The following is a 57671-nucleotide window of genomic DNA, read 5'->3' as shown; positions in this document are numbered from 1 at the left end:
ATGGCAGCTGCACTTGCATATGGAACAACAACTATTATAAATGCAGCAAAAGAGCCTGAAATTGTTCAACTTTGTGAAGTTTTAGCAAATAGTGGTGTTAAAATAGAAGGAATAGGTACTTCGAAAATTATAATTGAAGGAACAGGACAAAAATTAATCGATATAAAACCTTTTGATGTAATTCCTGATAGAATAGAAGCTGGGACTTATATGTGTGCAGCTGCAATTACAAATAAAAAATTAAAAATAAATAAAGTTATTCCTTTACATCTTGAAGCAGTTATTTCAAAACTTGAAGAGATGAATTTTGAAGTATTACAAGATGAAAATAGTGTGACAATTTTACCAACAACTGAGATAAAACCTGTAAATATAATCACAACAGAATATCCAGGATTTCCAACAGATATGCAAGCACAATTTATGGCACTTGCAACCCAAGCAAATGGAACTAGTACTATTGATGAAAGATTATTTGAAAATAGATTTATGCATGTTAGTGAACTTTTAAGACTTGGAGCAGATATTCATCTAAATGGAAATATTGCAACAATTAATGGAAAAACTGGAAATTTACATGGAACTGATGTTATGGCAACAGATTTGAGAGCTTCATCAGCATTAGTTTTAGCTGCACTTGTAGCAGATGGTGAAACAAATATTCATAGAATTTATCATCTTGACAGAGGATATGAAAATCTTGAAGGAAAATTATCACTTATTGGTGCAAATGTAAAAAGATGTAAAGAGGAGTAATTTTGATTCAAACACTAAAAAAAATATTTTTTTCAAAAGAAAACTTTGAAAGTGATGAATTTGATATGTTTATAGAGATTTTAGAATCTTATATGAAATCAAATCATCCAAAGATAAAAATAGATTATAGTGTTTCTAAAGATTTTAAAAATGAGACAAATTTAAAAGTTAAAAAAAGTTTGATGATAGAAAATGTTGTCAAACAATTTTTAAATTTTGAATATACAAAAACAACACAAAAATCAATTCCAAAAGATAAATTTTGGCAAGGATACAATTTAAATTCAGTAACAAGTTTTAAATATCCAACTGATTGGTTAAAAAGAAAAGAATTTGTTTATAGAAGAGATGATAGATGTTGTAATAGATGTGGAAAAGTTTTAAATGAATTGACAGATGTTCATACAGCTTTTGTAAAAGAGATAAAAGATGGTGGAACTTTTCACTTTGAAAATATTATAATTTTATGTTTTGATTGTTATAAAATTGTAAATTTTAATCAAAATGATTCAAAGGGAAATTTACATATTTCTTTAAATGATAAATTATTGAGTTTAGTAAAAAACTAAGATTTTTTTATTCTTAAATCCAATTTATGGCACATTTTCACTCCATATAAATATATTATCCACGAAACATAAATCCAAAAAAATGTAAAAAGTAAAGTTGCAAGAGAACCATAAATAGTTGTGTAAGTTTTATTATAAATTACATAATAAATAAATAAGTTTTTAGAGATACTTAAAACTGCTAAAGTAAAAAATGATGATATTAAAGCCGCGTAATTGTCTATTCTTTTATTTGCACTTAATTTAAATAAACTAAAAAATATAAACCAAGTAAATATAAAAGATATAGAGTTTCTCAAGAAATCATTTTCTAAAAATGACAAAACAAAAGTTAAGATGACAAAAAATAGAGGAAATATTATAAAAAATAAAGAATAAATAAAAAAAGACAGTATAACAGGACGTCTTACTGTTTCATGAATTTTATTTACAATATAATCATAATCTTTAAAAAACATCACAAAAACAAATATCATATAAATAATTCCTAAAAATCCTAATTTATTTGAGTTAGAAATATAGTTTTCTAAGGCTTCAATTATATCTTTTGAGTGAGTTGGATTTATAAAATTAAATAGATAAATCGTAAAAGTATTCATATAATCATGAAATTCTGGGAAATTTGAAATAATTGCTATTGCTAGAGCAATTATTGGTAAAATAGAGAAGATAGTAAAAAAACTTAAACTCGCTGCGTAGTAAGTTGTATCATCATTAAAAAACGAATCAACAGCAAGAATAAATTTTTTTAAAAGACTTATATTACCATCTTCTTTTTGCATAACTAAATTATAATCCCATTTTAAAAGGATTTAAGATGTTATTTGGGTCAAAAGCTTTTTTGATACTTCTAAATAGATTCATCTCAGCTTCAGTAAATGCGATATTCATAAATGGTGCTTTTGAAAGTCCAATACCGTGTTCTCCACTTAAAGTTCCACCTAAATCTACAACATATTGAAAAATTTCTTCGATAGCTTTGTGTCCATCTTCCATCTCTTTTTCATTTGTTTTATCTTTAACCATAACATTTACGTGGATATTTCCATCACCTGCATGACCAAAACATGGAACGTTGAAGCCATATTTTTCACCAATTTTATAGATTCCTTCTAATGCAATTGGTAATTTACTTCTTGGAACAGAAATATCTTCATTTAATTTTTTTGTTCCATAAATCATAGTTGCTGGACTTGCATTTCTTCTTGCAAACCAAAGTTTTTTGCTCTCTTCTTCATCACTTGCTACTATAAAATCAATAGAACCATTTTGTGCAAAAGAGTTTTTTAAAGTTTCTAATTGAGAGTTTATTTCATCTTCACTACTTGCATCAACATCCCCAACTAAAATTCCACCTGCATTTTCAGGAAGGCTAATATGAGGAAATTTTTGTTTTAATGCTTTAATTACAAGTGCATCTAAAAATTCCATTGCAACAGGATTAGCACCAGCAGCAAGTGATTTAAAAACAGCTGTCATAGCACTATCAACGCTAGGAAAAACTCCCATATATGTCTTTTTGAATTTTGGTTTTGGAATTAGTTTTAAAGTAATTTCAGTGATAACTGCTAAAGTTCCTTCACTTGCTATTAAAATTCCAGCTGTGTTATAACCTGCTACATCTTTAATAGTTTTTTTACCAGCAACTATAATATCTCCATTTGGAAGAACAGCTCTTAATGCCATTACATAATCTTTTGTAATACCATATTTTGCAGCTCTCATTCCACCTGCATTTTCACTTACATTTCCTCCAAGAGATGAATACTCTTCACTTGCTGGATCTGGCGGATAAAATAGTCCTACTTCTTCAACTGCTTTTTGAAATTGCATATTTATAAGTCCTGGTTGAACAACTCCAACCATATTTTCCATATCGATTTCAAGTAGTTTATTCATATGTCTTTCAAGTGAAAGAATAATTCCACCATTTGCAGGAAGTGCACCACCAGTAAAACCTGAACCAGCTCCTCTTGGAACGATAACTATTTTATGTTCATTACAATATTTTAAAATATCACTAACATCTTGTTCGTGTCTTGGAAAAACTACAGCATCAGGTTCAAATCTACTTCTTGTTGCATCATAACAAAAAGCAATTAAGTGAGCTTTATCACTTTTTATATTTTCTTCACCAACAATAGAAGTTAAATAATCTAAATGTTTTTTATCAATCATTATTTTAATCCTAAAATTTGCTTATAATAATCATCATAACCTAAATCTTCTTTATCAGAGAAAAATGGAATAGATGAAAAATCAATAAGAGGTCCTTTTATCTCTTCAACTCTTGTATAAAATGGCATTTGTTTTTCTTTTATATTTACAGGGAAACTATAAACATCCAATATAGCGAATGTTTTTGTATCAAGAATATATACTTTACTATCTAATACAAAGAAGATTGTTCCTAAGTTTTGTTCAATTGCAAATTTTTGAATATCTTCTTTTGTTGGGAAAGGTTGATTATTTACTTTTAGTTTTGTAGCAAAAATATCTGAATGAATAAAGTTATTTTGTCTAAAATCACTTCTTACAGCTTGGAAACTATCATAATCAGGTGCAATTAATAAAGATTGATTATACATATAATTTAAAACAATTACATCATTATTTGTTACAACTCTTTTTGTAGTTGGAATAGCATCTTGTTTTAAATCATCAAAAGGAAAATATTCAACAACTGACGAAGTAGGAGTTGAACTGATAACTTTTGCATTTGCAACAATTAATCTTTTATCATTATCATAAATATGTACAACAATACCAGATTGTCCAACAGTTAAATTACCAACATCAATTGTACTTTGGTTATCTTTTAGATTTACAACTTTTGCACCAATAGGTTTGATTGAAAACTCTTTTTTAGAATAGTTTAAACTATTTGCATAAGTTTTAGGTGTATTTGATAAAGCTTGATTTGTATTTTTATAAAAATAGTATGAATAGCTAAGTTTATTTTGAGATGTTGTAACTTGAATATCTAAAATATCCCAACCAGATTTTTTCATATCATTTAAAGTCAATTTTCCTTCACAAATTCCACCATCAAGTTTTGAAGTTTCAATTTGAGAAGGTAAATCTAAACCATTTTTATAACAAATAGTTTCATCAGCTAATAAATTACTTGAAAGTAGAGATATTGCACCTAAAAATAGAGCTTTGTTAAACGTTTTTTTCATCATTTTTCCTATTAGTTTGATTGTAATTCTTGAAGTTTAGTTCTAACTTCATCAACATGTAAAATTTCGATTTTTTCACCTTTTACACTTTTTGTTTTTCTGACACTTACTTTATCCCAAAAAGCTGCAATTTTTCCTTCAGGATTTATAATAAAAGTGCTTCTTACTACACCCATAAACTCTTTACCCATAAATTTTTTCAGTTGCCAAACACCAAAATCTTGACATATTTTTTTCGTTTCATCAGATAATAAAGTTATTGTTAAGTCATATTTATCAATAAATTTTCTGTGTTTTTCTGTATCATCAGGACTTACTCCTATAACAACAGCATCTAAATCATCAAAAAATGAGTGTTTATCTGTAAAATCGCAAGCTTCAGTTGTACAACCAGGAGTTAAATCTTTTGGATAAAAGTATAAAACTATCCATTTTCCTGCTAAATCTCTTGAACAAATCTCTACATCATCTTGATTTGGAGCACAAAAACTTGGTGCATTATCTCCAATTTTTAACATAACTTTTTTCCTTTATTTTATTGCTATAAATGTTGCAAAATTTACCCATTTAAAAATAGTTTCACAATGGCTAAATCCAGCATCTTTTATCATTTTTTTATTTTCATCTTCAGTATAAGGTATTAGTACATTTTCTAAAGCTTCTCGTTTTTGTGATATTTCAAATTCACTATAACCTTGAGTTTTTTTAAACTCATAATATTCATCAATGCACTGTTTATTGAGGTTAGAATTTGTTGAAATAACTTTTTCACTAAAGATAAAAATACCTTTTTCATCTAATGAATCATATATTTTTTTTACTAATTTTTCTCTTTGTAATGGTCTGATAAATTGTAAAGTATAGTTTGAAAGAATAAGTTTTGCATCATTGTATGTTACATCATGTAAATCAGCATTTATTAACTCGATTTCAACCCCAAAAGCTTTAGCTTTGTTTGAAGCTCGTTTTAGCATTGCATCAGAGTTATCAATACCTATTAATTTTAAATTATGTTTACAATGTTTGCTTAATTCAATTAAAGTTGAAGCAGTAGAACATCCTAAATCATAAACTTTGTCATTTTCACTTAGAAAATTGCAAGCAAAATTTATTGATAATCTTTGCATCTCTTTATAAAAAGGAACTGATCTATTTAGCATATCATCAAATACGCTAGCTACTTCTTCATCAAATTCAAACTGTTTTGTAATTGATTTATTAAATACTTTATCTATCATACTTATATTTTATCTAAAAGAGTTAAAATTTTTATTTAATCAAAGAAAAATAGTTTTTTGAGACTTCAATATCATCAAGAATCTGTTTTTTTAGTTCTTCAAAACTATCAAATTTTTGATTGTCTCTAACTCTTTTTATAAATTTTATTTGAATATTATGATTATTTACTTCTATATTTTTATCTAAAATATGAGTTTCAACTGCATAATTTCCATCAGTTGTAGCTCTATGCCCTAAAAAACTAACTGAAGAGTATTCAATTTCATCAACAATAGTTTTTGATATATAAATTCCTTCTTTTGGAAGTAAAAATTCATCAATTGTTAGATTTATTGTTGGAACAAAGTTTGTAGTTCCTAATCCTTGACCTTTTTGTAAAAAACCATAGATTTTATACTCTTTTCCTAAAAGTTTATTTGCAAGTTCTATATTTCCATCTTTTATAAATTCTCTAATAGTTCTTGAATGTACAGCGATATTATCAACTTTTATTTCAGGAATAATAATAACTTCTCCATCAAAAAGCTCTTCTAAATCTTGCGTTGAACAACTTCTATTTTTTCCAAAACAAAAGTCATAACCAACAACTATTTTTTCTAATTTTGGAAACTCTTCTTTGAGTAATTTTATAAATTCCATTCCTTCAAGTTTTTTTATATTATCAAGAACGTAGTAATAAATTGGATATTTGCTATATTCTTGTCTATAACTTTTTGGAGTTAAGTTTGCAAAACCTGATTCTATTGAAACAATGGCACCATTTTCACCTAAATTTTTAAAAAGTTCTTGATGTGCTATATGCATACCATCAAATCCACCAATTGCAATAGCTGTAATTGTATTTTTATTTACTAAAATAGAAGAACTCTTCAACATTTCCATCTTTTCCTTGTAGTTTACTAATATTTGAATATTTTAAAGTCCAATTTAAAATATTTGTTTTATTTAAAAAGTTATCTCTTGCTTTTTGTATTGCATTATTATCTTTTACAATACCTTTTTTATCTCTTTTCACATTTGTTCCAACTTCAAATTGTGGTTTAAAAAGGATAATTATATCTTTTGAGGCAAGAGTATTTATAGCATCAATTATGTTTAGTATAGAGATAAATGATACATCACAAGTAACTATATCAAAAATTTCGTCACTTTCAAAATTTCTAATATCAGTATTTTCAAAAAAGTTTATTTTATCGTTATATTTTATTCGTTCGTGGAGTTGATTTGTTCCAACATCAACGCAAGTTACTTTTTTTATCTCATTTTCTAATAAAATTTGTGTGAATCCACCAGTGCTACTTCCTATATCTAAAGCATTTTTATCTTTTAAATCAAAGTTTTTTAACTCTTGTAAGAAAAATTTTAATTTATAAGCAGCTCTTGAAACATAAAAGTCATCTTCTAAGAGTTCAATTTTGTGAAAATCCAAAACATTAAAAGATGGTTTTGTTATAATCTCACCATCACATTTAACTTTATTTGATTTTATTAGTTCAGTCGCTTTATTTCGACTTTGTATATTAAAATTAGTAGTTAAGTACATATCTAGTCTCATAGGCGGAATTATATTTGAAATTTGTTCAAAAAGAGTTTAGTTACACTATTGAAGAGAAAAAATCAAAATTTATATCATATTTATTTCCTTATTCAAATTTTGATGAGGTTATGAAAAGATTAAGAGAAGAACATCCAAAAGCAGTTCATTTTGTATATGCTTATAGGTATTTAAATGAATTTGAGCAAATAGTGGAAAATAGTAGCGATGATGGAGAACCAAAAGGTACTAGTGGGAAACCAACTTTAGCTGTTTTAAGTGGTGCAGATATTGTAAATAGTGCAGTTGCTATTGTACGATATTTTGGTGGAACAAAATTAGGAACAGGTGGATTAGTTAGAGCATATTCAAATAGTGCCAATGAAGTCATAAAAATTAGTGAGTTAAAAGAGTATAAAAAATTAATAATAAAACTATTAGAAATTGATTATAATGAGCTTTCTCAATTAGAATACATCTTGAATCAAGAAAATATAAAAATAATTTCAAAAGATTTTGATATGAATGTAAAATTAAAGATTGAACTCACAAATGAAGAACTTAATGATATAATCCCTTTACTTTCGAGAAATATTAAGATAATATAAATAATTCAAGATAATATCTGGAGTTATTTATGAAAAAAATATTTATAGTTTTATTACTTATTTTTTATGTTCTTAATTTATATTCAAATGATGAAATAAATATCAATTTTAAAGATATAAAAGTTGATGATTTAATAAAAATAACCTCAAAAATAACTAAAAGAAATATTCTAGTAACACAAATCATAAATGAAAAAGTTGATTATATTCCAACACAAAAAATTACAAAAGAGAATTTATTTGATATTTTAGAAACAACACTAAAAGAAAAAGGGTATTTTTTAGTTGAAGAAAATGGTGTATTAAAAGTAAAAAAAATAGAAATAATCAAAGAAGAAGAACAGTTTACAGAAGTTATAGGTTTAAAAAATGTTGATGGTGCAAATATTATAAAAATTTTAGATGATGTTGTAAATAAAAAATATATTAATAAACCAACAAAACCTTTTGTTTCTTTGGATTTAGAATCTAACTCATTAGTAGTTATTGCATCAAAAAATGAATTAAAACAGATAAAAGATTTGATACAAGAACTTGATAAAGAAAAAGCTCAAGTTTATGTTCAAGCTAAAATTATAGAAGTAAATAATGAACTTGTTAATAAAATAGGAATTTCTTATGGAATTATAAATACAAGTGTAAGAAGTGATGGAATAAATGCAATTTCTTCAAATTTAAATGGTGGTTCAAGTGCAATAAAAGAAGCAGTTGATACTTTGGGAATAAAAGTAAGTGACTTAAATATTAAATCAGGACTTGCTTTGGGAGCCAGTTTAAACTTACTTCAACAAAATGGTGCTTTAGATATAGTTTCTGAACCATCAATTTTGGCAATAGATAATAAAGAGAGTTCTATATATGTAGGAGAAAAAATTTCAGTTGAAATTTCTAGTACTTTAACTGATGGTGGATTACAAAGAACAAATTATGAAAGAGAAGATATAGGACTAACTCTTAAAGTAAAACCAAGAATTTCAAGTGATTCAAAATTGACTTTGGAAATAAATACTTTATTAGAAGGTGTAAAATCAACTTCTGTTTCAGCTGGACAAAATCCTGATACTTTAAAAAAAGAGATAAAAACAGCAGCTATTTTAAATAATGGGGAAAGTGTAATAATAGGAGGTTTAATAGAAAATAAGAATGAAACTATAGAACAAAAGGTTCCAGTTTTAGGAGATATTCCTCTTTTTGGAGAACTATTTAAAAATGATTCAAAAATGAATAAAAAGAATAACTTAGTCATAATAGTAACCCCATATATGATTCCTAAATCAAAAGACATTACATATATAAGAGAACAATTAAGTGAACTAAAAAAACTTGAAGACAAATATTTACAAGACTCTTTAAGTGCTATAAAAAATAATAAAAGTGATTTTATTGCTGAAAATAATAAAAATAGTAACGAAAATAATCATGAAAAAGTGGTAAAAGAGATTTTAGGGTACTAGTTTATAATTATTATTTATTTTTATTTTAATATATAACTATATAGAATAAATATATCTAACGAAACTTATATTTATTATTAATTAAATATCAAGATATATAGTGGCTGATTAATAGAAAGATAAGATAAGATAAGATACTCCATTGATTAAAAAATGAAATAAATTTTTTTGTTTTATTCATATTTTAATTTACTAAAAAAAAATGAAGAATTATGTTGGCTAATTAATAGAAAGATAAGATAAGATAAGATAATAACTTGTTGAAATAATAAAAAATAATTTTATTACTTATGTGAATATTTTATATTATTTAAGGAAATATAATGAATAAAATTTATAACTTATTAATTAAAAGTATAAAGCATATTGAAGTAGAATGCAACAAATATAAAAAGAAAGAAGAAGATATTTCCTCCCAAAGACTCTTAAAAGATATTTTATTTGATTTACATGAAATAAGAAGAGCTATCGAAAATTCCAAAAAGCAAAAAAACAAGTAATAAAAAGGACGCACAATGTTAAAAAATCTTAACACAAGAAAAAAATTGTTTTTATTTCCTACACTATTTATCTTAATAGTAATAGGTTCTGGGTTTGTATACAAATACTATAGTGATATGGCAGCAGCAAGAAATAATGCTGCAATTTCAACAGAAGAGTTTATACAACAAAATTTAAAAGGAAGAATTTCTGTTTATCAATATTTAAGAAGTTCAACGCAAGAAAATAGTAAAAAAGTTTTGAGCGATTTTCAAAAATTAATTGAAGATGTTTCTCAAGCTAAATCAACTTTTTCTTTGAAAGAAAATAGGGATTTATGTGATGATATATTGGCTCTTGTAAAGAACTACATAACAGCTTTTGATTCTTTATCAAAAGAAAAAGTAAAAAGTATCACAACTGGTTTTGAATCAGAAGAGTTAATAAAAATATCTTCAAAAATGGCAGAAATTGGTTTAGAAATAGAGAATAAAATACAAGATATAAATAACAATGCAATAATTTTAAGAGAAGAAGCTTATAAAACTTTGGATAGAGATTTAGGAATTTTAGGAGTTATAGCAATAATAATATTTATACTAATATCGGTACTTATTTCAAGTAATATAGTGAATTCTTTAGAAAAATTTAAAGAGGGATTATTATCATTTTTCTCATATTTAAATAGAGAACGAAGTGATGCAAGATTAATAGAAATGGCTTCAAAAGATGAATTTGGAGAAATGGCAAAACTTGTAAATGAAAATATTGTAAAAACGCAAAAAGGTATTGAAGAAGATAGAAAGCTAATAGATGAAACAATAGCTGTTTTAGGAGAGTTTGAACAAGGTGATTTATGCCAAAGATTGAATATAGACGTATCAAATCCAGCCTTAACTCAACTAAAAAATGTATTGAATAAAATGGCAGACAATCTAGAAAATAATATAGAAAATGTATTAAATATCTTGGAACAATACTCTAATTATAATTACTTAAATAAGATATCAACTAAAAATCTAAAAGAACATTTATTGAAATTAGCAAGTGGAGTAAATAGTTTAGGTGATTCAATAACAGAAATGCTAGTAGAAAATAAAACAAATGGATTAACTTTGGATAAAAGCTCAAATATGCTTTTGGTAAATGTTGATAAACTAAACTTAAGTTCAAATGAAGCAGCCGCATCTTTAGAAGAGACAGCAGCTGCACTTGAAGAGATAACTTCAAATATAAGAAATAATACAGAAAGTATTGCTCAAATGTCTAAGTTATCTGCAAATGTTACAACTTCTGCAAATCAAGGTGAGAATCTAGCAAATCAAACAACAACTGCAATGGATGAAATAAATAATCAAGTTAATTTGATAAATGAAGCAATAAGTGTAATTGATCAAATAGCATTTCAAACAAATATTCTTTCACTCAATGCTGCTGTTGAAGCTGCAACTGCAGGTGAAGCAGGAAAAGGATTTGCTGTTGTTGCTCAAGAGGTGCGAAACCTAGCAAGTAGAAGTGCGGAAGCAGCAAGAGAGATAAAAACAATAGTAGAAAATGCAACAATAAAAGCAGATGAAGGGAAAGAAATAGCCAATAATATGATTGAAGGGTATAAAGAGTTAAATCAAAATATCTCACAAACAATAAATTTAATTTCAGATATACAAAATGCTTCAAAAGAACAGTTGCTTGGAATAGAACAAATAAATGATGCAGTAAATCAATTGGATCAACAAACACAACAAAATGCAATGGTAGCAAGCCAAACGCATGATATTGCAATAGTAACAGATGAAATATCAAAACTAATAGTAAGTGATGCAGATGAGAAAGAGTTTACTGGTAAAGATAAGGTAAAAGCGAAAGAAATTGAAAAAAGAGCAACAAAAAAAACAAAACAAATAGAAAAAGTTGAAAAAACTACATCAAAAAAAGAGATAAAAGAAGTTTCAACAAAATCTAAAAATGATGATTGGGAAAGCTTTTAAGCTTTTTCTCGAATTATCTTTTTAATAAATCTTCGATACAATCCTAGAAAAAAATCAAGGATAAGTTATAAAAAGATTTAGAAAAGTACATATAGAAATTACAAATATTTGTAATTTAAAATGTACATTTTGTCCTCCTAAAATATTGCCAAATAAAACTATGACTTTAGATAAGTTTGATAAATTAAATTTGGAACTAAAAGAGTTTACAACTGAACTTGCATATCACATAGTTGGAGATCCTTTAGTTTTATCAAATTTAGATGAATATTTAAATATTAGTTCAAAACATAATTTAAAAGTAAATATCACAACAACAGCAAATAATATAAATGAAAAACATTATGAAACTTTGTTAAATCCAACAATTAAGCAGATAAATTTTTCGATTAATTCATACAATGCAAATTCTCATAAAAAATCTTTAGATGAATATTTAGAACCAATTATAGAGTTTGTAAAATTTGCACAAAAGCAAAAGCATGAATATTTTATAAACTTTAGAATTTGGAATTTAGATGAAGAAAATAGTGCAAAAGAGTTTAATTTAAAAGTTTTTAACAAAATAAACGAAGCTTTTGATACAAATATCGATATTGAAGATATTTATAAAAATAGACCTAAAAATATAAGAATAGATAGGAAAATATTTTTCAATTTTGATGAATATTTTAATTGGCCAAATTTAGAAAATAAAGAAGTTTCAAAAAGTGGATTTTGTTATGGTTTGGATTCACATTTTGGAGTTCTATCAAATGGAGATGTTGTACCTTGTTGTTTAGATAAAGATGCAATCATAAATTTAGGGAATATTGAAGATAATAGTTTGAAAAATATTTTGACTTCAAAAAGAGTAAAAGATATACAAAATGGTTTTAAGAAAGATATTTTAGTAGAAGAATTATGCCAAAAATGCGAATATAGAACTAGATTTGATAAAGGATAAATAATGAATGAAATAGAAATTATCTTAAAAAGTATAAAAGATTTTTTTACAAGTCCAATGTTAAAAATTGCAATTGTACCTTTAATTGTAACAATGATTATTTTATATGCACTTTTTTTTATGGCGGCTGATTTTGGTTTTAGTGCATTAAAAGAGGTTGCAGTTGCTTCACAAAATGGACAAGAAGTTGTTATTGATGAAAATGCACCTTTTTATTTTGTTTGGTTAACTTATGTGATAGTATTTTTGTTCAAATATTCATTTGTATCTTGGATAGCTGGTTTTTTATTTTATACAGTTGGAACGATTTTGATTTTACAAATTTCAGTTATTTTAACTTTAATTGTAATTGGTTTTTTAACACCATTGATTTTACAAAATTTACATAAAAAATATTATTCTCATTTGCAACTTGAAAGTTACGGAACATTGAGTTTATCGTTATGGGTTTTATTTAAAAATTTATTTATGATGATTTTTTTATTTCTTCTTTTAATTCCTGTTTATTTTGTACCAGTTTTAAATGTAATAGCTTTTGCTTTGCCTTTATATTATTTCTTTCATAAACTTTTAAATTTTGATGTAAGTTCTACAATTTTAAGTAAAAATCAATATAAAATCATCTATGAAAAAGAGGCAAATAATTTTAGACTAAGAACACTATTTTTATATTTTATTTCTATGATACCTTTTGCAACGCTATTTAGTGCAGTATTTTTTGTGATATATTTGGGACATTCATATTTTATAGAACTTGAAAAAATGAATAATAATTCATTAAAATATATGTAAATTTGTTTACAAATGCTATATATTGTATAAAATATATACAGCTTGTATGAAATTAATCCATTTTTTTTTTGTATAATATCGATACTGTAAAGGTTTGATAGAGAAAGTTTAACATATTTTAAACTTTTTTATAGTATATTTTTCGGCTTTACTAGGGAATATAGACGAGATTAAAATAAAGGAAAATGATGGGGAGCAATTTAGACTTACTAACTTCTTTTAAAGATAACTGTGGGTTTGGTTTAGTTGCTGATTTAAAAAGTAGACCAAGTCATAAAAATTTAGAAGATGCAATAACTTCACTTGAAAGAATGATGCACAGAGGTGCAGTAGCAGCTGATGGTAAAACAGGAGATGGTTCTGGATTATTATTGTCAATGCCTGATTCTTTTATGAGAAAAATAGCAACACAAAAAGGTGTTGACTTACCAGAAATTTATGCAGTTGCAATGATATTTACGCAAGATTTTGAAGAAGATATAAACACATTTAAAGACTTCTGTGAAATAAATGATTTAAAACCAGTTTTAACAAGAGAAGTACCAGTTGATACAGATGCTTTAGGACAACAAGCATTGGAAAGTTTACCTAAGATTGTTCAAGTATTTGTAGTTCCAAATACTTTAATGTCATCAAAAAGATTTGATGCAATGTTATATTTAACAAGAAAAGAGTGTGAACATAAATTAATTAATAAAAAAGATTTCTATATCCCTACATTTTCATCTAAGGTAATAGCCTATAAAGGGCTAATTATGCCTACACATATTAAACATTTTTATATAGATTTAAGAGATGAAGATTTTAAAATTTCTTTTGCTTTATTTCATCAAAGATTTTCAACAAATACTTTACCTTTATGGAGATTAGCTCAACCATTTAGAGCAATAGCACACAATGGTGAGATAAATTCAGTTGAAGCAAATAGATTCAATGTTGAAGTAAAATCAGAACAATTAAAATCAGAAATTTTTTCAGAAAGTGAAATGAAAAGATTACTTCCAATTTTACAAAATGTAGGTTCAGATTCTACATCTTTGGATAATATGTTTGAATTTTTATTAGCAAATGGAGTAGACTTTTTCAAAGCAGCACGTTCTTTAATTCCTGCTCCTTGGCAAAATGCACCATATATGGATCCAAACTTAAGAGCTTTTTATGAATATACATCAACAACAATGGAAGCTTGGGATGGACCAGCAGCAGTTTCTTTAACTGATGGAAGACATATTGGCTGTTTAATTGACAGAAATGGTTTAAGACCATCTAAATATATAATCACAAAAGATGATAAATTATACATTACTTCTGAGTATGGAACATTAGAAATAGAAGATGATAATGTATTAGAAAGAGGAAGATTACAATCAGGACAAATGATTGCACTTGACCTTAAACATGGAAAAATTTTAAAAGAAAATGATATTAACGATTATCTAAAATCATCTCAACATTATTCAAAATGGTTAAATGATGATATGGACTATATTCAAGAATATCTTGAAGATACATTTTTAAATTTAAAAGATTATAAATTAGAAAATATAGAGAAAAAACAAAAATATTTTAATATTACTTATGAAGTGTTAGATCAAGTAATAGAACCTATGGCAAAAGATGGAAAAGAACCAGTTGGTTCAATGGGTGATGATACACCATTAGCATGTTTTTCTCAAGTAAATAGAAATTTTACAGACTTTTTTAGACAAAAATTTGCTCAAGTAACAAATCCACCAATTGACCCTTATAGAGAAAAAGTGGTTATGTCACTTGAAACTGGATTTGGAAAAGTTCATAATGTTTTAGCAGAAAAACCAGAATTTGCAAGAAGATTAAAAGTTTCTAGTCCTATTTTAATGAAAGAAAAATATGATGTTTTATACTCTTTTGGAGATGAAAAATCACCAAGATATGATGAATATTATAAAAATAAAGTTTTCCATACAACATTTAAATCTGATCTGAAAAAATCTTTAGAAAAGTTAGCTTCTAACATAATAAAAGAAGTTAGAGAAAATGATATTTCAGTTGTAATTTTAGATGATAGAACAATAAATGAAAATGAAAAAGTAATTCCTTCAGCAATGGCAGTTGGTTATATAAATCAAAGATTGCTAAAAGAAGAAATTAGACATCAAGTATCTATCGTTGCAGTAACAGCAGAAGTTTATGATCCCCATATGGCAGCAGTTTTAATAGCTTTTGGTTGTACAGCAATTTATCCATATATGATGTATGCTTCAACAGTTTCATTTTTCCAAAAACAAAAACCAACAAAATATGAAATGCAAAAATATCTTAAAAATACTCAAAAATCAGTAAATGCAGGTTTACTAAAAATCATGTCAAAAATGGGTATTTGTACAGTAGCATCTTATAGAAATTCTGGGCTTTTTGATATTATTGGATTAAGTGATGAAATTATAAATGATTGTTTTACAGGTGCTCATAGTGAATTATCTGGATTAACTTATAGTGATATAGAAAATAGAATAGATAAATCTCATTTTAATGCATTTAAAGAAGAAAATTCAATATTCCCTCTTGATTTAGGAGGATTTTATAAATACTCAAATGGTGGTGAATATCACGATTATGGACCAGCAACAACAAAAGCTATGCATAATAAAATAGCTACAAAAAAAGAAGATATTACTGATTTTGATGGATTAAGAGAATTAGTAAAAAATAGAGATAAAAAATTTATTAGAGATTTTTTAGAATTTAACTCAGATAGAAAACCAATAGATATTAGTGAAGTTGAATCAAAAGAAGATATTTTCAAAAGATTTGCAACTGCTGCTATGAGTTTAGGTTCTATTTCTCCTGAAGCTCACGAAGCTATGGCAACTGCTATGAATACAATTGGTGGTATGAGTAACTCTGGTGAAGGTGGAGAAGATGCTGCAAGATTTGGAACAATTAAAAATTCTAAAATTAAACAAGTTGCATCTGGAAGATTTGGTGTAACACCTGCATATTTAAGAAGTGCAGAAGAGTTACAAATTAAAGTTGCTCAAGGTGCAAAACCAGGTGAAGGTGGACAGTTACCAGGACATAAAGTAACAGGACTTATTGCTACACTTAGACATACAGTTCCTGGTGTTACATTGATTTCTCCACCACCGCACCATGATATTTATTCTATTGAAGATTTAGCACAATTGATTTTTGACTTAAAACAGATAAATCCATTAGCAAAAATTACAGTTAAACTTGTTTCTTCTATTGGAGTTGGAACAATAGCTGCTGGTGTTGCTAAAGCTTATGCAGATAAAATCATTATCTCTGGTGGAGATGGAGGAACAGGAGCTGCTCCTTTAACTTCTATCAAACATGCAGGAAATCCTTGGGAAATTGGTTTATCTGAAGCTCATAATGCTTTAAAATTAAATCATCTAAGAGAATTTGTTCATGTTCAAACAGATGGTGGATTAAAAACTGGACTTGATGTTGTAAAAGCTGCGATGTTAGGAGCTGAATCTTATGCATTTGGAACAGCTTCTTTAACTTTGCTTGGATGTAAAATTTTAAGAATTTGTCATACAAATAAGTGTTCAGTTGGTGTTGCAACTCAAGATGAAAACTTGAGAGATTTCTTCACTGGAACAGTTGAAAGATTAATTTCTTACTTTACATTTATTGCTGAAGATGTAAGAGAAATTCTTGCAAGCTTAGGGTATAAATCAATTGAAGAAGTAGTTGGAAGAAGTGATTTATTAAAAGTAATTGATGATGAATTTGCACAAAAATTTGACTTCCAAAATATTTTAAGAAAAGTTGATGGAATTGATACTTGTCAAAAAGAGACAAATGCTCCTTTTGATAGTAATAAATTTGAAAAAGAGTTATTAAAAAAAGTTCATAGAACTATTGAAAATCCAAGTTCACCTGTAAAAGTTAGTTCAGAAATTTCTAACTTAAACAGATCTTTTGGAGCTTTAATATCTGGTGAAATTGCAAGATATTATGGAGATAAAGGGCTTCCTGAAAACTCTATTACTCTTAACTTAAAAGGAGTTGCTGGACAATCATTTGGAGCATTTTTATCAAAAGGTATGAATTTATACCTTGATGGTGTAGCAAATGATTATGTTGGAAAAGGTATGAATGGTGGAAAAATCATTATAAATCCTGCTCAACAAGGTTCAAATTTTGCAGGTGCAGGAAATACTTGTTTATATGGTGCAACTGGTGGGAAACTTTATGTAAAAGCAGCAGTTGGTGAAAGATTTGCTGTTAGAAATTCAGGAGCTATAGCAGTTGTTGAAGGAACAGGAGATAATCCTTGTGAATATATGACTGGTGGAATAGCTGTAATTTTAGGAAATACTGGTATTAACTTTGGTGCAGGTATGACTGGTGGTTTAGCATTTGTTTATGACCCAGAAAAACATTTTATAGATAATATGAATCAAGAGCTAATAGAATCAGTGAGAATTGATACAGATGATACTGAAAGAGAAAGATTATATTTAAAAAGATTATTGTTAGATTATTTACATGAAACACAAAGTGAAATAGCTGAACGTATCTTACAAAACTTTAGAGCAGAAATTAGAAACTTCTGGATGGTAAAACCAAAAAATATGACAGTATTACCACTTGATCCAGATAAGGGAGATTAATAAAAATGTTAAATTTTACAAAATTTGAAAGAGTAAATCCTGAAAAAAGAGATGTACTTCAAAGATTAAAAGATTATAAAGAAGTTTATCAAGTATTTACAAAACATAGAGCAATAGAGCAAGCAGATAGATGTATGCAATGTGGAGATCCATATTGTCATACAGGTTGTCCTTTAGGAAACTATATTCCAGCTTGGTTAAAACAAACAGCAACAAAAAATCCAGAGCTTGCTTTTGCTTTATCAAATCAAACATCTCCTTTCCCTGAGATTTTAGGAAGAATTTGTCCTCAAGATGTATTATGTGAGGGAGCATGTTCTTTAAATACTGGACATGGTGCTATTTCTATTGGAGCAATTGAAACTTATATTAGTGAAAATGCTTTTGAAAAAGGTATTAAACCTGAGTTTAAAGCAGAAAAAAATGGTAAAAAAGTTGCGATTATTGGTTCTGGACCTTCTGGAATTTCAGCAGCAACTTTTCTTCTTAGACGTGGTTTTGAAGTTGAAATGTTCGAAAGAGCAAATAGAGCTGGAGGACTACTTATGTATGGAATTCCAGGATTTAAACTAAATAAAGAAACAGTAACAAGAAGAATAAATTGGTTAATAGAAGCTGGAATGAAACTTCATTTAAACTGTGAAATTGGAAAAGATAAAAAAGTTTCAGATTTAGAAGAAGAGTTTGATGCAATTTATTTAGGAATTGGAGCAACTTCTAGTAATAAAGTTAATATTGAAGGTGAAAATGCTTCAAATGTTCATTTTGCGATAGATTTTTTAACAGGTATTCAAAAAAGAAATCTTGGTGATAAAAATGTTGAATGTATAAATGTTGAAGACAAAAGAGTTGTTGTAATTGGTGGTGGAGATACTGCTATGGATTGTGTTAGAACTTCTGTTAGAGAAGGTGCTCAAACTGTAAAATGTCTTTACAGAAGAGATGAAGTAAATATGCCAGGAAGTAAAAAAGAAGTTGTAAATGCAAAAGAAGAGGGTGTTGAGTTTGTATTTAATGTAAGCCCAAAATCTATAAAAGTAAAAGATAATAGTGCTTTTGCAGTTGAATTACTTGAAACTTCTATGAGCGAACCAGATGGTAGTGGAAGACAAAAAGTAGTTGTAAATCAAGGAAGTGAGTATTTAGAAGAAGCTGATGTTGTAATCTTAGCATTAGGTTTTTCTCCAGAAACTCCAACTTTCTTAAAAGAACTAAATGTTGAAACAAACTCTTGGGGTGCAGTTGTTGTAAATAGTGAATTTAAAACTTCAAATAAAAAAGTTTATGCTGGTGGAGATTGTCAAAGAGGCGCTCATTTAGCAGTAACTGCTGCGGCTGATGGAAGAGAAGCTGCAAAAGCTATAATAAAAGATTTATTATAAAAATGGAAATTACAGCCAAATATAAAGAAGATTTTATAAAGGCTGTAATTTTAGCAAATAAAGAAATTTCTACATATCTAGATAAAAAAATAACTTTAGATGACTATGAATACACAAATATCAATGGTTTTGGTGGAGATAATTCTTTAAAAATTGATTTGTTACTTGAACAAATTTTTATAAAATACCTTTTGGAATTTGGAAATATATATTCAGAAGAATGTGGTTTTATAGATAATAGCAAAAAAACTACGATAATAATTGATCCTCTTGATGGAAGTAATAATTTTTACTCAAACTTACCATATTATGGAACATCTGTTGCTTTAAAAATTGATGAAAAAATTGTTGCTGGATTTGTAACAAATTTAGTTACAAAAACTGTTATATATAAAGCTTTTGAAAATGAAGTTAAATACTATTCTTTGATAAATATGAAAGAATTTGTACCATTGAAAACAAATAAAAGCAAAATAGCAATTTTTGAAAGAGCTTATAAATATCCAAAAATTTGTGAAAAATTGTATCAAAATAATATTAAGTTTAGAATTTTAGGTGCAGTTGCTTTATCTTTGAGTAATACAAGAGATTACGAATTTGTATTATTTGCAGGAAATATCAGAGAATTTGATGTGGAAGCAGCTTTATATATTTGCTCAGATTTGTATATTTATAGAACAAAAGAGTACTTATTTATATCAAAATATAAAGAAAAATATGATTTATTTAAAGAGATAATTAATCATTTTTAGGTTATAACTCCAACAATATATATTAAAAATAGGAAGAAATTGTATGTCTTTAATGATTACTGATGAATGTATTGCATGTGATGCATGTAGAGAAGAGTGCCCAAATTATGCTATTGAAGAGGGTGATCCAATTTATATGATTGATCCTGATCGCTGTACGGAGTGTGTGGGACATTATGAAGAACCACAATGTGTTGAAGTTTGTCCTGTTGACTGTATTATTATTGATCCAGATAATGAAGAGACTATGGAAGAATTAAAATTCAAATATGAACAATTAATAGAAGAAGAAAATTAATGTCTAAAGTAACAACAATCATTGACATTGGCTCAAATTCAATGAGAATGGTTGTATTACAAAAGAGTAGTAGATTTGCATTTAGTTTAATAAATGAAACTAAAAGTAGGGTTAAAATTTCTGAAGGTTGTTATGAAAATGATGGCAATCTTCAAGAAATTCCTATGCAAAGAGCCTATGAATCTTTAAAATCTTTTTTAAATATATCTAATGCTTTAAAATCAAGAAAAATTATTTGTGTTGCAACATCAGCTTTAAGAGATGCTCCAAATTCAAAAACTTTTATAAATAAAGTTAGGAATGATTTGGGATTAAATATAAAAGTAATCGATGGTGAAAAAGAAGCGTACTTTGGTGGAGTTGCTGCTTCTAATTTATTACATGATGATACTTTTGTAACAGTTGATATTGGTGGTGGTTCAACAGAATTTTGTTTTGTAAAAAATGGAAAGATAGAAAAATCAATATCATTAAACATTGGAACGGTTAGAATAAAAGAGTTATATTTTAATAAAAACAATATTGATGGTGCAAAAAAATATATTTTAGATAACTTAAAAAAGATTTTTGAATTAGAGATTGAAATTCCTAAAAAAGTTGTTGGTATTGGTGGAAGTATTAGAGCTTTATCAAAACTTATTATGGTTAAAAATGAATATCCTTTAGATATTTTACATGGGTTTACATATAAAGTAGAAGATGAGATTTTTTTATTAAATAGAATTTCTAAAGCAAAAAATTGTGAAGACTTAAAATCATTTGGAATAAAAAAAGATAGATTTGATACAATAAAAGAGGGTTCATTTATTTTTAAAACTATTTTAGAGGAGTTAAAAACTCAAACGGTTGTAACTTCTGGAGTAGGTGTTAGAGAAGGTGTTTATCTAACAGACTTACTTAGAAACTCTAATCATAAATTTCCACACAATTTTAATGTAAGCGTAAAAAGCCTTCTTGATAGGTTTCAAATCGATGAAAAACAAAGTGCATATTTTGGAAATAATGCTAAAAAAATATTTGATAGTTTAAAACCTTTTCATAAATTAGATAATAAATATAAAGAACTTTTGGTAGTTGCTTCTAAACTAAACTCTATTGGGTCAGTTTTAAATTTTTATAAATCAAATGATAATGCTTTTGATTTTATTTTAAATGGTTTAAATTATGATTTTTTACATACTTCAAGAGTAATTGTTGCTTATACAATCAAATTCTCAAAAAAATCTTTACCTTCACAAGAAGATATTTTAAAACACAAAGATCTTCTACCTTCACTTGAAGTAGTACAATGGATGTCTTTTATGATCTCTTTGAATATTGCAATAAATCAAGATTTTTCAAGACCTAAAGTAGAATATGTTTTAGAAAACAAAACTTTAAAAATAAATTTACCAAATAAATCATTTTTAATTGAATCAAATATTGATAAAATAGAAACACCACAAGATTTAATTTTAGAGATTTTATGATGAAACGAATAGCTATAATTAAGCTATCGGCAATGGGTGATATAATCCATGCTATGGTAGCTTTACAATATATAAAAAAACAATATCCAAATTTGCAAATTGATTGGTTTGTTGAAAGTGCTTTTGCTGGAGTTTTAGAAAATAATCCTGATATAAATGAAATTATTAAATTAGATTTAAAAAGTATAAAAAAAGATAAAAAAGAGATAATAAATCAAATAAAACTTATAAAAAAATATAAAAAGAACTCTTATGATTTAGTAATTGACGCACAAGGGCTTATAAAATCTGCAATAGTATCATTTTTTTTAGGAAAAAATAGAGTAGGATTTAGTAAAAATTCAACTCGAGAAAAATTAGCTTCATTTTTTTATACAAAAAAAGTTGATATTGCTTATGATAAAAATGCAATAGAAAGAAATGTAAAAGTTTTAAGTCAAGCTTTGAATTTTGAGATTACAAAAGATGATATTTTAAATAAAAAACCATTTTTATTTTATAAAAACGAAAATGAAGTTATATATAAGTATTTAAGTAAAGATAAAAAAAATGTACTATTTGTAATAGGCGCAAGCTGGCCAAGTAAAATGTACTCTAAAGAAAAGTTTGCTAAAATAATTAATAATTTAGATGAAAATTGTTTGATTACTTGGGGAAATGAAGCTGAAAAAGATATAGCTGATTTTATAGCAAATATTTCAAAAGCAAAAGTTTTACCAAAGTTAGATTTAAATAGTTTAAAAGCAATAATGAGTAAAGTTGATTTAATAATAGGAAATGATACTGGACCCACGCATATGGCTTGGGCTTTAAATATTCCTTCAATTACTCTTTTTGGAAATACTCCAGGATACAGAAATACTTATATAACAAATATGAATAAAATAATTGAATCAAAAAGTATTGTTAATCCTTTTAAACTTGATAGAAACGATTTTTCAATAAAAGAAATAAATGAAAATGAAATTATAAATATGGCAAAAGGGCTTTTAAATGTATAGAAAAATTAAAGATTATTTTAGACTTTTTTTATATAAAACTTTTATATTTTTATTTCTTATAACTCCTAGATTTTTAATAAAAAAATTTTTAGAGCTTTTGGCATTTTTAGCATATAAATTTAACAAAAAACATAAAAGTATTGCAAAAGCAAATCTTGATTTAGTTTATAAAAATACAATTAGTGAAGAAAGAAAAGAAGAGATAATTTATAACTCTTATAAGTCATTGGTTTTTAATATGCATGAATTTATTGAAAACCAAAAACTTACAAAAGATGAAATATTAGGAAAAGCAAATATAATAAATGGGGAAATTATAGAAAAAGCTCTAAAAGAGAATAGAAAAATTATTTATATTTCTGCTCATTATGGAGGTTGGGAATTAACTGTTCCTTATATTGCTTTAAAATTTGGAAAAGTTGCTATAGTAAATAGAAAAATGGATAATCCTCATATTCAAAAACTTTACGAAGAAGCTAGAACTAAAAATAATGTTACGATGCTTGAAAAACAAAGTGCTGCAAAAGGAATGATAAAAGCTTTTAAAGAAAATAAAACAGTTTGTGTTGTAATAGACCAATACCTAAGAAGTGGAGTAGATATAAATTTTCTTGATCAAAAGACAAGAGCTACAGATTCTACTTCAAGATTAGCTTTGAAATTTGATGCAATCATTATTCCTATTTTTACTCTTTGTAATGACTTTCGAAGTTGGACTATTGAAGTTAAAGAACCAATTGATGTTAAAACAATTGAATTTAAGAGTGATAATGAAATTGAGGAATTAACTCAAATACAAAATGATGTTTTAACTAAGCAAATATTTGAAAAACCAGATTTTTGGTTGTGGCAACATAAAAGATTTAAAAAATATCATAATGAGATTTATAAAAAGGAAAAGAATTGAATTTAGAAGAGTTTATAAAAAAAGAAGCACTTCTAAATAAAAGTGATATTTTTAGTTTTGATTTTGAAGGTAAAAAATATTGGCTAAAAAAAGCAAGAGCTACAAAAACAAACAAAATTCAAAAATTCTTTTATAATATATTTTCTTTTGAGTTATTAATTCCCTCTTTAGAAAAAACTCCAAAAGATGCTTTAGTATTTGAAACTACAAAAATAGAAAAGTTTAAAAAGCTAGGAATAAATGTTCCAAATATTGTTTATAAGAGTGAAGATTTTTTTGTATTAGAAGACTGTGGACGAAGTGTGAATAGATATTTTAAAAATAGAAATTTAAAAGAGGATGAATTTCTTATTTTTGTAGATAAATTACTAGTAGAATTGGCAAAAATTCATAATTCTGAAGACTTTCATGGTGGAGCACAAATACGAAATTTTATATATAAAGATGAAAAAGTTTTTGCTATAGATTTTGAAGAGAGTTTTGAGGTAAATACCACTTTAGAAACTTTACAATTTAGAGATTTTTTACTTTTTCTTCTTTCTTTTACAAAATTAAAAAAATTAAGTTTTGAAGTAAATTATAATTATATAATTGATAAATATATTGAACTTACAAATAATAAAAATGTAATATACAAATTAAAGAATATTGGGAAAAGATTAAAATTTTTTATATATCTTTCTCAGAAGTCTTTTCTAAAAAAGTTTTTAGGTAGTGATGTTATAAACTTTTTTAAACTTCTTAAAATCTTAAATTCTTTGGAAAAATAAAATGAATAATAAACCAAAATATCATATATTTAAAAATACTAAATATGCAGTAGAAGGCTTGTTTCATGCCTTAAAAACTGAAAGTTCATTTAGATTGGAACTTTTATGTGCAATATTTATTGTTGCTGGAATTTTTTATATTGATACAAGTGTAACAAATAAGTTAATACTAATAGTTACAGGAATTTTAGTCTTAATTATTGAATTAGTAAATTCAGCAATTGAAAATGTAGTTGATCTTGTTACAAAAGAGATTCATCCACTTGCAAAAAATGCAAAAGATATAGGTTCTACAGCTGTTATGTTTTCTATCCTCTTACATTGTAGTTGTTGGATAGTAATTATTTTATTTTAAAAGAGGAATTTATATGAATTTAATATCTTTATCTCAGACATTAAATCTATTGAAAAAATTATTTCTTATTCATGTTATATTTTTGTGTTTTATGTCAATTTTTAGATTGGTTTTTTTCTTATATTATTCAGAATTAGATAGTTTTAATTCTTTTTTATTTGATATCATCAAAGCATTCTTTTTAGGATTTAGGGTTGATTTAACTGTTATTGGATTTATTCAAGTTATTCCAACTTTAGCTTTAATTTTTCTTTATTATCTAAAAAAAGAGAGTTTTTTTAAGTTTTTTAATAGTTTTCTAATTTATTATATTTTTATTTGTTATTTGATTGTAACAATTTTACTTTGTGCTGATTTTGGATTTTATTCTTATTTTAAAGACCATATAAATGTTTTATTTTTTGGCTTATTTGAAGATGATACAGTTGCATTATTAGAGACTTTTTGGGAAAATTATAATGTATTTTCTATTTTAGGAATATTTTTTATATATTTAACAATATTATTTTTTTTAATTAAAAATATTTTTTCAAAAAATAGCAAAGAAATTTCATCTTTTTTTGGTTTAAAGAATCCTTGGTTGATTTTTTTGATACTTCTTGTATTTAATTTTTTAATCATAAGAGGAACTTTAGGAATGTATCCTTTAGGAAAAATGATTCCTAATGTTTCAACAAATGAATATATAAATAAAATAAGTCAAAATGGAGTTAGAGCATTTATAACTGCTTATGGAATCAGAAAGGATTATAAAGCTAAAAAAGTTGATTATATAAAAGAAACTGGTTTTGAAAATAAAATAGAAGAAGCTTTTGAAATTCATAAAAAGAATCAAAATATTGATAAAACAAATCTTTTAAATAATATTACATATAGTACTAAAAAAGTTGATAATGAAGATTACAATGTTGTCGTTGTTATGGTAGAAAGCTTTGGAATGCCGATATTAAAATATCAAAATGAAGAGTTTAATATTTTAGGGGAACTTAAAAAACATTTTGATGAAGATATCTTATTTACAAATATTATAAGTGAAGGTGATGGTACAATTTCTAGTTTAGAATCATTATTATTAAATATTCCATATAGACCAAATAGTTTTCCATTTTCTCAGTCAGAGTATGCACAAACTAATTTCACTTTTTCACCTGCTTTTTTATATAAAGATAGTGGATATGAAACAACATTTATTTATGGTGGAGATTTAACATGGAGAGATTTAGGAAATTTTGTTAAATTTCAAGGATATAAAAATGTTGAAGGAAAACAAGATATATTTAATTCTTTAGAAATTACAAAATCAAAAGATGAATATTTCCATCCTTGGGGAATTTTTGATGAATATTTATATAAACATATTTTAGAAAAACTTGAAAATAGTAAACAAAAAGAGTTTATAGTAGCTCTTAGCACAAATAATCATCCCCCTTATAATGTACCAAATGATTATATTTCAAAAAATTTGATCTATAGTGAAAATTTAAAAAATCATATTAGTGGTGATTTTAATTTGGCTCAACAACGTTTTAAATCTTATGCATATGCTTTGGATAGTTTGGGAAAATTTTTAGATGAGTTTAAACAAAGTAGATTTAAAGATAATACGATTATTGTGATTACAGCAGACAATAATACAGTTGAAGGGATTATGAAATATGATGATAATCCAACTTTTACTTCAAAAAATATTCCAATATATTTTTATTTACCAAAAAAATTAAAAGATAAAATGAAAACAGTAGATACAACTGTTGCTGGTAGCCAAAAAGATATTTTTCCTACTTTATATAATTTAACTTTAGACAGTAAAAACTATATATCAATAGGTAGTAATTTATTTGATATAATGCTACCACATTATGGATTTAATGGTTCAATGATTGTAAATAATAATTCAAATGCGAAAAAGTTGGATAAACTAAACCAAAAAACAGATGATGAAATGTTAAATTATTATAAAGCAACTTTAGCTGTAACACAATATTTAATAGACAATTCAAGTAAAAAGGATAAATAGTGAAAGGGATAATATTAGCAGGAGGAAGTGGAACAAGATTATATCCAGTAACAAGAAGTATAAGTAAACAATTACTTCCAATATATGATAAACCAATGATTTATTATCCTCTTTCTGTTCTAATGTTAGCTGGAATTAAAGAAATTCTTATTATCTCAACACCTGAAGATTTACCAAGATTTGAAGAACTCTTAGGAAATGGGAGTGATTGGGGAATACAATTAGAATATAAGATTCAACCAAGTCCTGATGGTTTAGCACAAGCCTTTATTTTAGGAGAAGAGTTTATTGGAAATGATAGTGTTTGTTTAATACTTGGCGATAATATTTTTTTTGGACATGGTTTTTCAGATACTTTAAAAGAAGCTTCTAAATTAAAAAATGGGGCATTAATTTTTGGTTATGGAGTAAAAGATCCTCAAAGATTTGGTGTAGTTGAATTTGATAAAAATAAAAATGCTATAAGTATAGAAGAAAAACCAGATAATCCAAAATCAAACTTTGCAGTAACAGGACTGTATTTTTATGATAATGATGTAGTAAGAATAGCTAAGAATGTAAAGCCAAGCCAACGAGGTGAACTAGAAATAACTTCGGTAAATCAAGAATATCTTAAAAAAGGAAAACTTAAAGTTGAACTTCTTGGTCGAGGTTTTGCATGGTTAGATACTGGTACTCATGATAGTTTAATTGATGCTGGACAATTTGTACAAACAATAGAACATAGACAAGGATATAAAATTGCTTGTTTAGAAGAAATAGCTTATAGAAATGGTTGGATAACAAAAGAGAAAATTTTAGAAATTGCAAAACCATTATCTAAAAATGGTTATGGAGAATATTTATATAGTCTTGTAGGAGAGATAAATAGTGTTCAATAATTCAAAAACAATATTAGTAACAGGGTGCGCAGGATTTATTGGTTCAAATTTTGTTCCATATTTTTTAGAAAAATATCATAACTATAATCTCGTAAATTTAGACCTTTTAACTTATGCAGGAGATTTAGAAAATCTAAAAGAGTGTGAAAAAAAGACTAATTATAAATTTATAAAAGGTGATATCTGTAATAGAGAATTAGTTGAATTTATATTTAGTGAATATGATATAAAAGGTGTAATTCATTTTGCAGCAGAATCTCATGTGGATAACTCTATTAAAAATCCGGGAGTATTTGTACAAACAAATGTAAATGGAACATACACTTTGGTTGATGTAGCAAAAAAATATTGGATGGAAAAACCATTTACTTATAAAGAAGAATATAAAGATTGTAGATTTCACCATATCTCAACAGATGAAGTATATGGAACGCTTAGTCTTGACCCAAATGATTTGTTTACCGAGAAAACTTCTTATGCTCCAAATTCTCCATATAGCGCTAGTAAAGCATCATCAGATATGATAGTTCGAGCATATGTAGAAACATTTGGACTAAATGCAGTTATCACAAACTGTTCAAATAATTATGGACCAAAACAACATGATGAAAAACTAATTCCTACAATTATCAGAAATGCTTTAAAAGGAAATCAAATACCAATATATGGAGATGGTAAAAATATAAGAGATTGGTTGTATGTACTTGATCACTGTAAAGGGATAGATTTGGTTTACCATAAGGGACTAAAAGGTGAAACATATAATATTGGTGGAAGAAATGAAAGAACAAATCTACAAATAGTTAATACAATATGTGAAATACTTGATAAAAGAGTTCCAAAAAGTACTTCATATAAAGAGTTAATCACATTTGTAGAAGATAGAGCAGGACATGATAAAAGATATGCAATAGATGCAACAAAGCTTGAAAATGAACTTGGATGGAAAGCGGATGAGAACTTTGATACAGGAATAGTGAAAACTATTAATTGGTACTTAAATAAATATGGAAAATAAAATGATAAATGTAACAAAAACATACTTACCAAACAAAGAAAAATATAAAAAGTATATTGATGAAATATATGAAAATTGTTGGCTTACAAATAATGGACCACTAGTACAAAAGCTTGAAAAAAGACTAGCAGAATATTTAGGTGTGAAAAATATAGTTTTAGTTTCAAATGGAACAGTAGCTCTTGATATTGCGTATAAAGCATTAAATTTAAAAGGTGAGGTTATTACTACTCCATTTTCGTTTGTAGCAACTACAAGTTCTCTTATGACAGGTGGTTTAACTCCAGTATTTGCAGACATAGATGAAAAATCTCTAAATGTAAATCCTGAAAATATTGAAAAACTTATAAATAAAAATACATCAGCTATATTACCTGTTCATGTTTTTGGTAATGCATGTGAAGTAGAAGAAATAGAAAAAATAGCAAATAAAAATAATCTAAAGGTAATTTATGATGCTGCACATGCTTTTGACGTAAATTATAAAAATAAATCAGTTTTAAACTATGGAGATATTTCAACTATTAGTTTTCATGCAACTAAACTTTTTCATACTATTGAAGGTGGTGCTATCATTATAAATGATGATAATCTTTTAGAGAAAGTAAGATGTTTGATAAATTTTGGAATTAAAACTCCTACAGAAATACCATACCTTGGAACGAATGCTAAAATGAATGAATTTGAAGCAGCTATGGGACTTTGTGTTCTTGATGATATAAAAGATATTAAAGAAAAAAGAAAAATTTTAATAGAAAATTATAGAAAAGAGTTAAAAAATCTAGTTCAATTTCAAAAACAAAATGAAAATGCAACAAAAAATTTTAGCTATTTTCCAGTAGTTTTTAAAAGTGAAGAAGAACTTTTAAAAGTTCAAAAAGCTTTAAATGATAAACAAATTTTTCCAAGAAGATATTTTTATCCATCTCTTGATACTCTTGATTACATTGAAATAAAACATAAATCAGAAATATCTCAGAATATAAGTAAGAAAATACTTTGTTTACCTATATATGCTGAATTAACTCAAGATGAACAAAATATTATATTAGATACAATCAAAAATAGTTTATAAAAAGAAGAAATATGAATCTTATTAATAAAATTTGTTATGTTTCAAAAGAGAATCAAAATAAAATTACTCTTTTGATGAATCATCTTTTGGTAGTATATGCTTTTTTAATCCCTATTAGTAATAAGGCAAAAACATCAGTATTCTTTTGTATACTGCTACTGTTTTTATATAGAAGAAATTTTATAGATTATTTTAAAATTGCATTTAAAAATGAGCTTTTAAAGTATTTTATATTATTGTATTTAGTTTTTCTGTTTGGAATGTTTTATACAAGTGATATGGATAGTGCATATGCTTTTATGAATAAAGCAAAGTTTTTAATATATCCTTTAATATTTTTATCTTTTTTAGATATGAGATTTTCTTTTAGAATTTTAAATGCTTTTATATTTGGAGTTTTATTTTCTGAGATAGTTTCTTATTTGATTCATTTTCAAATTATTCCACCTGAACTTTTCATTGGAGAATATAAAGTTTATCAAACTGTTTATACAGATCCAGCTCCATTTTTAAATCATATAAAGCACAATATCGCTTTGGCAATAGTAATATCTGTTTTAATATATAGATTATTAGTTAATGATATAAAAAATATTTATCTAAAAATATTGTCTTTTATTTTTATAACAACTGCTTTTATAAACATGAGTTTAATTGGTGGAAGAACTGGTTATATTGTACTATTTCTTTTAATATTTTTAGTAGTTTTTTTGGTTTATAGGCAAAAAATAAAAAAAGTATTTTTTATTTCTTTGTCAATTATATTAATTATGTTTATGTATATGTATAATTTTTCTGAACAATTTGATAATAGAGTAGAAGCTGCAAAAAATGACATAAAAAGTATGATCAATGAAAAGAATTATGATAGTTCTATTGGACTTAGAATTATTGCTTCTTATTATACAATTGAAGTAATAAAAGATAATTATTTAGTTGGTGTCGGAACTGGTGATGTTATGCAAGAAATTGAAAAATTATCAAAAGATAAAGACCCTTATATTATACAAAGAGTCAAAAGTCCACACAATGTTTATCTACAAGTCTTAGCTCAAGTTGGAATAATAGGTTTTTTTATAATGATGTTAATGTTTTATAAAATATTAACTTATAAAACTTTGGATAAAAAAAGAGATGATATAATTAAGATACTAACTATTGCTACTTTAATATTTATGATACCTGGAAATTTTTTTGAATTTTTTGAATTAACAATGTTTGTTACAATTATAAGTGCTATGATAAATAATTATAAATTTGATGTATTTGTTAAAGAAGTAGATTATAAATCTATATTAAAATATATTTTAGTTATTATAATTTTCTTAATAATAGGAATTACAAAATGAAATCATTAAAAATAGTATACATTACTCGTTCTATAATACCTTCAAAAACAGCAAATAGTGTAAATGTAATTAGAATGTGTTCTGCTTTTGCTTCTTTAGGTCATCAAGTGACACTTCTTGCACCTATTACAAAAAAGCTTGAAGAAAAAGGTGTTGAAGACATTTTTAAATTTTATGGTGTTGAAAATAATTTTGAAATAAAGAAATTATTTTCACCAAATATAAGATTTTTGAAAAGAAAAATATATTCGTATAGATGTCTTAATCAAGTAAAAAAAATAGATCCAGATCTAGTATATGGAAGAGGTGTTATTTCAGCTTTTTATTTAACTCAAAAAGCTGGATATAAGACGTTATTTGAAAGACATAGTAATTATGGAGAAGATAAAAAATCAGAAGAAAAAATATTTAAAAAGTTTATTTCAGAAAATAAAAATAAAGCTAAATTAGTTGCTATTGCTCAAAAATTAAAAGAATTATATTGTAGAGAATATAATATTGAGGAGAATGCAGTGCATGTTGCACCTAGTGCTACTCTTGTAAATGAAGATTTTGATACTATACCAGTTAATTGTGAACAATTTAAAGATAGCTTTAATATTGGATATATAGGTAAAATGACTAAAAATAGGGGATTGGAAATAATTATAAAATTGGCTGAAAACTTTCCTAAAATTATTTTTCATATTATTGGAGGAGATGAAAAAGAGGTAAAATATTGGAAGAATGAATCTAAAAATTTAGAAAATATAATTTTTCATGGTTTTATAAATCCTCAAGATACTTATAAATATAGAAATTTAAGCGATATTTTATTAGCCCCATATATGAATGCAGATAAAAACTTTGAATATATGTCTCCAATAAAGATTTTTGAATATATGGCTTCTAAAACACCAATGATTTGTTCTGATTCAAAAATTATAAGAGAAAGTTTAAATGAAAAATATACAATGTTAGTTGATAATGAAGATATAAATGCTTGGATAAAGGCAGTTGAAAAACTTTATAGTGATAAAGAATTTAGAGAGAATATGGCTAAAAATGCTTATGAATATTGTGTACAAAATTTTACTTATGAAGCTAGATGTAAAAAAATATTGGATTTTATAGAAAAATGATTGAATTAAGAGAGGAATTGTTATTAGGTGATGGAGGAGAGAGACTTGTTTTTATACATCCAAATGATAGTAAAAAAGTTGTAAAAGTTCTTCAACCCCAGATAAAAAAACATAATTTTCAAAATGAATTAGAATTTAAATATTATAATTTTTTAACAAAAAAGAACGTTGATTTTTCGCATATAACGAAATGTTTTGGTTATGTGGATACAAATTTTGGTAAAGGTTTGGTATTTGAAAGAGTTATTAATTTTGATGGAGAAGATTCAAAATTTTTAAGAAATTGTTTACAAGAAAATATTTTTACTAAAGATCAAGAAAAAAGATTGTTAGATGATTTAAAAAAGTATTTAGAAGATAATGAAATTTTATTCATTGATTGTAGCTCTCATAATGTTTTTTGTAAAAAAGTAAGTGCTGATAAATATACTTTGATAATTTATGATGGATTAGGTGCTAGAAGAGATAATATAAAGCTTACTTTATATATGAAAAGTAGATTTTATACAAGATATAAGATAAAAAAGCAGTGGAAACTTTTCATGAAAAATTGTGAAAAAGCAAAGCATTTAGGATTAAGAAAATAGTAAAAGATATTAATTTTTTAAATACCTTTTTCTAAATCTTCTAATTAAATAGTTTGGGTTTAGTTTTTTTGCAAGTTTAGACTTTGAGTTTTTATATTTATTTAGATAGTTCTCTTCATTTTCAATAAAGAATATTTCTATTTTATTTAAATATTTTGTTTTATATGATTCATAATCATCTATATATTTATTTATAAAGTCGTTTTTTTCAAATATAAGTTCATAATAAGACAATAATCTATTAAAAATTAAGCTTTTTAAAAATCTTCTAATTCCTTTGTCTTTTTCTGAATCATAAAACTTTGTGTAAGTTTCTAATATTTTTTTTGTACTTATTATATATTTCTCTGTTTTTTCACCAGTCATAACAGAATTTGGTCTTATTCTATATACATAAGCAAAATTATCTACAAAAGATACTTTTTTTGCATCATAAAATAGAGGTAATAAAGCTTCCGCATCGTCTGAAATAACTCCTGAAGTGTATGCAAAATTTATCTCTTTTAAGTAACTTCTTTTTAATATTTTATCCCAAGGAGTATTAGTAATATTACCTTTTTGTGCTGTTGAAAGATATTCTTTTCCAGTATAAATTTTGTTATTTTCTCTTTTTATAGAAAACTTATTTAAAGAATTATTTTTTAAAATTAAATGGTTAAAGTTTAAAATATCTAAAGATTCTTTTTTTGCAACACTATATAATTCATTTAAGCAGTTTTCATTTGCTAGATAATCATCATTATCTACAAAATATATATATTCACCTTTTGCTATTTGTAAACCATTATTTCTTGCCATTGCTGAACCAGCATTTTTTTGATCAATGATTAGCATATTTGGAAATTTTGTTTTATAAAGATTTAAAATTTCCAAAGAGTTATCACTACTACCATCATTTACACAAATTAATTCTATATTTTCAATGATAGTTTGTTTTAAAATACTTTGTAAACATTCATCAAGATATTCTTCTGCATTGTAAACAGGAACAATTATACTTATAAAAACTTCTTTATTTGACATATTTTAATTCTCTCTTTTTTATTTATATTAATAAATTTAAATATTCAATTTTTTCTCTTTGTGGAGCAAAAATATTTAAAGCTTTTTGATGATTCTCTTTTGCTTTATCTTTTTCTTCCTCAAAGTTATTTACAACGTTTAATAAAATTTCTTGCAAATTTTTAATATTATTTTCTTTTGTTAAGAGAATATGAAATCCTAAATCTTTAAATTCACTTGAAGATGTGTCATCATAAATAATTGGAATAAGTCCAAATCCTAAGCTTTCAATTATTGCATTACTCATTCCTTCTCCTAGACTTGGAAAAATGAAAATATCGCTTTTTTGTAAATACTCTTTTACATTTGAAGTGTAACCTACAAATTCGACATTATCTTTTAAAGAAGAGTTTTTTAAATAGTTCTTCATAGCTTCAAGATAGTCTTTATCTTGAATATCTCCTAAAAACTTTATTGTAAAACTTATATTATTCTCTTTTAGAATTTCACAAGCTTTTATAGCTTCAAATTGTCCTTTACCTTTATGTACTCGTCCAACATGAACCAAATCTACATGGTTATTTAAAGGTTTAAAATCTATATTTTCTTCTAGTTTTAAAGATGAATAAATTCTTTTAACACTTGCTTTTTCGGGAATTGGTAAAATTTCAATTATATTTTTTTTCATATATTCACAATTTCCTACAAAGTAATTTACATTGCTATAAAATAGTTTATGAAAAATATCTTTTTTTGAAGTTGTTTTTTTTGAACCTTGTCTGATTATAAAATTAATATCTAATCCTAAAGTTGCAAAATATAAAGATTTCATCTCAGAAGCACCTAAAAAAATTATATTTTTTATATTACTGTTTTTTAAAATTTCTCGTACATCGAAAATAAGTTTAAAACTAAAATTAGATGAAAATTTTACTATGTGCAGATTTATATCATAGTTTTCAAAATGTTCTTTTCTATTTGCTATATAACTATTATCTCTAGCGATAAATTCTACTTCAACATCTTGGCTTAAAAGTCTTGCAAGTTTTACTGATGCAAGTTCCATTCCTCCATTTACTCTTGATAGACAAATAATAGCTGTTTTTTGTTTCATAATCACCTCTAAAATAGGGATTGTATCTTAATTAAATTAAATTTTCTATATAATATAAGTTATATTAATAGAATAAAGGTTGTCTTTGAAAATTACAGCAAATATTATTACACTAAATGAAGAAAAAAATATAGAAGAAGTTATAAAATCTGTTAAAAGTGTATGTGATGAAGTTTTAGTTGTGGATTCTTTAAGTAGTGATAGAACTTGTGAAATTGCAGAAAGTTTGGGTGCAAAAGTTATAAAACAGGCATATTTAGGAGATGGACCACAAAAGGCATTTGGTGCTCCATATGCAAAAAATGATTGGGTTTTGAGTATTGATGCAGATGAAAGACTTGATTTAAATGCAATAGAAGAGATAAAAAGATTGAATCTAGAAAATAGTTCTTATGATGCTTATTCTTTTGCTAGAAAGACATTTGTCGGAAAGAATTATATTAAACTTTGGTATCCAGATAGAGTAACAAGACTTTACAATCGTAAAAAATGTGGATTTTCAACTGCAAAAGGGCATGCAAAGGTTGAAACAAAAAATGTGTGTGATTTAGAAGCTGATATGTTGCATTATTCATATGATGATTATATTCATATGATAAGAACGACTGAAAAATTCATAAAAAGAGGTGCAATTTTAGCACACGAAGAAGGTAAAAAAGCAACAGTTTTTGATCCAATTATTCATGGTTTGGGAGCTTTATTTAAAGCTTTAATATTAAAAGGCGGAGCATTTCATGGAATTAATGGATGGAATGTGGCAGTGATTTCAGCATATAGTTCATATATGAAGTATGCTATTATGTTGGATATGCAAAGAAATGCAAAATAAAAATATTTTAGAAGTTTGTTTATCCCCTGATTTAGGTGGATTAGAACTTTATATGTGTAATTGCTCAAAAGAATTAGCAAGAGATTTTAATGTAACTTGTGTAATTTCAAATAATTCAAAATTAGAATCCTTTTTAGAAGATTTAAAAGTTATAAAAATAAAAAGAAAAAGTAGTTTTTCTTTAATTTCTTCAATAAAAATAGCAAAAATTATTGATAAAAATAAAATTGATACAATACATATTCATTGGACAAAAGATATTCCAATAATAATTTTTGCAAAATTATTATCAAAAAGAAAACCAAAAATTATTCAAACTAGACATATGACAATGACAAGATTTAAAAATGATTTTTATCATAAGTTTTTGTATAAAAATGTAGATACAATTATTTGTGTGACAAAAGCTTTACAAAATCAAATAGAAAAATTTATTCCTCAAAATATTAGACCAAAAGTAAAAACTTTATATTTAGGGGCAAAAAATCCTAAAGTTTTTACAAAAGAAGAGTTAAATATTTATAAAGAAGAGAAATTAAATTCAAAAAACTCTTTTATTATAGGTTTTGTTGGAAGAATTAATGAATTTAAAGGTCAATATCTTTTGATTGAAGCTATGAAAAAATTAAAGATTAAAAAATTAGACGTAAAGGCTTATTTTGTAGGACATCCTATGAATGAAGAGTATTTGAACTCTTTAAAAGAAAAAGTAAAAAATTATAATCTTGAAAATGAAATACATTTTTTAGGTTTTTCAAAAGAATCAGATAAGTTTATGCAAGCCTGTGATGTGATTGTAGCTGCTTCCAAGAATGAAACATTTGGTTTAGTTGTTATTGAAGCTATGAAAAATCAAACAGCTATTATTGCTTCAAACAGCGGAGGATTTTTAGAAATTATTGATGATAGAATTAATGGATTATTGTTTGAAAACGAAAATATAGAAGATTTAGCATTAAAAATTGAAGAACTTTATAATAATAAAGATTTAAAAGATAATTTAATTTTAGAAGCAAAGAAAAAAGTTGATTTAGAATTTGATAGTGAAATACAATTTAAAAAATTAAAAGAATTTATGAAAGGAAATTAAAGATAATGCTCTTTAATAGTTACGAATTTATATTTATATTTTTGCCAGTAATGTTTGTGGTTTACTTTTATTTGAATAGTAAACGATTAATATTAGGAGCAAAGATATGGTTAGTAGTAGGGAGTTTATTTTTTTATAGTTACTGGAATGTAATATATCTTCCTCTAATTTTACTTTCAATATTTGTAAATTATGGTGTAGGATTAAGTTTAGTAAATCATGAGAAGATAAGAATTTCTTCAAAAACAATACTGAGTTTTGGAATAGTGTTTAATCTAGGATTATTAGGATACTTTAAATATACAGATTTTTTTCTAGATAACTTTAATGGAATATTTGGAACAAATATACCATTGCCACATATAATATTGCCTCTAGGGATTAGCTTCTTTACCTTTACACAAATAGCATTCTTAGTAGATGCATATAAACAAGAAGCAAAAGAGTATAGCTTAATAAATTATATGCTGTTTGTAACATATTTTCCACATTTACTAGCAGGACCAATTTTGCATCATAAAGAGATGATGCCACAATTTGCAAGTAAATATAACTGGGTAAAGAATTATAGAAATATAGCATTAGGATTGTTTATTTTTTCAATAGGATTGTTTAAAAAAGTAGTAATAGCAGATACCTTTGCAATATGGGCAAATGCAGGATTTGATACAGCAACAACTTTAAATTTAATAGAAGCATGGGCAACATCTTTGTCTTATACTTTCCAATTGTACTTTGATTTTTCAGGATATACAGATATGGCAATAGGTATAAGTTTGATGTTTAATATAAAATTACCTATTAACTTTAATTCGCCATATAAAGCATTGTCAATTCAAGACTTTTGGAGAAGATGGCATATGACACTCTCAAGATTTTTAAGAGATTATTTGTATATACCACTAGGAGGGAATAGAAAAGGTAATATTAGAACTTATGTAAATCTAATAACAACATTTCTATTAGGTGGATTATGGCATGGAGCAGGATGGACATTTATAATCTGGGGATTGCTGCATGGAATAGCATTAGCAATACATAGGTTTTGGCAAAGCTTAGGATTTAGAATGAATAAAATCTTGGCATGGTTTATAACATTTAACTTTATAAATATAACATGGATATTTTTTAGAGCAAAAGATTTTGAAAGTGCTTTGAAAGTATTAGGTAGTATGTTCTCTTTTGATAATCTTGTTTTACCAAGCATATTTTTTAAGAAGTTAGCATTTTTAGAAAATTATGGAATTAAGTTTGATGAAGTAACTCGCTCAATAAGTGGAGGAAGTGATCTTTTAAATCTTACTTTAGTCAGTATGATTATTGTTTTTTTCTTTAAAAATTCTATGCAATTAAAAGATAAATTTAAATCAAATATTTTTATATTAGTTTTTACGGTTTTTTTATTTGTTTATTCTATGTTTTCTTTGAACAAATTTAGTGAATTTTTATATTTTAATTTTTAAGGGTAATAATGAATAATAAATTATTTATAAAATTATTTTTTTGTCTTTCATTAATTAGTTCAATTGTATTATTTTATTTGTCTTTCTTAGGGTATTCAAATGATAGATTAGCAAAATATAGTGAAGAGCGAGTAGAACAGTCTAAAAATGAAAAAAGTGAAATTGTATTTGTTGGAGATAGTTCTTTAAAGTATGGTTTAGATGAAAAATATTTTTCAACATTATTAAATAAAAGTGTTTCAAACTTAGCTTTAACTGCTGGTGCTCACAATATTTCTGCAACATTTAATATGATTAGAAATATTATTAAAAGTAATGACAAAATTAAATACATTGTAATAATGCAGAATCCATCAATTTGGCAATATCCTTTTTCTGATGGTGGATATTGTTCAACATTAGATGATTTATCAAATGAAGAAGTAATAGCATATAAATTTTTAGATAATATTAGTTGTTTTAAGTATAAATATATGAATCTCAAATCAATAAAAAAAGCTTTTAAAAAAGAGAAAAAAAGTAGAGATGAAGAAGAAACCTATAAAAATGGTTTACTTAATATTAATGAAGAATTAAATAACAATAAATATATTGATTATGAATTAATAAATTCTTCAAAAAATAAAGAATTTAAAATGCTAGATGATTATTTACAAGATAAAAATGTAAAAGTTTTTTATATTCAAGGTACATTACATTATGATTTATATCAAAAATATTCAAATATTATTGATGAACAGCATAAGATATTAAGAAAATTTAAAAATATAACTTTTATAGAAAAATACCTATATCCTATAAATGAAAATATGGGAAATGCTGAAAACCATGTTTATAGTTCTTATAAATTAGAATCTACAAAGTTCTTTTATGAAATATTGAAAGATTATTTAAAATAGGAGATAAAATGATAATATTAAAAGATGAAGATTTTGTTGGAAAAGGAAATGAAAGAGCTTGTTATATTCATCCTGAAGATAAAAATAAAGCAATAAAAATTACTTATGAAAATAATAATAGAAAAGAGAGTAAACAAACTAAGCTAGAGGTAAATTACTATAAAGAATTAGAAAAAAGAAGAATGACAAATTTTAAACATCTTCCAAAATATTTTGGTGAAGTTAAAACAGATAAAGGGGCTGGATTTGTTGTTGAACTTATAAGAGATTTTGATGGTGAAGTTTCTAAAACATTTGAATATTATTTAAAAAAAGATGGTGTTTTAAAATATAAAAAAGAGTTAGAAGAATATAAGCAATATTTTTTAGATAATTGTATAATTTTTAATTATGGAATGATGCCTAAAAATATACTTCTTAGAAAAAATAGTCAAACAGATTTTGATTTAGTATTAATTGATGGATTAGGTGATGTTACTTACTTTACATTTCCAAATAAAATTTCATATTTTGCACGAAGAAAAATAAATAGAAGATGGGATAAATTTGTTAAAAAATATTTAGAAAAATAATATTTAATTTAAACATATAAAATCTTTTGCTAAAATATCCCCTTTACGAAAAAGGAAAAATTTGGCTATAAAATATGAATTAAATGTAAATTATGAAAATATTAAAGATTTTTTGTTAAATGTTAAAAATTTTTTTAAACAAAATTCAAATACTATTCACAAAGCTAGGAATGAATTAAAAGTTATAGAATATAAAAGTGTTCAAACAGTTGTTAAGGCTTTTAAAATTCCAAATATTATAAATCAAGTTGTTTATGCATATTTTAGAGATTCAAAAGCAAAAAAATCTTACGAGAATGCTGTAAAACTTATTAATTTAAATATAAACACTCCAACACCGATAGGTTATATAGAGTTTTATCAAAACTTTTTATTTAAAGAAAGTTTTTTTATTAGTGAAAAATTAGATTATTTATTTACTATTCGTGAGCCATTAAGAAATATGATGTTAAATGATAGAGAATTAATTATAAAAAAATTTGTAGCATTTACTTATAATTTACATAAAAATGGTGTTTATCATAAAGATTATTCAGCTGGTAATATACTAGTTTTTAAAAATAAAAATGATGAGTATGATTTTAGTGTCGTTGATATAAATAGAATGGAATTTAAAAATATTGATTTAGAAACTGGTTTAGACAATTTTGCAAAATTATGGTTAGATGAAGATAGTTTAAAATTAATTGCAGCTGAGTATGCAAGATTATCACAAAATGATGAAAAAATAGCTATTAATATTTTGAAAAAATGTGATAAAAAATTAAAAGACTTTGTAGAGTTTAAAAGAAAAATCAGAGGTAAAAAATAGTGAATTTACTAATAACAAGACACGATAAAATAGGTGATTTTGTCGTAACTTTACCTCTTTTTAAAGCTATTAAAGAACAATATCCTAATACAAAATTAACAGCGCTTGTATCAAAAGTAAATTTTGATTTTGCAAAAAAAATAGATTTTATAGATGATGTTATTTTATTTGATAAAAATAATTTATCAAAAACATTAAAAGAGATAAAAGAAAAAAAATTTGATGCGAGTATAAGTGCATATATTGATATAACTTTAGGAAAACTTCTTTTTAAAAGTGGGATAAAAAAAAGAGTAGCGCCAGCTACTAAAATAGCACAACTTTTTTTTAATAAAAGAGTAAAACAAAAAAGAAGTCAAGTAGCAAAAACAGAGTGGAGATATAATCTTGATTTGGCAAAAAAATTATATCCAGACATAAAACTTGATTTTACTAAACCACTTTTAGATATTAAAGTAGAAAAAGAAAAAAGAGTAATTTTTCATGTTGGATTTGGTGGAAGTAGTGATGGAAATTTAAGATTAGATGATTATATAAATTTAGCAAGAAGTATTAAAGATAGTTCTTTTGAGGTAGTTTTTAGTTTTGGTCCAGATGATAATGATTCAAAAGAATATATAAAAGAAAATCTTGATTTTAAGGCAACAATTTTTGATTCAAAAGTTTCTTTATATGAATTTACACAATATATAGCTTCTAGCTTTCTTTTTGTTAGTACATCAACTGGTCCTATGCATCTTGCAGGAACAACAAATACAAAAACTTTATCATTTTTTGGAGATTCTTTATTTGCAAGTAGCAAAAGATGGGCAACTATAAGTAATGAAGAAAACCAAAACAATTTTATGATAAATAAAGATTATACAAAAGAAAAATACTTAGAAATTGAAAATAAGTTAAAAGAATTAATTAGTGAATAAAGATCTTTTTATTTGGGATAATTACTCTGATCAACCTCAAGTTATTAAAGATAAAAATTACAAGAAAGCTATGCGAAAAAAGCATTTAAAAGATTTTATAAAGCTTTTTATCAGTTCTTTTTTTATTCTGCCTATTGCAATGCTTTTTATGAAATTTTTTAAGGGAAAAGTTAAATTTTCAAATGACGATTTTTATGGTTTAGGAGTGAATCTTGATAAAGGCAATTGTCAAGTTGAATTAGTAGAAGAACTTCAAGTAAAAAACTTAATAATTAGACTGCCATTATGTGATATAAAAAATATTGATTCTTACGTTGATTTTGCCCAAAGTTTTAATAAAACATCAAAAAAAAATATTCTATTAAACATTATGCAAGATAGAGAAAATATAGAAAATCACAAACTTTTAAAAGAAAATTTGGAACTAATTTTTATAAAATTTGGCAGTTTTGTAAGCGAATTTCAAATAGCAACTACAATAAATCGTGCAAAATGGGGATTTTTTAGCGTAAAAGAGTATGTAAATTTCTATAAAGTAGCTCAAAATTTAAAAGATGAAAAATTTCCAAATATAAAACTTTTAGGACCTAGTGTTATTGACTTTGAATACTACTATAATGTTAGAGCGATGTTTAATTTTGAAGATATAAAATATGATATAGTTAGCTCTTTACTTTATGTAGATAGACGAGGAAGTGCAAAAAACAAACAATATCTTTTTTTTGATTTTAAAAATAAAATTGATTTACTTTTTTCTTTAGTAAAATTAAGTCCAAAATGTAAAAATGAAATATATATAACTGAGGTTAATTGGCCTATAAAAAATACAGCTCCTTATGCTCCAACAAGTGAAAAAGAGTGTGTTTCAAATGAAGAATATACAAAATATATGTTAGAGTATTTTGAAATAGCAAAAAAAAGTAAAAAGATTAAAAGAGTTTATTGGCATCAACTAATTGCTCCAGGATATGGATTGGTTGATAATAGAGGAGGAGAAATTATAAAATATCCTCAATTTTATGCTTTTAAAGAGATGATTAAAAAAAATGATTAAAGAAATATTTATAGAAATACCTTCTTGGTTGGGAGATGCTATTATGGCAACACCAGCAATAGAAAATTTGATAAAAACATATCCCGATGCTCAAATTACACTTTTAGGTTCTTTTGTTTCAACTCAAGCTTTTCAAGGTTATCCAAATATAAAAAGAGTAATAGTTGATGATACAAAAAAGAGTGGAAATAGATATAAAAATCTTATTTCTTTAGCAAAAAGTATCGGAAAAGTTGATTTAGCAATTTCATTTAGAAGAAGTATCTCTTCTAAATTTATGATGTTTTTTATAAAAGCAAAGAAAAAATTCAATTATAGACGTCTTACAAAAAAAGAGATACATTTATGTATTAGATATAACGACTTTATAAATAAAGTTTTAAATTTGCAAAATGAAGTAGGGGATTTAAAACTTTATTTTAAACCTTTTAATTACGGTAAACCAACTTTAGGAATAAATCCAGGTGCCACTTATGGAAGTGCAAAAAGATGGTACCCAGAAGAGTTTGCAAAAATTGCAATTGAAATGTCAAAAAAATATGATATCGTAATTTTTGGAGGACCAGCAGAAACTAATATTGCAAAGGATATAGAAAATGAATTAGTTTCAAAAGGAATAACAAATTATCAAAATTTAGCTGGTAAAACCACAATTCCTGAACTTATTGAAAGAATTGCTGGGCTTGATTTATTTATTACAAATGATAGTGGTCCTATGCATATTGCAGCTGCTTATAAAGTGAAAACAATAGCTATCTTTGGTCCTACAAAATTTACTGAAACAAATCAATGGAATAATCCAAATGGAGAAATTGTGACAAAAAATCTGGATTGTGCACCTTGTATGAAAAGAGTTTGTCCATTAAAACATCATAAGTGTATGAAAAATATTACAGCTGCTGATGTTTTAAAAGTTTGTGAAAATTTAACTTAATTCATTATCAATAATTTGACAAATCGTGTGTTCAAAAAGTATATGCATCTCTTGTATTCTTGGTGTATCATTTGAAGGAACAACTAAATTTATATCACAAAGTTCGTTCATTTTTCCTCCGTCACGTCCTGTTAAACCAATAGTTTTACAACCCAAATCCTTTGCTACTTTTAGTGCATTTATTACATTAGTACTATTCCCTGAAGTAGAAATACCAATAAGTAAATCACCTTTAGAAGCTAAAGCTTCAACTTGTCTATCAAAAACTCTATCATATCCATAGTCATTTCCAATAGCTGTTAGTGCGCTTGTATCAGTTGTAAGAGCAATTCCTGGTAATCCTCGTCTTTCTGTTTTATATCTTCCTGTTAGTTCTGCCGCAAAATGTTGTGCATCTGCTGCACTTCCTCCATTTCCACAAAGTAAGATTTTATTCCCATTTTTTAAAGTTTCAACTGCAATTTTTGAAGCTTCTTCTAAAGGTCCTTGCATAGTTTCTATAACTTTTGCTATTGTTTCTTGATGTGCTAAAAACTCTTTAATTATTGCACTTTTCATTTTCTTGTATCCTTTTTATCGTATTTGTTGTACTTTTCCCATCTACAAATTTTACTAATTTTAATTCATCAGCTATATCTTGACCAACAACATCCTTACCTTCATAATCTCCACCTTTTACTAAAACATGTGGTTTAATTAATTTAATTAACTCATAAGGAGTTTCTTCTTCAAAAATAACTACATAATCTACACTTTCAAGTGAAGCTAAAATATATGCTCTATCATCTTGATTATTTATTGGTCTTGAATCACCTTTTAGTTTTTTTACACTGCTATCAGCGTTTAAACCTAATATTAAAACATCACCATAACTTCTTGCTTCTTCTAGGTATTTTACATGCCCTACATGAAGTATGTCAAAACAACCATTTGTGAAAACTATTTTTTTACCAAGACTATGAAGTTTTGATGCTAATTTTTCAATCTCTTCAAAAGTTTTTATATGAGAGTTTGAATTTGATTTATGTAAACTTGATTCATATTCATAAATTTCATCTAAAGTTGTCGTTGCACTTCCAAGTTTTCCTACAACAACGCCAGCTGCTAAATTTGCAAAACTTACAGCTTCATTTATATTTAAATCATTTCCTAAAGCAAAAGCAATAGAAGCAATTACTGTATCACCAGCTCCTGTTACATCATAAACTTCTCTAGCAACAGTTGGTTTTATAGTAAGATTTTCATCAAAAATAGCAATTCCTTGTTCACTTAAAGTTATAAGAGATACTTCTAAATCACATTTTTCTTTTAAATTTTTTAAAGCATTTATTAAAGAATTTTCATCTTTTATATCTATATTTGTAGCTTCTTGAGCCTCTTTTTTATTTGGAGTAAGAGTATATGAACCTTTATATTTACTATAATCTTTTCCTTTTGGATCAACTAAAACTTTTACACCATTTTTATTTGCAATATTTATAATATCTTGCGTTAATTTTGTAGTTAACACGCCTTTCCCATAATCAGAAAGTATAATTGAACTATATTTTTTAATATTTTTTTCAAGATTTGAGATGATTTTCTTATGACTTTCTTCATTTATATCATCAATACTTTCCATATCATATCTTAAAACTTGTTGCTGTGAAGCTATAAGTCGGCTTTTTTTAGATGTTTTTCTATTATTTTCAACTATTAAATTTGAAGTTGATATTTTGATTTTTTCTAATAAACTTTTTAGTTCATTTGCAACATTATCATCTCCAATTACACTTATTACATCAACAGTTGCACCAAGAGTAAAAAGATTATTTATAACATTTCCAGCTCCACCTAAAACAGAACTCTCTTTTTTTACATTTACAACTTGAACTGGCGCTTCAGGAGAAATTCTATCACAACTTCCCCATAAATAGTGATCTATCATCAAATCACCAATTACTAAAATATTTGGTTTTTTACTCAACATTTTCATCTATTTTACTTCTTCTTTAAATAGTTTTAAAATTTCAGGAATATAAGCTTTTATTCCATCTTCTAAACTAAATTTTGGTTCATATCCTAAATACTTCGTTGTAGTTTCTATATTTGCTTGTGTAAAAAATTGGTAAGAACCAACATAAGGATTTGGAATATACTCTTTACCATTATTTATTTGTAACTCTTTTTGCAAGATATTTACTATATCTTCAAAACTTCTAGCATTTCCTGTTCCAACATTATAAACACCAGATTTTTTAGGATTACAAGCTTTTATATTTGCTTGAATAATATCTTCAATATAGATAAAGTCTCTTAATATTTTATCACTTCCTTCAAAAAGTTTTGGAGTAAGTCCTTTTAGTATTTGATGTCCAAATTGAACTACCATTGATGCAGTTTTATTTTTAAAAAACTCTCTTGGTCCATAAACATTAAAATATTTTAATCCAACTATTGAAATATCTAAATCTTTTTTTAAGTACTCATAAGTCACATTATCCATCATAACTTTACTAAAACCATAAGCATTATTTGGCTGTTCATAACCAACTTCAAATCTATCACTATCTCCATAAGTTGCTGCACTACTTGCATAAATCATATTTGCTTTATGTTTTATTGCAATTTTTAATAGATCTTCATAAGCATTTACATTTGTTTTTATCATTAAATCTTGTTCTTGTACAGTTGTATCTGAAATAGCAGCTTGATGAAAAATATAGTCAAATTTATAATTCTTTTCTAAAGATTTTAAAACACTTTTATCGTTTATATCACCACTTATAACAATGCCTTTAAAACCTAAAAGATTTTTAAAGTGACCAAAACTTTTTAAGTTTCCATTACTAAAAGTTTCACCACTTCTAAAACTATCTAAAACTACAATTTTTGATTTTGGGTAATTATTTTGAAAATAAAAAGCCAAACTAGAGCCTATAAAACCAGCTCCACCAGTAATTAGTATTGTTTTTTTATTAAAATTTATATCTGTATATTTCATTATAAGCCTTACTGTTTTATTATGTTTATTGTATCAAATAAAGTTTCAACTACATGTAAAACTTTATCCTCTTTCTCTTTTGAAATTAATATTTTATTTGGAATATTTGCACTAATTGCAGTTTGAATATCACTCATTTTATCTCCAATTAGCCAAGATTTTTGTAAATCTATATCAAAATCGTTTAATGATTGTGTAATCATACCAATTTGTGGTTTTCTACAACTGCAGTTTTCTTCAGGAGCATGAGGGCAAAAATATACATTTAAGATATCAATACCATTTTTTTTAAACTCACTTTTCATCCAATTTGTAAGTTTTATAAAATCCTCTTTTGTATAGTAATTTCTTCCAATTCCAGATTGATTTGTAACTACAACAATTTCATATCCTAAATTTATAAAATGTTTACAAGCTTCAAGAACTCCACTTATAAACTCAAATTTATCAATTTCATAAACATATCCAAAATCTTTGTTTATAACTCCATCTCTATCAAGATAGATTATTTTCTTTTTATTTGTTTGAATAAAAAATCCTTTTCGTATGTATTGTTTATTAAATATTATCATAAAGCAGTTTTAACTATAATAAGAGTTATTTTAAAGTTAAGAAAGTATTTAGATGAAAATTACAATCTCATATAAAACAACAAATGTTTTAATAAACGAGTTAAAAAAACAAGAGAATATTGAAGTTATAAAAAATAAAAATTTTTTGAAAAAACTTTTTAGCAAAAAAAGATATGCAGATGTCTATTTTCATACTGGTTCTTTAGATGAAAAAACTATTTTAAATATAAAAAATTCAAAAATTACAATAGTAAATTCATTTTCTACTAAAAATAATATATTAGAAGAATTAAAAATTTCATCAGAAAAAATTGAAGTTATCTATCCTTCAATAAATATAAATATTGAAAATGAAAATAAAATAAAAATAGATTTTTATAAAAAATTCAATATAGATTTTGATACAAAACTTATATTTTTTACAGCAAAAAATTTTAAAACGTCTGGAATTAAAGAGTTTTTAGATATTTGTTCAAATCTAAATTATTCAAATTTTAAAATAATAATTGCAGGTGATAAAAGACAAATAGGAAGTTTACAATTTTCACTTCCAAAATATAAAAAACTTGAAGAAAAAATTATACTTATTGATGATTATAAAAATTTTGATGAATTATTTTTAGTAAGTGATATATTTTTACTTCCAACTCATAATAAATCTTTTGCTACAAATATATTAAAAGCTATGTTTTGTGAATGTGTTGTTTTTTTAAGTGTTAAAAATGATGCAAAAGAGGTGATTGATGTTTTTGCTTCAATGAGTAGCCCAACTGACTCAACTATTGCATTTAAAATTGATGCTATATTATCGGATGAAAAAGAGTTAAAAAATATTAAAAAACAAAATTATGAAATAGCAAAAGAGTGTAGTATAGAAAATAATTTAAATAGATTTAATCAAGAAATATTAAATATTTAAATTTAACTTAAGAAATTTAGGATAGAATACGCAAATATTTTTCACTATAAAAAAAAGGAAGACAAATGTCAAGAAAATGTGCAATTTCTGGAAAAGGACCAATGGTTGGTAACAACGTAAGTCACGCTAAAAATAGAACAAGAAGAAGATTCTTACCAAATATTAGAACAGTTAGAGTTACACTTGAAGATGGAACTACTACTAAATTAAGAATTTCTGCTAAAGAGCTAAGAACACTTAAAAAACACTCATAAGAAGCACTAGATAAAGTGCTTTCATGAGTATCTTCATAAAATTCAAAAAAACTATTGGTTGGGAAATAAAAGCGGCTAAGCCTTTATATGATTTAAACCCAATTATTTATTCAAAATTAAAACCTCTAAGATTTCCCTTAATAATTATTCAATTACTGATGATAATTGGAACATTAGCTTATGTTTATTTTGAAAATTATACTATCATGCAGGCTATCTTTCAAACAGCGTATACTCTTACAAATACAGGATTTGGCGCTTTAAATGAATCAAATTTCAAAAATGAAACGATTGTATTTACTACATTTCTAATGTATGCTGGATTTGCAAGTACAATGTTTGCAGTCGGTATTGTAATAGATGTTTTTATGAATGGTAATTTAAGAGAGCTATTAAAGGAGAGAAAAATGCTTTATAAAATAGCAAGACTAAGAAGACACTTTGTGATTTGTTATCACAATGAATATACGGCACAATTAGCAAGACAATTTAGAGAAAATCATATTCCTTTTGTTGTAGTTGATCCAAGTGATAATATTGAAGATATTGCTAGAGAAAATGGTTATCCTTATTTTATAAAAGAAGAACCATATAAAGAGACAGCCTTTTTAAAAGCTCACCTAAGCTCTGCAAAAGGTGCCATATCTTTATCAAAAAATATTTCAGATAATATTACACTTATTGCATCAGTTAGACTTTATGAAAAAGAGTTAGGAAGAGCTCCTTTTTTAATTATTTCAAATGCTGAAACATTAAATGAAAAAATAAGATTAAAAAAATTAGGTGCTGATAAAGTTGTAGCAACTCCATCACTTATGGCAAAAAGAGTAAGTGCAATGGCTATTCGTCCTGATATGGAAAATATTCTTGATGAATTTTTATATAAAATTGATACTCCAATTGCAATGGAAGAAGTTTTTGTAAAAGAGACATCTTGGGTTGTAGGAAGAGAATTAAAAGATTTACGTTTAAGAGATACATTAAAAGTTTCAGTGATTGGAATAACTGAAGCTAATGGACGATTTATTCAAATGCCAAAAGGTGAAACATCAATAAATGCAAATAGTAAGCTTTTATTAGTTGGTTCTCAAAGTGGAATAATAAGGGCAAAAAGAATTTTAACTTTAAATAAACAACCAGAGGATATATAAAATGTTTACTATTATGCCTATAAAAGGTTATATTGATCAAATTGATGGATTTTATTGTGATGGAATCCATGCAGGTCTTAAACCAAATGGAAATAATGATTTAGGATTTATTTATACAAAAGAGGCTTGTACCGTTGCAGCGGTTTTTACAGAAAATAGATTTCAAGCAGCTCCTTTAAAACATTTTTTACAATATGGAGAAAATTTTAAAACAAATTTTGTTTTAATAAATTCAAAAAATGCAAATGCATTAACAGGAAGAAAAGGAATAGAGTCAATCAATACTTTGTTTTCTCAACTTGATTTTGATTTGATTAATCCAGTTATGAGTAGCACAGGTGTTATTGGAAATCCATTGCCAATTGAAAAATTAATAGCAGGGGCAAAAAAATTTGATTTAACAGCTAAAAATGGTGAAAACTTATCAAAAGCAATTATGACAACAGATGCGTATGCTAAAACTTGTATGTATGAAGTGAAACTTGAAAATGGAACTTCATTTAAAATAGGTGCAGTTGCAAAAGGTGCAGGAATGATAAATCCAAATTTAGCAACTATGCTTTGTTTTATTTGTACAGATGCTGCTGCTCCTTATGAAGATATAAAAGAGGCTTTAAATATAAATAAAGAGACAACTTTTAATGCAATTTCAGTTGATGGAGATACTTCAACAAATGATACAGTTATGGTTTTAGCAAATGGAAAATCAAATGCTTATGACAAAGAAGCTTTCAAAGAAGTTTTAAGACTGGTTATGCATGATATGGCGATGTTAATGGTTGCAGATGGTGAAGGTGCTAAAAAAGTGGCTGCATTTGAAGTTATAAATGCAAAAGATGATAAACAAGCTGAAATTGCTGCTAAAGCTTTATCTAATTCACTTTTAGTGAAAACTGCACTTTTTGGAGAAGATCCAAATTTTGGAAGAATTGCTTCAACTATTGGAGCTTCAAGAATTGATTGTGATGAAGAAAAACTTGTAATTTCATATAATGATGTAATTGTTTTTAATAAAGGTGAAATTTGTTTTGATGCAGCAATAGAAGCAAAGGCTTTTGAAGTGTTAAAAAAAGACAAATATAAAATTATTTGTGACATTGGTTTAGGTGATGGAAAATTTACAGCATATGGTTGTGATTTAGGCTACAAATATGTTGAAATAAATGCAGATTATAGAAGTTAAAATATAATAAATATTATTTTTACAAAATTTTAAGAACATAGTTTGTATAATAAAGAAATCAAATTTAAAAAATAGGACACCAAATGTTTCACGAATATAGAGATATCATTGCTGAATTAAAACAAAAAGACTCTCATTTCAATAGAGTTTTTGAAAAACATAATGATTTAGATCACGAAATTGTAAATTTAGAAAATTCTCATGCTGATCAATTCGAAATTGAATCAAAGAAAAAAGAAAAATTAAAATTAAAAGATGAAATTTACAATATGATTGTAAAACATAAAGCTGAAAATTAATTTATAATTTTTAATAGTAAAGAGGGGATCAAAGTTTAGGCTTTTGTCCCCTTTTTTCGTTTAATACTTTGATACAAGAATTACTAAAGTACAATTTAGATATAATCTATTAATTTTATATACTAAAGGCCTTTTTTATGGAAAACCTTTTCGAAAATCAAGATATTATAAATGTAAATATAGAAGATTCTGTTAAAGCTTCATATTTAGATTATTCTATGAGTGTTATTATTGGACGAGCATTGCCAGATGCAAAAGATGGATTAAAGCCAGTTCATAGAAGAATTTTGTATGCAATGCATGATTTAAGTATTACTTCAAAATCTGCTTATAAAAAATCTGCAAGAATTGTTGGAGATGTTATCGGTAAATATCACCCTCATGGAGACATTTCGGTTTATGATGCACTTGTAAGAATGGCACAAAATTTCTCTTTAAGAGCACCTCTTGTTGATGGACAAGGAAACTTTGGTTCTATTGATGGTGATAATGCAGCAGCCATGAGATATACTGAAGCTAGAATGACTAGAATTGCTGAAGAAGTTTTAAGAGATTTAGATAAAGATACGGTAAACTTTGTTCCAAATTATGATGATACAATGAAAGAGCCTTCTGTCCTTCCAACAAGAGTTCCAACATTACTTTTAAATGGAAGTGAAGGAATTGCTGTTGGTATGGCAACAAAAATACCACCTCACAATCTTGGAGAATTACTAGAAGCAATTTTATATTTAATTGATAATCCAGAAGCTGAAGCTGATGATTTGATGCAATTTGTTCAAGGTCCAGATTTTCCAACTGGTGGAACTATTTTTGGAAGACGTGGAATTATTGATGCTTATAATACAGGAAGAGGAAGAGTAAGAATTAGAGCAAAACATCATATTGAAACAAAAGCTAAAAAAGAGATTATTGTTATTGATGAATTGCCATATCAAGTAAATAAAGCAAGACTTATTGAACTTATTGCAAATTTAGCAAAAGATAAACAAATTGATGGAATTTCTGAAGTTCGAGATGAGTCTGATAGAGAAGGTATTAGAGTTGTAATTGAACTTAAAAAAGATGCTATGAGTGAGATTGTTTTAAATAATTTATATAAATCAACTCCAATGGAAACAACTTTTGGAATTATTTTACTTGCAGTTTATAATAAAGAGCCAAAAGTATTTAATTTACCACAAATATTAAATATTTTCTTATCTCATAGAAAAACTGTAATTATTAGAAGAACAATATTTGATTTAGAAAAAGCAAAAGCAAGAGCACATATCTTAGAAGGTTTAAAAATTGCTGTTGATAATATCGATGAAGTTGTAAGAATTATTAGATCTAGTTCAAATGATGCAGAAGCTAAAGAGAGTTTAGAAACAAGATTTGATTTAAGTGCTATTCAATCACAAGCAATTTTAGATATGAGACTTGGAAGATTAACAGGACTTCAAAGAGATAAACTTGAAGCTGAATATCAAGAACTTATGATATTAATTGCAGAATTAGAAGCAATTTTAAGAAGTGAAGAAAAATTAAATGAAATTATTAGAGAAGAATTAACAGAAATTAAAGAAAAATTCTCTAATGATAGAAAAACAGAAATTGAAGATTCTTATGATGAAATTGATATTGAAGATTTAATTCCAAATGAGCCAATGGTTGTTACAATCACTCATAATGGATATGTAAAAAGAGTTCCTATAAAAGCTTATGAAAAACAAAAAAGAGGTGGAAAAGGAAAAGTTGCAGTTACTACTCACGATGATGACTTTATTGAAAGATTCTTTGTAAGTAATACTCATGATACATTGATGTTTGTTACAAATATGGGACAATTATATTGGTTAAAAGTTTATAAAATTCCAGAAGGAAGTAGAATTGCAAAAGGAAAAGCAGTTGTAAACTTAATCAATTTAAGACCTGATGAAAAAATTATGGAAATAATTCCAACACCAGATTTTGATGAAAGTAAATCTTTAGTGTTCTTTACAAGAAATGGTATTGTAAAAAGAACTAGTTTAAATGAATTTAGTAATATAAGAAGTAATGGAGTAAGAGCTATCGTTCTTGACGATGCTGATGAAATTGTAACAGCAAAAATTGCTGATGTTCAAACGCAATATATTATGATATTTACAAGTCTTGGTCAATGTATTAGATTTGAACTTGAAAAAACAAGAGATCAAGGAAGAAGCACAAGAGGAGTAAGAGGTATTAAATTTAAAATTGATACAGATTTTGTTGTTGATGCTGATGTTATTAGCAGTGAAGAACAAGAAATATTAACTGTTTCTGAAAAAGGAATTGGAAAACGAACAACTGTTGAAGAATATAGACTTACAAATAGAGCTGGTTCGGGTGTTATTGCTATGAAATTATCTACAAAAACAGGAAATGTTATTGGTGAAGTTTTAGTTGATGATACTCAAGATTTAATGTTACTAACATCAATTGGAAAAATGATTAGAGTTGACATGAATACAATTAGAAAAGCTGGAAGAAATACAAGTGGAGTAATAATTGTAAATGTTGATAGTAACGATAAAGTTGTATCTATTGCAAAATGTCCAAAAGAAGATGAAGAAATAGAACTTGATGAAAATGGAAATGTAATTAGATATAACGAAGATGGTGAAGTTATTGAAACAAATAGTACAAATGAAGAAAAAAATTTAATAGATATATTAGATTCAAATGACAATTTAGAAAAAGGTGAGGAAGAGTAAAAATGAGAAAATTCAATGTAGCAGTAGTAGGAGCTACTGGAGCAGTTGGTGAAGAGTTATTTAGAGTTTTAGAAGAAGTAAATTTCCCTATTAACAAATTAATACCACTTGCAAGTGCAAGAAGTGCTGGTTCTAAAATTGAATATATGAATAAAGAAGTTACTGTTTTAGAATTAACTGAAACAGTTTTTGAAGAAAATGATGTTGAAATTGCATTTTTTAGTGCAGGTGGTTCAGTTTCAGAAAAATTTGCAAAATTTGCAGTAGAAGCAGGTGCAGTTGTAATTGATAATACAAGTCATTTTAGAATGGATCCAAAAGTTCCATTAGTTGTACCTGAAGTTAATCCAGAAGATATTAAATTATGGAAAGAAACTGGAATTATTGCAAATCCAAATTGTTCGACAATTCAAATGGTTCAAAGTTTAAAACCTTTAGATGAATTATATGGAATCAAAAGAGTTGATGTTTCAACTTATCAAGCAGTTTCTGGTGCTGGAAAAACTGGTATGGAAGAGCTTGTAAAACAGATGCAAGACTTTTTTGCATTTAGATTAGACGAAACAGAAATAAAAGCATTTCCTTATCAAATCGCTTTAAATGTAATTCCACAAATTGATGTAGCAAAAGAGAATGGTTTTACTAAAGAAGAGATGAAAATGGTTTTAGAAACTCAAAAAATTATGCATAAAGAGATTCAAGTAGCTGCAACTTGTGTAAGAGTACCAGTTTTAAGAAGTCATAGTGAATCAATAACTGTAACTTTTGAAGATAATATTGATGTTGATGTTGAAGAAGTAAGAAATGCATTAATCAATTTTGAAAATGTAAAAGTGATTGATGATTTAGCAAATAAAAAATATCCAATGCCAATTATTTCAACAGATACAGATTTTACATATGTTGGAAGAATTAGAAAAGATGTTTATGCACAAAACATTGTTCACTATTTTAACGTTGCAGATCAAGTAAGAGTTGGAGCTGCTACAAATGCAGTTAGAATTGCTTTAAAATGGATAGATTTAGAAAGTGATATTTAATGCTTGAAAAACTTTTTGAGAATGCTCTTTGGAAAAGTAGATTTATAGTTATTTTAGCTGTAATTTTTGGTTTTATGGGAGCTGTAATTTTATTTATTGTTGCAAGCATTGATATTATTGATGTTGCAAAATTTATTATTACAACATTTATTGACGGAAGCCATCCAGAACATTTTCATGAGGATATAGTTGCAGGAATTATTGGAGCAGTAGATTTATATCTAATTGCTGTTGTTTTGTTAATTTTTTCTTTTGGAGTTTATGAGTTATTTATATCAAAAATAGATGCAGCGTGTACACCTGAAGAATGTAATTCAATTTTAAACATTAGTTCATTGGATCAATTAAAAGATAAAATTGCAAAAGTAATTATCATGGTTTTAGTTGTAAACTATTTCCAAAGAGTATTACATACAAGTTATCAAACACCGCTAGAATTATTATATTTTGCACTAGCTATTGTAGCATTAGCAGTTGGGCTTTACTTTACTGGTAAAGTTGGAAAACATTAAAAAAGGTAAAAGATGTCAAAAATTTTTGTAGATGCATGTTTTAGAAAAGAGACTCCTTACACTCCTGTTTGGATGATGAGACAAGCTGGAAGATACCTACCAGAATATATGGAAGTAAGAGCAAAAGCTGGGAATTTTTTAAATTTATGTCATAATCCAGAACTTGCTGCTGAAGTTACAATTCAACCACTTGATATTGTTGGTGTTGATGCAGCTATTTTATTTAGTGATATTTTAGTTGTACCAAATGAAATGGGAATGAAATTAGATTTTTTAAAGGGTGAAGGTCCAGTTTTTGATAAACCAATAAAAACGCAAGCTGATTTAGATGCTTTAATTGGTGGCGAAGAAGCTGCAAATAAATTAACTTATGTTTATGAAACTATTAAAATTTTAAAACAAAGATTACCTCAAGATAAAGCTTTGATTGGATTTACAGGTGCTCCTTGGACACTTGCAACTTATATGATTGAAGGTCAAGGAACAAAAACATACAATCTTTGTAAAAAAATGATGTATTCGGATCCAGAGTTTTTACATAAAATTCTTAGACGTGTAACTGATGTAGTTAAGTTTTATATGGAAAAACAAATTGAAGCTGGAGTTGATGTAGTTCAAATTTTTGATTCTTGGGCTGCGGCAATTGAACCTTCAAAATATGATGAGTTTTCGTGGAAATATATGGTAGAAATTGCTGAGTATTTAAAAGAAAAATATCCTCATATTCCAGTTATTATGTTTCCAAAAGGAATTGCTGCATTTATTGAAAGAGGTTTAGTTTACGGAAACTTCGATGTATTTGGAGTAGATTGGGGAACACCAATGGCTCTTGCAAAAGAAAAATTAGGTGAAAAATATGTTTTACAAGGAAATATGGAGCCTTGTAGATTGTATTCAAAAGAAGCAACAACAATGTGTGTTGAAGGAATTCAAAATATTATGGGTGGAACTGGACACATCTTTAATTTAGGTCATGGAATTTTACCTGATGTTCCTGTTGAAAATGCTATTCACTTTGTAAAAGAGTGTCAACGAGTATCAAAAAAAGCATAAAACAAATTTGTTTTAGAAAATTATTATAAAAGAGAGGCTATTTAGCTTCTCTTTTTTTATTTAAAAGGATTTTTATTTTGTCATATTCAAATTCTATTATTTTTGGACCAATTCCTTCAAGAAGATTTGGAATATCATTAGGTATTGATTTATCACCATCAAAAAAACAGTGTAATTTTGATTGTTTATATTGTGAATTAGAAGGTGCTAAAACTGTTGATAAAATGGATACATTTCCAAGTGTTAATGAAATTATAAAAGCAATAAAAGAAAGTTTTAAAAATCATCCTAAAATTGATGTAATTACAATTACATGTAATGGTGAACCAACTTTGTATCCTAAATTAAGCGAATTAATTGATGAAATTAATAAGATAAAAGGTGAAACAAAAACTTTAATTTTATCAAATGGAAGTACGATTTATAAAAAAGAGGTTTTTGATGCTTTATTAAAAATTGATATAGTTAAATTATCTTTAGATTGTGTAAGTGAAAAGTGTTTTAAAAAACTTGATAGACAAAATAAAAGTGTAGAAATTAATAAAATTATACCTTCGATGATTGAATTCTCACAAAAAACTACAAAAGATTTTGTTTTAGAAATTTTATTTGTTAACGATATAAATGATAAAGAAGAAGAAATAGAATTATTGTTTAATGCTGTAAAACAAATCAATCCTAAAAGAGTTGACATTGGAACTATTGATAGACCACCTGCATATAAAGTAAGTCCAGTAAGTTATGAATTTTTAGAAAAAGTTGCAAATAAATTTGAAAATATAAATGTAAATATAGTTTTTAAGAATAGACCAAAACAAATTATCTCATATAATAAAGAAGAGATACTTTCTATGATAAATAGACGGCCTTTGACTATTGAAGATATAGAAAATATGTTTGATAATGAATCAAAAATCATTTTAAAAGAATTAATTAAAAACGATGAAATAGGCTTGATTGACAATGCTGGAATTAAATTTTATAAAAATTTTCAAAATTAACAAAAAATCTCTTGACAAAAAGAGAAAAAGGTATTATAATTCCCGTCCAATTTAAGAGAATAAGTTAAAAAAGATTCCGGCATAGCTCAGCGGTAGAGTAGATGACTGTTAATCATTTGGCCCCTGGTTCGAACCCAG

56 protein-coding genes (1 of these 56 running past the window's edge) are annotated in these 57671 nt (G+C 25.8%); 43 read left to right on the top strand and 13 right to left on the bottom strand.

Features of this window, described 5'->3' with window-relative positions:
• Positions 1-756 carry the 3' portion of a UDP-N-acetylglucosamine 1-carboxyvinyltransferase gene (gene murA, locus B0175_RS07395; RefSeq protein WP_108527988.1) on the top strand. 513 nt of this gene lie to the left of the window's left edge, so 756 of the gene's 1269 nt are visible here — the last part of the coding sequence; the start codon falls outside the window, past its left edge; the stop codon is at positions 754-756.
• A 2-nt stretch (positions 757-758) separates the two neighbouring features.
• Positions 759-1325 carry an HNH endonuclease gene (locus B0175_RS07390; protein ID WP_108527987.1) on the top strand — a complete coding sequence of 189 codons (567 nt, stop codon included), beginning with the start codon at positions 759-761 and terminating at the stop codon, positions 1323-1325.
• On the opposite strand, the gene B0175_RS07385 is transcribed toward B0175_RS07390, so the two are convergent.
• Genes B0175_RS07385 through tlyA form a run of 7 tightly spaced genes read right to left on the bottom strand, consistent with a single transcriptional unit; the run spans position 1322 to position 7301 of the window.
• Positions 1322-2107 carry a YihY family inner membrane protein gene (locus B0175_RS07385; protein WP_108527986.1) on the bottom strand — a complete coding sequence of 262 codons (786 nt, stop codon included), beginning with the start codon at positions 2105-2107 and terminating at the stop codon, positions 1322-1324. The genes B0175_RS07390 and B0175_RS07385 overlap by 4 nt on opposite strands.
• Before the next feature lie 7 nt (positions 2108-2114).
• Positions 2115-3503 carry an FAD-binding oxidoreductase gene (locus B0175_RS07380; RefSeq protein WP_108527985.1) on the bottom strand — a complete coding sequence of 463 codons (1389 nt, stop codon included), beginning with the start codon at positions 3501-3503 and terminating at the stop codon, positions 2115-2117.
• Positions 3503-4507 carry a plasminogen-binding N-terminal domain-containing protein gene (locus B0175_RS07375; protein WP_108527984.1) on the bottom strand — a complete coding sequence of 335 codons (1005 nt, stop codon included), beginning with the start codon at positions 4505-4507 and terminating at the stop codon, positions 3503-3505. Before B0175_RS07375 ends, B0175_RS07380 begins: the two co-directional genes overlap by 1 nt.
• Positions 4508-4518: 11 nt before the next feature.
• Positions 4519-5025 (bottom strand): thioredoxin-dependent thiol peroxidase, encoded by a 507-nt coding sequence (bcp, locus tag B0175_RS07370; protein WP_004511217.1) that lies wholly within the window; start codon positions 5023-5025, stop codon positions 4519-4521.
• 12 nt (positions 5026-5037) lie between these two features.
• A complete protein-coding gene (gene cmoA / locus B0175_RS07365) occupies positions 5038-5745 on the bottom strand; it encodes a carboxy-S-adenosyl-L-methionine synthase CmoA (RefSeq protein ID WP_004511216.1) in 708 nt (235 codons plus the stop codon).
• Between the two features lie 31 nt (positions 5746-5776).
• The gene (locus B0175_RS07360) at positions 5777-6622 is read right to left on the bottom strand and encodes a bifunctional riboflavin kinase/FAD synthetase (RefSeq protein ID WP_108528011.1); all 846 of its coding nucleotides are present in this window, start codon (positions 6620-6622) and stop codon (positions 5777-5779) included.
• Positions 6591-7301: a 23S rRNA (cytidine-2'-O)-methyltransferase TlyA gene (tlyA, locus tag B0175_RS07355; RefSeq protein WP_193220940.1), complete on the bottom strand. Its 711-nt coding sequence runs from the start codon at positions 7299-7301 to the stop codon at positions 6591-6593. The genes B0175_RS07360 and tlyA overlap by 32 nt, the downstream gene beginning before the upstream one ends.
• A 14-nt stretch (positions 7302-7315) precedes the next feature.
• Between tlyA and B0175_RS07350 the strand changes: the two genes are divergently transcribed.
• The 22 genes from B0175_RS07350 to B0175_RS07250 all read left to right on the top strand — a co-directional run bounded on the left by B0175_RS07350 (position 7316) and on the right by B0175_RS07250 (position 33158).
• Complete coding sequence (locus B0175_RS07350; RefSeq protein ID WP_108527983.1) at positions 7316-7888, top strand: YigZ family protein; 573 nt, start codon at positions 7316-7318, stop codon at positions 7886-7888.
• Positions 7889-7917: 29 nt separating this feature from the next.
• Positions 7918-9342, top strand: coding sequence for a type II secretion system protein GspD (locus tag B0175_RS07345; protein ID WP_108527982.1), 1425 nt, complete (start codon positions 7918-7920; stop codon positions 9340-9342).
• Between the two features lie 323 nt (positions 9343-9665).
• Positions 9666-9842 carry a hypothetical protein gene (locus B0175_RS11255; RefSeq protein WP_210004312.1) on the top strand — a complete coding sequence of 59 codons (177 nt, stop codon included), beginning with the start codon at positions 9666-9668 and terminating at the stop codon, positions 9840-9842.
• 15 nt (positions 9843-9857) lie between these two features.
• Complete coding sequence (locus B0175_RS07340) at positions 9858-11810, top strand: methyl-accepting chemotaxis protein (protein WP_108527981.1); 1953 nt, start codon at positions 9858-9860, stop codon at positions 11808-11810.
• Between the two features lie 67 nt (positions 11811-11877).
• Entirely contained in the window at positions 11878-12756 is an 879-nt protein-coding gene (locus B0175_RS07335) for a radical SAM/SPASM domain-containing protein (protein WP_108527980.1), read from the top strand.
• Between the two features lie 3 nt (positions 12757-12759).
• Positions 12760-13548: an EI24 domain-containing protein gene (locus B0175_RS07330; RefSeq protein ID WP_108527979.1), complete on the top strand. Its 789-nt coding sequence runs from the start codon at positions 12760-12762 to the stop codon at positions 13546-13548.
• A gap of 188 nt (positions 13549-13736) precedes the next feature.
• On the top strand, positions 13737-18176 hold the full coding sequence (gltB, locus tag B0175_RS07325; protein WP_108527978.1) for a glutamate synthase large subunit: 4440 nt from the start codon (positions 13737-13739) through the stop codon (positions 18174-18176).
• Positions 18177-18181: 5 nt separating this feature from the next.
• Positions 18182-19558 (top strand): glutamate synthase subunit beta, encoded by a 1377-nt coding sequence (locus B0175_RS07320; RefSeq protein WP_046994149.1) that lies wholly within the window; start codon positions 18182-18184, stop codon positions 19556-19558.
• A gap of 2 nt (positions 19559-19560) precedes the next feature.
• Positions 19561-20310, top strand: coding sequence for an inositol monophosphatase family protein (locus tag B0175_RS07315; RefSeq protein ID WP_108527977.1), 750 nt, complete (start codon positions 19561-19563; stop codon positions 20308-20310).
• Positions 20311-20353: 43 nt separating this feature from the next.
• Positions 20354-20608 carry a YfhL family 4Fe-4S dicluster ferredoxin gene (locus tag B0175_RS07310; RefSeq protein WP_004511204.1) on the top strand — a complete coding sequence of 85 codons (255 nt, stop codon included), beginning with the start codon at positions 20354-20356 and terminating at the stop codon, positions 20606-20608.
• Positions 20608-22077, top strand: a complete 1470-nt coding sequence (locus tag B0175_RS07305; protein WP_108527976.1) for a Ppx/GppA phosphatase family protein — start codon at positions 20608-20610, stop codon at positions 22075-22077. The genes B0175_RS07310 and B0175_RS07305 overlap by 1 nt, the downstream gene beginning before the upstream one ends.
• Positions 22074-23078, top strand: a complete 1005-nt coding sequence (gene waaC, locus B0175_RS07300) for a lipopolysaccharide heptosyltransferase I (protein WP_108527975.1) — start codon at positions 22074-22076, stop codon at positions 23076-23078. The genes B0175_RS07305 and waaC overlap by 4 nt, the downstream gene beginning before the upstream one ends.
• Positions 23071-23985, top strand: a complete 915-nt coding sequence (locus tag B0175_RS07295) for a lipid A biosynthesis lauroyl acyltransferase (protein ID WP_108527974.1) — start codon at positions 23071-23073, stop codon at positions 23983-23985. The genes waaC and B0175_RS07295 overlap by 8 nt, the downstream gene beginning before the upstream one ends.
• Positions 23982-24755 (top strand): BUD32 family EKC/KEOPS complex subunit, encoded by a 774-nt coding sequence (locus B0175_RS07290; protein ID WP_108527973.1) that lies wholly within the window; start codon positions 23982-23984, stop codon positions 24753-24755. Before B0175_RS07295 ends, B0175_RS07290 begins: the two co-directional genes overlap by 4 nt.
• Before the next feature lies 1 nt (position 24756).
• Positions 24757-25110: a diacylglycerol kinase gene (locus B0175_RS07285; RefSeq protein WP_108527972.1), complete on the top strand. Its 354-nt coding sequence runs from the start codon at positions 24757-24759 to the stop codon at positions 25108-25110.
• A 13-nt stretch (positions 25111-25123) separates the two neighbouring features.
• Positions 25124-27127 (top strand): LTA synthase family protein, encoded by a 2004-nt coding sequence (locus B0175_RS07280; protein ID WP_210004309.1) that lies wholly within the window; start codon positions 25124-25126, stop codon positions 27125-27127.
• The gene (rfbA, locus tag B0175_RS07275) at positions 27127-28008 is read left to right on the top strand and encodes a glucose-1-phosphate thymidylyltransferase RfbA (protein ID WP_108527971.1); all 882 of its coding nucleotides are present in this window, start codon (positions 27127-27129) and stop codon (positions 28006-28008) included. Before B0175_RS07280 ends, rfbA begins: the two co-directional genes overlap by 1 nt.
• Positions 27998-29026 carry a dTDP-glucose 4,6-dehydratase gene (rfbB, locus tag B0175_RS07270; RefSeq protein WP_108527970.1) on the top strand — a complete coding sequence of 343 codons (1029 nt, stop codon included), beginning with the start codon at positions 27998-28000 and terminating at the stop codon, positions 29024-29026. The genes rfbA and rfbB overlap by 11 nt, the downstream gene beginning before the upstream one ends.
• Before the next feature lies 1 nt (position 29027).
• On the top strand, positions 29028-30101 hold the full coding sequence (locus B0175_RS07265) for a DegT/DnrJ/EryC1/StrS family aminotransferase (protein ID WP_108528009.1): 1074 nt from the start codon (positions 29028-29030) through the stop codon (positions 30099-30101).
• 11 nt (positions 30102-30112) lie between these two features.
• Positions 30113-31450, top strand: coding sequence for an O-antigen ligase family protein (locus B0175_RS07260; protein WP_108527969.1), 1338 nt, complete (start codon positions 30113-30115; stop codon positions 31448-31450).
• Positions 31447-32571, top strand: a complete 1125-nt coding sequence (locus tag B0175_RS07255; RefSeq protein ID WP_108527968.1) for a glycosyltransferase family 4 protein — start codon at positions 31447-31449, stop codon at positions 32569-32571. The genes B0175_RS07260 and B0175_RS07255 overlap by 4 nt, the downstream gene beginning before the upstream one ends.
• Positions 32568-33158 carry a YrbL family protein gene (locus B0175_RS07250; RefSeq protein WP_108527967.1) on the top strand — a complete coding sequence of 197 codons (591 nt, stop codon included), beginning with the start codon at positions 32568-32570 and terminating at the stop codon, positions 33156-33158. Before B0175_RS07255 ends, B0175_RS07250 begins: the two co-directional genes overlap by 4 nt.
• A 9-nt stretch (positions 33159-33167) precedes the next feature.
• On the opposite strand, the gene B0175_RS07245 is transcribed toward B0175_RS07250, so the two are convergent.
• Positions 33168-34181 carry a glycosyltransferase gene (locus B0175_RS07245; protein ID WP_108527966.1) on the bottom strand — a complete coding sequence of 338 codons (1014 nt, stop codon included), beginning with the start codon at positions 34179-34181 and terminating at the stop codon, positions 33168-33170.
• 22 nt (positions 34182-34203) lie between these two features.
• Positions 34204-35274, bottom strand: coding sequence for a glycosyltransferase (locus B0175_RS07240; protein WP_108527965.1), 1071 nt, complete (start codon positions 35272-35274; stop codon positions 34204-34206).
• 85 nt (positions 35275-35359) lie between these two features.
• On the opposite strand from B0175_RS07240, the gene B0175_RS07235 reads away from it, so the two are divergent.
• From B0175_RS07235 to B0175_RS07195, 9 genes are all read left to right on the top strand, one after another.
• On the top strand, positions 35360-36103 hold the full coding sequence (locus B0175_RS07235) for a glycosyltransferase family 2 protein (protein ID WP_210004307.1): 744 nt from the start codon (positions 35360-35362) through the stop codon (positions 36101-36103).
• Entirely contained in the window at positions 36093-37193 is a 1101-nt protein-coding gene (locus B0175_RS07230) for a glycosyltransferase family 4 protein (protein ID WP_210004306.1), read from the top strand. The genes B0175_RS07235 and B0175_RS07230 overlap by 11 nt, the downstream gene beginning before the upstream one ends.
• Before the next feature lie 5 nt (positions 37194-37198).
• Entirely contained in the window at positions 37199-38656 is a 1458-nt protein-coding gene (locus B0175_RS07225) for an MBOAT family O-acyltransferase (protein ID WP_108527962.1), read from the top strand.
• An 8-nt stretch (positions 38657-38664) separates the two neighbouring features.
• Positions 38665-39555 (top strand): hypothetical protein, encoded by an 891-nt coding sequence (locus tag B0175_RS07220; protein ID WP_108527961.1) that lies wholly within the window; start codon positions 38665-38667, stop codon positions 39553-39555.
• 8 nt (positions 39556-39563) lie between these two features.
• Positions 39564-40127: a PhoP regulatory network YrbL family protein gene (locus tag B0175_RS07215; RefSeq protein WP_108527960.1), complete on the top strand. Its 564-nt coding sequence runs from the start codon at positions 39564-39566 to the stop codon at positions 40125-40127.
• A gap of 61 nt (positions 40128-40188) precedes the next feature.
• Positions 40189-40938, top strand: a complete 750-nt coding sequence (locus tag B0175_RS07210) for a lipopolysaccharide kinase InaA family protein (RefSeq protein ID WP_108527959.1) — start codon at positions 40189-40191, stop codon at positions 40936-40938.
• The gene (locus tag B0175_RS07205; protein ID WP_108527958.1) at positions 40938-41858 is read left to right on the top strand and encodes a glycosyltransferase family 9 protein; all 921 of its coding nucleotides are present in this window, start codon (positions 40938-40940) and stop codon (positions 41856-41858) included. The genes B0175_RS07210 and B0175_RS07205 overlap by 1 nt, the downstream gene beginning before the upstream one ends.
• 148 nt (positions 41859-42006) lie before the next feature.
• The gene (locus B0175_RS07200) at positions 42007-42912 is read left to right on the top strand and encodes a hypothetical protein (protein ID WP_228156083.1); all 906 of its coding nucleotides are present in this window, start codon (positions 42007-42009) and stop codon (positions 42910-42912) included.
• Positions 42905-43846, top strand: coding sequence for a glycosyltransferase family 9 protein (locus tag B0175_RS07195; RefSeq protein ID WP_108527956.1), 942 nt, complete (start codon positions 42905-42907; stop codon positions 43844-43846). The genes B0175_RS07200 and B0175_RS07195 overlap by 8 nt, the downstream gene beginning before the upstream one ends.
• Here the strand turns inward: B0175_RS07195 and gmhA are convergent.
• The 4 genes from gmhA to gmhB are packed head-to-tail and all read right to left on the bottom strand — an operon-like array spanning position 43838 to position 47401.
• The gene (gene gmhA, locus B0175_RS07190; protein WP_108527955.1) at positions 43838-44404 is read right to left on the bottom strand and encodes a D-sedoheptulose 7-phosphate isomerase; all 567 of its coding nucleotides are present in this window, start codon (positions 44402-44404) and stop codon (positions 43838-43840) included. The genes B0175_RS07195 and gmhA overlap by 9 nt on opposite strands.
• On the bottom strand, positions 44385-45821 hold the full coding sequence (gene rfaE1 / locus B0175_RS07185) for a D-glycero-beta-D-manno-heptose-7-phosphate kinase (RefSeq protein WP_108527954.1): 1437 nt from the start codon (positions 45819-45821) through the stop codon (positions 44385-44387). Before rfaE1 ends, gmhA begins: the two co-directional genes overlap by 20 nt.
• Positions 45822-46829, bottom strand: a complete 1008-nt coding sequence (gene rfaD / locus B0175_RS07180) for an ADP-glyceromanno-heptose 6-epimerase (RefSeq protein WP_108527953.1) — start codon at positions 46827-46829, stop codon at positions 45822-45824.
• 8 nt (positions 46830-46837) lie between these two features.
• Entirely contained in the window at positions 46838-47401 is a 564-nt protein-coding gene (gene gmhB, locus B0175_RS07175; RefSeq protein ID WP_108527952.1) for a D-glycero-beta-D-manno-heptose 1,7-bisphosphate 7-phosphatase, read from the bottom strand.
• Positions 47402-47453: 52 nt separating this feature from the next.
• Between gmhB and B0175_RS07170 the strand changes: the two genes are divergently transcribed.
• The 10 genes from B0175_RS07170 (at position 47454) to B0175_RS07125 (ending at position 57533) form a co-directional block, all read left to right on the top strand.
• A complete protein-coding gene (locus B0175_RS07170; protein WP_108527951.1) occupies positions 47454-48320 on the top strand; it encodes a glycosyltransferase in 867 nt (288 codons plus the stop codon).
• Positions 48321-48385: 65 nt separating this feature from the next.
• A complete protein-coding gene (gene rpmB / locus B0175_RS07165) occupies positions 48386-48574 on the top strand; it encodes a 50S ribosomal protein L28 (protein WP_004511166.1) in 189 nt (62 codons plus the stop codon).
• A 23-nt stretch (positions 48575-48597) separates the two neighbouring features.
• Complete coding sequence (locus B0175_RS07160) at positions 48598-49725, top strand: potassium channel family protein (RefSeq protein WP_108527950.1); 1128 nt, start codon at positions 48598-48600, stop codon at positions 49723-49725.
• Position 49726: 1 nt separating this feature from the next.
• Positions 49727-50908 carry a bifunctional glutamate N-acetyltransferase/amino-acid acetyltransferase ArgJ gene (gene argJ, locus B0175_RS07155; RefSeq protein WP_108527949.1) on the top strand — a complete coding sequence of 394 codons (1182 nt, stop codon included), beginning with the start codon at positions 49727-49729 and terminating at the stop codon, positions 50906-50908.
• An 83-nt stretch (positions 50909-50991) separates the two neighbouring features.
• The gene (locus tag B0175_RS07150) at positions 50992-51207 is read left to right on the top strand and encodes a YdcH family protein (RefSeq protein ID WP_108527948.1); all 216 of its coding nucleotides are present in this window, start codon (positions 50992-50994) and stop codon (positions 51205-51207) included.
• Between the two features lie 137 nt (positions 51208-51344).
• On the top strand, positions 51345-53927 hold the full coding sequence (gene gyrA / locus B0175_RS07145; RefSeq protein ID WP_108527947.1) for a DNA gyrase subunit A: 2583 nt from the start codon (positions 51345-51347) through the stop codon (positions 53925-53927).
• A gap of 2 nt (positions 53928-53929) precedes the next feature.
• Positions 53930-54967, top strand: a complete 1038-nt coding sequence (locus B0175_RS07140; protein WP_108527946.1) for an aspartate-semialdehyde dehydrogenase — start codon at positions 53930-53932, stop codon at positions 54965-54967.
• Positions 54967-55479: a YqhA family protein gene (locus tag B0175_RS07135; RefSeq protein WP_108527945.1), complete on the top strand. Its 513-nt coding sequence runs from the start codon at positions 54967-54969 to the stop codon at positions 55477-55479. The genes B0175_RS07140 and B0175_RS07135 overlap by 1 nt, the downstream gene beginning before the upstream one ends.
• 12 nt (positions 55480-55491) lie before the next feature.
• Entirely contained in the window at positions 55492-56532 is a 1041-nt protein-coding gene (gene hemE, locus B0175_RS07130) for a uroporphyrinogen decarboxylase (protein WP_108527944.1), read from the top strand.
• Between the two features lie 77 nt (positions 56533-56609).
• Entirely contained in the window at positions 56610-57533 is a 924-nt protein-coding gene (locus B0175_RS07125) for a radical SAM protein (protein ID WP_108527943.1), read from the top strand.
• Positions 57534-57671: the final 138 nt, after the last annotated feature.

Origin of the sequence: Arcobacter lacus (genome assembly GCF_003063295.1) — a bacterium.
GTDB lineage: Bacteria > Campylobacterota > Campylobacteria > Campylobacterales > Arcobacteraceae > Aliarcobacter > Aliarcobacter lacus.
This window is presented reverse-complemented; position numbering and strand designations above follow the sequence as displayed.

Coding starts and splice junctions, on each gene's coding strand:
- B0175_RS07385 (WP_108527986.1), bottom strand. CDS start 2,107: ATGCAAAAAGAAGATGGTAATATAAGTCTTTTAAAAAAATTTATTCTT.
- B0175_RS07380 (WP_108527985.1), bottom strand. CDS start 3,503: ATGATTGATAAAAAACATTTAGATTATTTAACTTCTATTGTTGGTGAA.
- B0175_RS07375 (WP_108527984.1), bottom strand. CDS start 4,507: ATGAAAAAAACGTTTAACAAAGCTCTATTTTTAGGTGCAATATCTCTA.
- bcp (WP_004511217.1), bottom strand. CDS start 5,025: ATGTTAAAAATTGGAGATAATGCACCAAGTTTTTGTGCTCCAAATCAA.
- cmoA (WP_004511216.1), bottom strand. CDS start 5,745: ATGATAGATAAAGTATTTAATAAATCAATTACAAAACAGTTTGAATTT.
- B0175_RS07360 (WP_108528011.1), bottom strand. CDS start 6,622: ATGTTGAAGAGTTCTTCTATTTTAGTAAATAAAAATACAATTACAGCT.
- tlyA (WP_193220940.1), bottom strand. CDS start 7,301: ATGAGACTAGATATGTACTTAACTACTAATTTTAATATACAAAGTCGA.
- B0175_RS07345 (WP_108527982.1), top strand. CDS start 7,918: ATGAAAAAAATATTTATAGTTTTATTACTTATTTTTTATGTTCTTAAT.
- B0175_RS11255 (WP_210004312.1), top strand. CDS start 9,666: ATGAATAAAATTTATAACTTATTAATTAAAAGTATAAAGCATATTGAA.
- B0175_RS07340 (WP_108527981.1), top strand. CDS start 9,858: ATGTTAAAAAATCTTAACACAAGAAAAAAATTGTTTTTATTTCCTACA.
- B0175_RS07330 (WP_108527979.1), top strand. CDS start 12,760: ATGAATGAAATAGAAATTATCTTAAAAAGTATAAAAGATTTTTTTACA.
- gltB (WP_108527978.1), top strand. CDS start 13,737: ATGGGGAGCAATTTAGACTTACTAACTTCTTTTAAAGATAACTGTGGG.
- B0175_RS07320 (WP_046994149.1), top strand. CDS start 18,182: ATGTTAAATTTTACAAAATTTGAAAGAGTAAATCCTGAAAAAAGAGAT.
- B0175_RS07315 (WP_108527977.1), top strand. CDS start 19,561: ATGGAAATTACAGCCAAATATAAAGAAGATTTTATAAAGGCTGTAATT.
- B0175_RS07310 (WP_004511204.1), top strand. CDS start 20,354: ATGTCTTTAATGATTACTGATGAATGTATTGCATGTGATGCATGTAGA.
- B0175_RS07305 (WP_108527976.1), top strand. CDS start 20,608: ATGTCTAAAGTAACAACAATCATTGACATTGGCTCAAATTCAATGAGA.
- waaC (WP_108527975.1), top strand. CDS start 22,074: ATGATGAAACGAATAGCTATAATTAAGCTATCGGCAATGGGTGATATA.
- B0175_RS07295 (WP_108527974.1), top strand. CDS start 23,071: ATGTATAGAAAAATTAAAGATTATTTTAGACTTTTTTTATATAAAACT.
- B0175_RS07285 (WP_108527972.1), top strand. CDS start 24,757: ATGAATAATAAACCAAAATATCATATATTTAAAAATACTAAATATGCA.
- B0175_RS07280 (WP_210004309.1), top strand. CDS start 25,124: ATGAATTTAATATCTTTATCTCAGACATTAAATCTATTGAAAAAATTA.
- B0175_RS07265 (WP_108528009.1), top strand. CDS start 29,028: ATGATAAATGTAACAAAAACATACTTACCAAACAAAGAAAAATATAAA.
- B0175_RS07260 (WP_108527969.1), top strand. CDS start 30,113: ATGAATCTTATTAATAAAATTTGTTATGTTTCAAAAGAGAATCAAAAT.
- B0175_RS07255 (WP_108527968.1), top strand. CDS start 31,447: ATGAAATCATTAAAAATAGTATACATTACTCGTTCTATAATACCTTCA.
- B0175_RS07250 (WP_108527967.1), top strand. CDS start 32,568: ATGATTGAATTAAGAGAGGAATTGTTATTAGGTGATGGAGGAGAGAGA.
- B0175_RS07245 (WP_108527966.1), bottom strand. CDS start 34,181: ATGTCAAATAAAGAAGTTTTTATAAGTATAATTGTTCCTGTTTACAAT.
- B0175_RS07240 (WP_108527965.1), bottom strand. CDS start 35,274: ATGAAACAAAAAACAGCTATTATTTGTCTATCAAGAGTAAATGGAGGA.
- B0175_RS07230 (WP_210004306.1), top strand. CDS start 36,093: ATGCAAAATAAAAATATTTTAGAAGTTTGTTTATCCCCTGATTTAGGT.
- B0175_RS07225 (WP_108527962.1), top strand. CDS start 37,199: ATGCTCTTTAATAGTTACGAATTTATATTTATATTTTTGCCAGTAATG.
- B0175_RS07220 (WP_108527961.1), top strand. CDS start 38,665: ATGAATAATAAATTATTTATAAAATTATTTTTTTGTCTTTCATTAATT.
- B0175_RS07215 (WP_108527960.1), top strand. CDS start 39,564: ATGATAATATTAAAAGATGAAGATTTTGTTGGAAAAGGAAATGAAAGA.
- B0175_RS07200 (WP_228156083.1), top strand. CDS start 42,007: ATGAAATTTTTTAAGGGAAAAGTTAAATTTTCAAATGACGATTTTTAT.
- B0175_RS07195 (WP_108527956.1), top strand. CDS start 42,905: ATGATTAAAGAAATATTTATAGAAATACCTTCTTGGTTGGGAGATGCT.
- gmhA (WP_108527955.1), bottom strand. CDS start 44,404: ATGAAAAGTGCAATAATTAAAGAGTTTTTAGCACATCAAGAAACAATA.
- rfaE1 (WP_108527954.1), bottom strand. CDS start 45,821: ATGAAAATGTTGAGTAAAAAACCAAATATTTTAGTAATTGGTGATTTG.
- rfaD (WP_108527953.1), bottom strand. CDS start 46,829: ATGAAATATACAGATATAAATTTTAATAAAAAAACAATACTAATTACT.
- gmhB (WP_108527952.1), bottom strand. CDS start 47,401: ATGATAATATTTAATAAACAATACATACGAAAAGGATTTTTTATTCAA.
- B0175_RS07170 (WP_108527951.1), top strand. CDS start 47,454: ATGAAAATTACAATCTCATATAAAACAACAAATGTTTTAATAAACGAG.
- rpmB (WP_004511166.1), top strand. CDS start 48,386: ATGTCAAGAAAATGTGCAATTTCTGGAAAAGGACCAATGGTTGGTAAC.
- B0175_RS07160 (WP_108527950.1), top strand. CDS start 48,598: ATGAGTATCTTCATAAAATTCAAAAAAACTATTGGTTGGGAAATAAAA.
- argJ (WP_108527949.1), top strand. CDS start 49,727: ATGTTTACTATTATGCCTATAAAAGGTTATATTGATCAAATTGATGGA.
- B0175_RS07150 (WP_108527948.1), top strand. CDS start 50,992: ATGTTTCACGAATATAGAGATATCATTGCTGAATTAAAACAAAAAGAC.
- gyrA (WP_108527947.1), top strand. CDS start 51,345: ATGGAAAACCTTTTCGAAAATCAAGATATTATAAATGTAAATATAGAA.
- B0175_RS07140 (WP_108527946.1), top strand. CDS start 53,930: ATGAGAAAATTCAATGTAGCAGTAGTAGGAGCTACTGGAGCAGTTGGT.
- B0175_RS07135 (WP_108527945.1), top strand. CDS start 54,967: ATGCTTGAAAAACTTTTTGAGAATGCTCTTTGGAAAAGTAGATTTATA.
- hemE (WP_108527944.1), top strand. CDS start 55,492: ATGTCAAAAATTTTTGTAGATGCATGTTTTAGAAAAGAGACTCCTTAC.